This window comes from Bradyrhizobium sp. Ce-3 (assembly GCF_022835695.1).
In the GTDB taxonomy this organism is placed as follows: domain Bacteria; phylum Pseudomonadota; class Alphaproteobacteria; order Rhizobiales; family Xanthobacteraceae; genus Bradyrhizobium.
In genome coordinates this window covers 1,030,263-1,087,767 of the sequence record NZ_BQUV01000001.1, presented here as the reverse complement: position 1 = coordinate 1,087,767, position 57,505 = coordinate 1,030,263, and the positions used below count along the sequence as shown (strand labels likewise).

The following is a 57,505-nucleotide window of genomic DNA, read 5'->3' as shown; positions in this document are numbered from 1 at the left end:
CAAGCTCAGCCCTGACCGCACGGCGGATATTCAAAGCCGGCTGAGCGCCCGTGGCATCACGGTGATCATGCTGCCGAACGGGATGCTGGGTGGACTCCCCCATCAGCCTGATGGCGTGCACTTGACCCCCGAAGGCTATCACATGCTCGCCGAGCAGCTCGCCTCGCAAGTCTCTGGCGCGATCGGCCGCTAGTCCCGTAGCCCTCACCTTGGGCACCCCATGCCCGTTGTTAGTGCTTGATGTCGACCGGAACCAGTGTTCTGCTCAAAAAAGCTGCTGGAGTCCCTGGTCCGTGTCGATATCAGTCGCACTGCATCACGTCACTCACTACAAATACGACCGGCCGATCGATCTCGGGCCCCAGACCATTCGGCTCCGGCCCGCGCCGCACACGCGCACGCCGATCACAAGCTATTCGCTCAAGGTCACGCCGGCCAATCACTTCGTGAACTGGCAGCAGGATCCGCAGGGCAACTGGCTGGCGCGCTACGTCTTCCCGGAGAAGGCGACCGAGCTCAAGGTCGAGGTCGACTTCACCGCTGAGATGACCGTGGTCAATCCGTTCGACTTCTTCGTCGAGCCGTACGCCAACAGCTTTCCATTCGAATATCCCGGCGATCTCAAGGCCGAGCTCGCACCGTACCTCGAGGCCGATGAACCCGGCCCGTTGCTCGCGGCGTATCTCAAGGAGATACCGCGCAAGGCTGACAGCACCGTCAATTTCCTGGTCGAGCTGAACGCGCAGCTGCAGAGGCGGATCGGCTATACCGTCCGCATGGAGACCGGTGTGCAGACGCCGGAGGAGACGCTTGCCGCGAACTCCGGCTCCTGTCGTGACTCGGCCTGGCTTTTCATCCAGGCGCTACGCCATCTCGGGCTCGCCGCGCGTTTCGTCTCCGGCTATCTCATCCAGGTACGGCCGGACATTGATCCGCTCGAAGGGCCGCGCGAGGTCGAAAACGATTTCACCGATTTGCATGCATGGGCGGAAGTCTATCTGCCGGGCGCGGGCTGGATCGGCTTCGACGTCACCTCGGGCATGCTGACGGGCGAGGGGCATATCCCGGTCTGCGCCACGCCGCATTACCGTTCGGCGGCGCCGATCTCCGGCACCGCAGGCGCCGCCAACGTCGAGTTCGGCTTCGAAATGAACGTGACGCGGGTGCGCGAAGCGCCGCGCATCACCAAACCTTTCTCCGATCAATCCTGGGCGCGGCTTGACCAGGTCGGCGAGCGCGTCGATGCCGACCTTGCGGCGCACGACGTGCGGCTCACCATGGGCGGCGAGCCGACCTTCGTCTCGGTCGACGATCTGGAATCGCCGGAGTGGAATGTCGCCGCGGTCGGTCCGACCAAGCGTGCGCTGGCCGATGAATTGATCCGCAAGCTGCGCGCACGGTTCGCGCCGGGCGGGCTGCTGCATTACGGCCAGGGCAAATGGTACCCCGGCGAGAGTCTGCCGCGCTGGGCGTTCGGCCTCTACTGGCGCAAGGATGGCAAGCCGATCTGGAAGAATGCCGACCTGATCGCTTCAGTCGAAAATCCGGGCAAGGCTGAGATCGCCGATGCGGAGCGCGTCGTAATCGGCATCGCCGCGCGGCTTGGCCTGAAGGCTGACTACGTCATGCCGGCTTACGAAGACACTGCGTTCTGGCTCGAGCGTGAGGCCGGCCTGCCTGCCAATGTCAGCCCTGCGAATTCCAAACTGACCGATCCGGAAGAGCGCGCGCGGATGGCGCGGGTGTTCGATGAGGGGCTGACCTCGCCGAAGGGTTACGTGCTGCCGATCCAGCGCTGGAGCCCGCTGGGCGATCGCGTGCCGGCGCGCTGGCGCAGCGAGCGCTGGAAGATCCGGCGCAGCCATCTGTTCCTGTTCCCGGGCGATTCCCCGCTGGGCTTGCGGCTTCCGATCTCTTCGCTCGAACACGTCCCGCCGGACGATTTTCCCTACATCATCGAGCAGGATCCGATGGCGCCGCGCGATGCGCTGGGGGAGATCGATCCAGAGCTGAAGCAGTCGCTCGAGGATATCCCCGAGCCGCTGCCGGTGCGCACCGCGATGTCGATCGAGGTGCGCGACGGCGTGCTGTGCGCCTTCATGCCGCCGGTCGAGAAGGTCGACGACTATCTCGATCTGGTCGCGGCCATCGAGGCGACCGCCGAGGACCTCGAGCTGCAGGTCCATGTCGAGGGCTACGCACCGCCATTCGATCCGCGCATCGAGGTGATCAAGGTGACGCCCGATCCAGGTGTGATCGAGATCAACGTGCAGCCGGCACAGAGCTGGCGCGAGGCCGTCGACATCACCCTTGGCCTCTATGAGGACTCCGCGAAGACGCGGCTGGGCGCCAACCGCTTCCTGGTCGACGGCCGGCACACCGGCACCGGCGGCGGCAACCACATCGTGGTCGGCGGCAGCAGGCCGGAGGATTCCCCGTTCCTGCGCCGGCCTGACCTGCTGAAGAGCCTCGTGCTGTATTGGCAGCGGCATCCGTCGCTGTCGTATCTGTTCTCGGGCATGTTCATCGGCCCGACCAGCCAGGCGCCGCGCATCGACGAGGCGCGGCACGATGGGCTCTATGAACTGGAGATCGCGCTGTCGCATGTGCCGCCGCCGGGCATGGATGCGCCGCTGTGGCTGGTCGACCGGCTATTCCGGCACATCCTGGTCGACATCACCGGCAACACCCATCGCGCCGAGATCTGCATCGACAAGCTCTATTCACCCGATGGTCCGACCGGCCGGCTCGGCCTGGTCGAATTCCGCGCGCTCGAAATGCCGCCCGACCCGCGGATGTCGCTGGCGCAGCAGCTCCTGATCCGTGCCCTGATCGCAAAGCTGTGGCGTGAGCCGCTGGAGGGCAAGTTCGTGCGCTGGGGCACCACGCTGCATGACCGCTTTATGCTGCCGCATTTCCTGTGGGAGGATTTCCTCGGTGTGCTCGCCGAGCTCAAGCAGTTCGGCTACGACGTCGAGCCGGAATGGTATCGGGCACAACTCGAATTCCGTTTCCCCGCCTTCGGCCACGTCCATCACGGCGGCGTCGGCCTCGAGCTGCGGCAGGCGCTCGAGCCCTGGCATGTGCTCGGCGAGGAGGGCACCTCAGGCGGCACTGTGCGCTACGTCGATTCGTCGGTCGAGCGGCTCCAGGTCAAGGCAACAGGTTTTGTCGAGGGCCGCCACGTCATCACCTGCAACGGCAGGCGGATGCCGATGACCGAGACCGGCCGCGCCGGCGAGGCCGTTGCCGGTGTCCGCTTCAAGGCCTGGCAGCCGGCCTCCGGCCTGCATCCGACCATTCCCGTGCACGCGCCGCTGACCTTCGACCTGATCGACACCTGGAACGGCCGCTCGCTCGGCGGCTGCGTCTATCACGTCGCCCATCCCGGCGGCCGCAACTACGAGACCAAGCCGGTCAATTCCTACGAGGCCGAGGCGCGGCGGCTGGCACGCTTTCAGGACCACGGCCACACCCCCGGCAAGATTGAAACACCGCCGGTGGAACGCACAATTGAGTTTCCCTTGACCCTCGACTTGCGGACGCCGCTCCTGCACTAATTGGCCGCAGGGGAAGTGCAATGACAGTGTCGGGTGGCCAAGGCGGTAGTCAAGGCAGCAGTCAGGAGAGCAGGGCCCGTCCCGGCCAGCGCCGGATGGCGCAATGGACCCGCGACTATGTCCGGCTGCCCGGCATTCCCGACGAATACATTGCCGACGACGGCGCGCCGCGGCCGGCCTGGGCCCGTTTCTTCGATGCCTTTGCCGCGCTGTCGCCGTCCGATATCGAGCGCCGATTTGCTTCCGCCGACCGCCATCTGCGCGAGGCCGGCGTCACCTATCGCGCGCCCGGCGACACCTCCGACCGGATCTGGCCGCTTAGCCATCTGCCGCTGATCATCGACGCGGCCGACTGGCGGCAGCTTGCCGCCGGCGTCGCGCAACGCGCGCAGCTCTTGGAAATGGTGCTGGCCGATCTCTACGGCGAGGGCCGGCTGGTCACTGACGGCGCCATCCCGGCGGCCGCGATCGCCGGCAGCAGCGAATATCTGCGCGCGGTCAGCGGTATCAAGCCGCCGGGCGGCCGCTATCTGCATCTCTACGCCGCCGACATCGGCCGTGGGCCTGACGGCCGCTGGTGGGTGCTCGGCGATCGCACGCAGGCGCCGTCGGGCGCGGGCTATGCGCTGGAGAACCGCCTGGTGCTGTCGCGCGCCTTCTCCAACCTCTACAAGTCGATGAATGTCGAGCGCGTTGCGCCGTTCTTCGAGGCGTTCCGCGATTCACTGCGCGCCAGCGCCGATCGTGACGAGCCGCGGATCGGCCTGCTGACGCCGGGCGCGTTCAGCGAGACCTATTTCGAGCACGCCACGCTGGCGCGTTATCTCGGCTTCCTGCTGGTCGAGGGCGACGATCTCGCGGTCTCCGGCGACCGCGTCCACATCCGCACCGTTGCCGGATTGAAGCGGCTCGACGTGCTGCTGCGCCGGGTCGATTCCAACATGCTCGATCCGCTCGAGCTCGATGCCTCCTCCTATCTCGGCGTGCCCGGGCTCGTCGAGGTGCTGCGCAAGGGCGGCGTCGTAGTCGCCAACATGCCGGGCTCGGGCGTGATGGAGGCGAAGGCGCTGCTCGGCTTCCTGCCCAATCTGTGCCGGCGGCTGCTCTCTGAAGACCTGATGATGCCGCATATCGCGACCTGGTGGTGCGGCCAGAAATCCGCCCGCGAGGAGGTGCTGTCGCGGCTCGACGAATTCGCGATCGAGGGCGCTTATGGCCGCGGCGTTGCGGATTTTCCGGGCCACGGCCCGGTGCTGCCGGGCGAATTGTCGGCTGCCGATCGCGACCGCCTGAAGGATGCGATCAGCCATCGCGGCATCGACTATGTCGGACAGGAGCTGGTGCGGCTGTCGACGACGCCAGTGTGGGAGAACGGCCGCATTGCGCCGCGTCCGTTCGTGCTGCGGGTGTTCGCGGCGGCGACGCCTGATGGCTGGACCGTGTTGCCCGGCGGCTTCTGCCGGATTGCCGATCGGGCGGATGCGCGCGCGGTGTCGATGGGCGATGGCGCGGTGTCCGCCGACGTCTGGGTGGTCTCCGACAAGGCGGTCGCGACCTCGACCCTGCTGCCGGCGGTCGACACCGTCCGCATCCGCCGCATCGCCGGCGTGCTGCCGAGCCGCGCCGCCGACAATCTGTTCTGGCTCGGCCGCTATCTCGAGCGCGCCGAGGCCACCATTCGCCTGATCCGTGCGCTATGCACGCCGCTGCGCGATCCCGCGCGGGCGAATGCAACCGGCCCGACACCAGCGATGCATTCGGCCGAGCGCATCCAGCGCATGCTGGTGACCTGGGGCGCGGCCTCGCAGACGGCGCGCGCCAATCCCGCCAAGGTCGCGCTTGAGGCGTTGCAGAGCGAGGAGAAGTTCGGCTCGGCGCTGTCGTTGGTGCGATCGGCGCAGCGCACCGCCACCTCGCTCCGCGAGCGGCTGTCGCCGGACGCCTGGCAGGTCATCACCGAGATGGCCGATCGGCTTGCGATCGAGGTTCACGACGATGACGGCGTCGTCAGTGCCGCCGAGCTGACCCTGCAGGAGCTCGCAAGCTTCGCTGGTCTCGCGCAGGAGAACATGAACCGCGCGGCCGGCTGGCGCTTCCTCGAAATGGGCCGCCGCGCCGAGCGTGCCATCAACACCACGCGCTTTGCCCGCCAGTTCGCCTATGACGAAGCCGGTGACGAGGATCTCGACGTCCTGCTGACGCTGGTCGATTGCCAGATCACCTATCGCTCGCGCTATCTGGTGCAGCCGCTGCTCACGCCGGTGCGCGACCTCGCCGTGCTCGACCCCTACAATCCGCGCTCGGTCGCATTCCAGGTCGCGGCGCTGAACGAGCATATCGCCGCGCTGCCGAGCCTGAAGGAGCACGGACTGATCGAACGGCCGCAACGGCTTGCGGTCGCGGTCGAGGCGATGTTGACGACGGCCGAAGCTCGCAGCCTCGACGTCAAGACGCTGTTTGCGCTGGAGCAGGACCTGCTCAACCTCTCCGATGCGATCGGGCTGCATTATTTCCCGCACGGACCGAATGCCAGCCGGCCGGAGAAGCTCACGGGGCTGGCGTGATCTACGACATCCGTCACGTCACGACCTACAGCTACGAGACCCAGGTCAGCTTCGCACGCTGCTCGCTGCGGCTGGAGCCGATCAGCGGCGACGGGCAGCAGCTCATCTCGCACTCGGCCGATATCCGCCCGAAGCCTGCCGAGCGTACCGCGCGGCGCGATTTCTTCGGCACGCTGACCGAAAGCGTGCTGATCGAGACCGCGCATCGCAGCCTGCGCATCGATTCCCGTTCGCGGGTCTCGGTCGCGCGGCGGCCGCCGGCGCGTGACGCCGTCAGCCCGCCCTGGGAGAGCGTGCGCGATCAAGCGTTCGAGGCCTTGAGCCTCGATGCAGCCTCGCCGGTCGGCTATGTCTTTGCCAGCGCGCTGGTGCCGGTGCTGCGGCCCGTGACGGCGTATGCCTCCGCGAGCTTTTCGCCGGATGGTGGTATCCTCACTGGAGCCGCCGACCTGATGCGCCGCATCCGCAACGACTTCAAATACGATCCCAAGGCGACTGTGATCTCGACGCCGCTGCGTGACGTGTTCGAGAAGCGCCATGGCGTCTGCCAGGACTTTGCCCATGTGATGATCGCGGGCCTGCGCGGTCTCGGTCTGCCCGCGGCCTATGTCAGCGGCTATTTGCGCACCATTCCGCCGCCGGGGCAGCCGCGGCTGCAGGGCGCCGACGCAACCCATGCCTGGGTGTCGGTCTGGTGCGGCCACGCGCTCGGCTGGGTCGGGTTCGATCCCACCAACGATCTGATGGTCGCCAACGACCACATCATCCTCGCCATCGGCCGCGACTTCGCCGACGTCTCTCCGGTCGACGGCGTCATCGTCGGCGCCCGCAAGCAGAAGCTCAGCGTCGCGGTCGACGTGCTGCCGGTGGAGTGATCGGAGCGGGGCGAGACCTCGATCAGGCGACGTGCCGCTTGCCGGATTTGTCCCATCCGACCGGGCTGACCACGACACGGTCGCGGCCTTCAGCCTTGGCTTGATAGAGCGCGAGGTCTGCGGCCTTGAGCAGGTCGCGCGACGTGCGCTCGTGGTCTGGCACGAGGCAGGACACCCCGATACTGACAGTCGGCAGCTCGGGCTCGGATTCACGCGCGGCCGTCAATTTCGCGCGAATCTGTTCGGCCATCTCCAGTGCGCCGGCCTTGCCGATGCCGGGTAGCAGCACCGAAAACTCCTCGCCGCCGTAGCGCGCGCCGAGATCGGTCACGCGCTTGGCGCCGGCTGCGATGCATCGCCCCACCGTGGCGAGTACGGCATCGCCGGCCTGATGCCCGTAGCTGTCGTTGAAGGCCTTGAAATGATCGACGTCGATCATCAGCAGCGAAACCGATGACTTCGCGCGCATGCCGCGCCGCCATTCGACGTCGAGCGTATCGTCGAGGCGGCGGCGGTTGGCGAGGCCGGTCAGCGCATCCGTGCTCGCAAGGTGCGCGAGCCGGCGTTCCGCGGCGGCCCGCCGCTTGAGAGCGGCCAGCAGGTAGAACATCAGAACGATCGAGAGGCCGCAGAGCGCAGCCACCACGCTGCCGATCAGCCAGAGCTGCTGCCACCAATCGGCATAGATGCCGTCAAGCGAGAGACCTTCGGCGATGATCAGGCGATGGTTGCCGATCGCCTGGAAGACATAGAGCCGGCTGACATGATCGACGAGCGATTTCGTCATGTAGGAGCCGGATTGCCGTGCCGGATACTGCTTGAAGACTTGTGAGTCCTTGATGCTTTGCCCGATCTTGCTGATCTCGAACGGTGCGCGCATCAGCATGACGCCATCGGTATTGAACAGCGCCATGCTGTCGCCGAGGCCGAAGTTGAGCTTGCGAAACAGGTTGTGGAAATAGCTGAGCCGCATGCTGCCCGCGACCACGCCGGCAAAGGATCCGTCGTCATTGCTGATGCGGCGGCTCAGGCTGATCAGATATTCGCCCTCCGGCGTAACCCAGGGAGTGCTGATGAACAGTCCGTGATCCGCCTGGGTCCGATGCACCTGGAAGAAGTCCCGATCGGCGAAACTTGCGGTCCGCGGCGTCAATGTCCGGGAATCCAGCGTAACGTCGCCCGCGGCATTCAGCACGAAAATCGAGCCGAGATCCTTGGCGGTGGCGGCGCGGTCGAACAGTACGACCTGGCGCAGCTCCGGGCTGACCTTGGCGAGCTCCGGCAGCTTGACGCCGTCGGCGACCGCCTGCAGCGACAGGTCATAGAGCTCGATGTTGCGGTCGATCTCGCTGGCGATGGAGGCGACCAGGTTGGTCGCGCCTTCCTTGGCGTGCCGGTAGTCCTTATCCGCCATTTCCCAGAGGATCGATGCGCAGATCGCCGAAAAGCCCAGAACGAGGCCGATCCCGAGCGCCAGCAGCCGTTTGGTCGGCACCGCCTTCGGCTTTGGCAAAAGCCCGTTCATCGCACGCTTCCACTTCCCCCCGCGCCCCCGCGCTTTGACGTTTTCTATGGGGGCATCAAATTGAGAAAGGCGACCTGAAGCGCAGGCAATTTATGCGCGTGCGTTGGAGGAGTTTTAACCATCCAGGGACCTGTCGCGCATCCTCGGCGGATCGCGCGATCCGTTCAGGTTCCGGTCCGGCGCAGGCCGTCTGCGGCGTCGACGCGCAGGTTGCGGAAGAATTGCTCGACCTCGCGCGACAGCGTCTCGGCCGTTGCGGTCAGATCGCTCGACGCCGCGAGCACCGACTCCGCCGCCTTGCTGGTCTGGTCCATGTCGTCGCGGAGCGAGCCGACGTTTGTGACCAGGGTTTCGTTGCCCTGGGCGGCCATCTGCGCGTTGGCGGAGATTTCGCGGGTCGCTGCATCCTGCTGGCCGATCGCGCTTGCGATGTTCGCGGTGACGTCGCTGATCTCGCGCACCGCCTGGCCGATCTCGCGCACGGCGGCGACCGAGTTGCGGGTGGAAGCCTGGATCAGCCCAACATTCTCGCTGATCTCGGCGGTTGCCTTGGCGGTCTGCCCGGCCAGCGCCTTGACCTCGTGTGCGACCACGGCGAAGCCGCGGCCGGCATCGCCGGCGCGGGCGGCTTCGATGGTGGCGTTGAGCGCGAGCAGATTGGTCTGCTCGGCGATCGCCTGGATCAGGTTCAGCACGCCGTCGATGCGCTGGGTGGTAGCGGCGAGGCTCTCGATCTCGGTGATCGAGCGGTCGGTGCGCACGCCGGCCTGATCGACCGCGCCGGAAGACTGCTTGACCTGGCGGCCGATCTCCTCGACCGACGCAGAGAGCTCTTCGGCCGCGCCCGCCACCGCGGAGACGTTGCTCGAGGCCTGTTCGGTGGCGCCGGCCGCCGCAACGGCCCGGCCGTTGGCGTCGGCCGCGACGGTCGCGATGGTCTGCGCGGTCTGCCGCATCGTTGCGGCGTTGTCGTGCACTGCGCGGAGCACCTCGCCGATGGTGCCGCGGAATGCGTCGACGAAGCTCTCGATGTGCCGGCCGCGCGCGTCGCGGGCCTCCGAATCCTGCAGGACTTGCGCGTTCAGGCTGCGATTGCGGTCCATCGCCTCCTGGAACACCTTGATGGCACGAGCCAGCGCACCGATCTCGTCGCTGCGGCCGACATGGGGCACTTCGACCTGGTCGGCGCCTTCGGCGACCTGCTTGATGGTCGTGGTGATCTGCGACAGCGGCCGCGCCACCGATCGGGCGATGATCAGCACGCCGAGCACCACGACGATCAGGGCGGCTGCGCCGAGCCCGGTCAGCAGCAGCGCCAGCGCACGGTTGGCGTCGGTCTGGTGCGCCAGCCGCTTGCTGCGCTCGGCATAGACCTTGGAAAGCGCCTCGAGATCCTTGTTCAGTGCGGTGCGCACGTCGCGGTTGGCGTCGTTGTCGCCCCACTCACGCCCGGCTGCGGCGCCGATCTCGATGCCGCGGCGAACCAGCTCCTTGCGAAATTCGACGAACTGCTCGATGCGCTTCTTGAAAACCGCGAACTGCGCGGCGTCGTCGGCCTGCACCAGGGTTTCCCAGTTCCTGACCACGCCGAGGATGCGCTCGTTGAAGGCCAGCAGCCCGGCGCCATATTTCTTCACCGCGGCCGGATCGGTCGACATGTAGATGCCGCGGGATTCCATCACCACGGCATAGACCAGCGAATTGACCCGTTCGACATTGAGCGCGGCGCGGCTTGCGAGGTCGACTGCCTCGGTCAGCTCGGCGTTGCGCCGCGCGTTGTGGTCGGACAGCAAGGTGATGGCCGCGGTCAGCACCGCAATCAACGCAAACGTCGAGTACAGCCGCGCAGCAAGCGAGAATCGGGATGCCATCGGAGGCCGGGATGTGGAGATGGGGGATGTCGCTGGGGCAGGCATTGCGGGCACTCCAAGAGGCCGGGGAGTACCTTCGGCCAATTAAAGCTTATGCAAAATCTTCATGGACAATCTCTTAACAGGGGCGCTTTGCGCAGCCGCAACCGTTGAAATCTCTAAATAATCCCAAAGTCTTAGGTGCAGCGTCGGGCTGGCGGGCCCGGCCGCCTTGCCGCGCTGTTGAATGACGGTCCGCCATCACCATCATTCATCAACATCCCCGCCGTACGGCAGCGAAGCTGATGGCACGACTTTCGCAAAGAGGTGCTAGGTTACGCCGCCACAAGTCCTTGACGCGAACTCCCATGCTCTATCGTCACACCATCGACGCCACCAATTATGCATTCGATGATCTGCGCACCCTGCTTGCCAAGGCCTCGCCGCCGCGTTCCGGCGACCGCCTGGCCGGCATCGCGGCCGACAGCGCGGAGGAAATGATCGCCGCACGGCTGGCGCTCGCCAACGTGCCGCTCAAGCAATTCCTCGATGAGCCTGTCATCCCCTATGAGGACGACGAAGTCACCCGCCTGATCCTCGACAGCCACGACGTTGCCGGCTTCCTGCCGGTGTCATCGCTTACCGTGGGCGGCTTCCGCGACTGGCTGCTGTCCGATACCGCCACCTCTGATGCGATCAGGAAGATCTCGCGCGGCATCACGCCGGAGATGGTGGCAGCGGTGTCGAAGCTGATGCGCAACCAGGACCTGATCCTGGTCGCGAAGAAATGCGAAGTGACGACCCGCTTCCGCAATACCATCGGTTTGCGCGGCCGCATGAGCACGCGGTTGCAACCGAACCATCCCTTCGACGACCCCAAGGGCATCACGGCCTCGATCCTCGACGGGCTGCTGCTCGGATCGGGCGATGCCTGCATCGGGATCAATCCGGCAAGCGACGATCCGAAAGTCCTCGGAACGCTGCTGCGGCTGTTGGACGACATCATTACGCGGCTCGAAATTCCGACCCAGAGCTGCGTCCTCACCCACGTCACAACCACGCTCGGGCTGATCGGGCAGGGGCTGCCGGTCGATCTCGTGTTCCAGTCGATCGCCGGCACCGAGGCGGCCAACCGCAGCTTCGGCGTCGACCTCTCGCTGCTGCGCGAGGCGCGCGAAGCCGGGCTGTCGCTCCGCCGCGGCACGGTCGGTGACAATGTGATGTATTTCGAGACCGGCCAGGGCTCGGCGCTATCGGCCAACGCCCATCACCAGGTCGACCAGCAGACCTGCGAGGCGCGGGCCTATGCCGTGGCGCGCGCGTTCGATCCGCTGCTCGTCAACAGCGTGGTCGGCTTCATCGGTCCCGAATACCTCTATGACGGCAAGGAAATCATCCGCGCCGGGCTCGAGGATCATTTCTGCGGCAAGCTGCTCGGCCTGCCGCTCGGGATCGACGTCTGCTACACCAACCATGCCGAGGCCGATCAGGACGACATGGACAATCTCCTGACGCTGCTCGCGGCCGCCGGCGTCAATTTCATCATGGGCGTGCCGGGCGCCGATGACGTTATGCTAAACTATCAGTCGACATCGTTTCACGACGCGCTCTACGTCCGCGACCTGTTCGGCCTGACGCGGGCGCCCGAATTCGACGACTGGCTGGCGCGCGTCGGCCTTGCCGGGCAGGACTTCCGCCTCATTGCCGATGCGGGGCGGCTGCCCGACCTTGCTGCCGGGCTCTTGACCTGACGGGATAGCGAAATCCTGCAGAGCAACTATCTCACCGTTGTGACGTTAGGTAGTGCCACAATGTTGAAGAATTTCTGGCCCAGCGTTCCACGCCATGGTTAGATTTGCACGTGCTTCGGGGTCGTTTGATGAGAGCTGAGGGCATAAAGACAGTACGGCGTATCCTCTGCGTCTTTCCGCGCTATACGTCGTCGTTTGGGACCTTCGAGCACTCCTACGCCCTGACCGATGGCGTCAAGGCGTTCATGCCGCCCCAGGGCCTGCTGCTGATCGCCGCATATCTTCCGGAGAACTGGTCGGTCCGTTTCGTCGACGAGAACCTGCGTCCGGCGACGACGGAGGATTTCGAGTGGGCGGAAGCCGTGTTCGTCAGCGGCATGCACATCCAGCGCCAGCAGATGAACGACATCTGCCACCGCGCGCATGATCATGACCTGGTGGTCGCGATCGGCGGCCCCTCGGTCAGCGCCTGCCCGGATTACTATCCCGCATTCGACTACCTTCATGTCGGCGAGCTCGGCGACGCCACCAATGAGCTGATCAAGCGCCTGGCGGAGGATACCAGCCGTCCCGATCAGCAGGTGGTGCTGAAGACCATCGACCGGCTGCCGATGACGGATTTCCCGCTGCCGGCCTATGAGCTCGCCGAAACCAAGAAATACTTCCTCGGCAGCATCCAGTTCTCCTCGGGCTGCCCCTATCAGTGCGAGTTCTGTGACATCCCCGGGCTCTACGGCCGCAATCCGCGTCTGAAGTCGCCGCAGCAAATCATCGCCGAGCTCGACAAGCTGCGCGCATGCGGCGCCACCGACACCGTCTATTTCGTCGACGACAATTTCATCGGCAACCGCAAGGCGGCGAGCGAGCTGCTGCCGCATCTGATCGAGTGGCAGAAGCGGACCGGCTATGTCACCCGGCTCGCCTGCGAGGCGACGCTCAACATCGCCAAGCGCCCCGAGATCCTGGAGAAGATGCGCGAAGCCTTCTTCGTGACGATCTTCGTCGGCATCGAGACGCCGGATCCCGACGCACTGAAGGCCATGCACAAGGATCAGAACATGATGGTTCCGATCCTGGAGGGCGTGCGTACCATCAATTCCTTCGGCATGGAGGTCGTCTCCGGCATCATCATGGGGCTCGATACCGACAAGCCCCAGACCGGCGACGCGCTGATTTCCTTCGTCGAGGAGTCACAGATTCCGCTTCTGACCATCAACCTGCTGCAGGCGCTGCCGAAGACGCCGTTGTGGGACCGGCTTGAAAAGGCGGGGCGGCTGGTCGATGACGAGGGCCGCGACTCCAACGTCGAGTTCCTGCTGCCGTATGAGGACGTGGTCAGTTCCTGGCGCAAGTGCATGGAAGTTGCCTACGAGCCGAAGAAGCTGTTCGATCGCTATCTGCATCAATGCAATTACACCTACGCCAACCGCATCAAGGTGCCGGTCAGCCCGGAGATGAAGAGCTGGGCCAACATCCGACGCGGCCTGATCATGCTGCGCAACATCTTCTGGAAGGTCGGCGTGCTCGGCGACTACAGGCGCGTGTTCTGGAAGTTTGCGCTCGGCCGGCTCAAGCGCGGCGACATCGAGGGGTTGATCTCGGCGACGCTGGTTGCGCATCATTTGATCACGTTTGCGCGTGCAGCCTCCAGCGGCCGGCAGAACGCCTCGAACTACTCGATCCGGCTGCGCGAGGCCTCCGTTCCCGCCGAATAGCAGCATGACGACACCGCCGGCGCCATCGCCCCCATCGCTTCCCGATTTGCGCGACCTCACGCCGGCGCGCGTCGGTCTTGGAAGGTCCGGCGCCAGCCTGCCGACCGATGCACTGTTGTCCTTCACGCTCGACCACGCGCGCGCCCGCGACGCCGTGCATGCGGCGTTCGATGTCAGTGGGATTGCGGCCGGTCTTGCCGGCCTCGGCCTCACGCCGCGGCAGGTGTCGAGCCAGGCGCACAGCCGCCGCGACTATCTGCGCCGGCCCGATCTCGGGCGCATGCTGGATTCCGCATCCCGGCGGTCGCTGGAGAGCAGCGGCATCAGCGCGTGCCCCTGTGCCGTCGTGATCGGGGACGGCCTGTCGCCGACCGCGGTCAATGTGCATGCCGTCGAACTGATCCGACATCTCCTGTCGCAGCTCGCGGCTGATAGAATCGACGCCGGTGCGGTGATCGTCGCTTCGGGGGCGCGGGTCGCGCTCGGCGACGAGATCGGCACCATCCTCGGCGCCCGCATGCTGGTGATGCTGATCGGCGAACGGCCCGGCCTGTCCGCGCCCGACAGCCTTGGCGCCTATCTGACCTTCGCGCCGCGGATCGGTCTCACCGATGCCGACCGCAACTGCGTCTCCAACATCCACCGCGCCGGGCTGAGCTATGCCGAAGCCGCGTTCAAGATCGCGTGGCTTGTGCGCGAAGGCCTGGCACGCCAGATCACGGGGGTCGCGTTGAAGGATGAAAGCGGCGGTGGATCGTTCCGGAATGCGCTACCCGGGTGTGGCAAATCAGATACTTAATGGCTGATATCGGTGGTTCCCCGCTGATTTGCCTCGAGTCGCACGCTTGCGAGCAAAGGGGCGGGCAGGTAAAACCGGCGCCGGTCAATATTCGCGTGTTTTCAAGGACTAGCGCCGATCAACCGCGCTCACCCGCCTCATTCGCGCCCCTGAAGCATGATCCGGAAAAGTGCGAAGCGGTTTTCCGAAAAGATCATGCCCAAACAAGAAGCTAAAGCGCGATGATTCAAGCCGATGGCATCGCGCCTTAGACCCAAGCTAGACAGATTGAGCCGTTTTCAGAACTGGACAGGGCATGCTCGAAAAGAACTCGGAAAGTCAGGTCCACGTCGAGAAAATTGAAGAGCCGCGATCCGGCCCCAGCATCGCCTTCGGGATCGAGCGTCTCGGCCTGATCCCGATGCGGGCGCCGATCGTGTCCTGCGTCGTCCTCGTCCTGCTGCTGATCGGCGCCGTGTTCGGCATCCACCGAATCAAGATCGACGACTCGCTGTCGCAGCTGTTCCGCTCCAATTCCCAAGACTACAAGCAGTATGAGGCGGTGACCAAGCGCTTCCCGGCGACCGAGTTCGACGTGCTCGTCGTGGTCGAAGGCAAGACGCTGCTTGAGCGCGACAATCTCGGCAAGCTGCGTGACATGGTCACGGATCTGCAACTCGTCGAGGGTGTGCGCGGCCTGGTGTCGCTGTTCTCCGCGCGCCAGGCGCCGGAGCGAGGCAAGCTGCCGGCGGCGTTGTTCCCGAACGAGCTGCCCGAGGGCGCGGCCTATGACAAGTTCGTCGAGACCGTCAAAAGCAACGAGATCATCCGTGGCAAGCTGCTGTCGGAGGACGGCACGCTTGCGCTGATCGTGCTGTCGCTCGAGCCGGAGGTGGTCGGCAGCAACAAGCTTAGCAAGGTGGTCGGCGACATCAGGAAGATCATGGCCGACGACCTTGGCGGCAGCGGGCTCAACGCGCAGCTGTCCGGCGTACCGGTCATGCAGCTCGAGATCCGCAATGCGGTCGAGCGCGACGGCCTGACCTACAACATCCTCGGCATCCTTGCCGGCTGCATCATCGCCATCATCTTCTTCCGCAAGATATCCTTCATGGTGGCGGCAGCGTTCCCGCCGATGATCGCGATCCTGCTCGCGCTCGGCGGCCTCGGCTGGGCCAATTTCAATCTCAACATGTTCCTCAACGTGATGACGCCGCTCATCATGGTGATCAGCTTCTCCGACTCGATGCAGTTGACATTCGCGGCGCGCGACCGGCTGATCGCAGGGCAGGACAAGTTCACCGCGTTCAAGAACGCGGTGCTGGTGGTCGGCCCGGCCTGCGTGCTGACGCACGGCACGGCCGGCATTTCCTTCATCGCGCTGCAGTTCTCGGATTCCGACCTGATCCGCAAGTTCGGCGAGGCCGGGCTTGCCGCGACCATCATCGCGCTGGTCGCGGTGCTCTCGCTGGTGCCGGTGTTCGGTATCCTGCTGGTGCGTAACGAGAAGGTGTTTGCGGTCAAATTCCAGAGCGCCGATGCCGGCGTGCAGGCGCTGCGCAATTTCTGCTACTGGATCGCGGTGCGCATGGTCGGCCGTCCCGGGCTGTTCAGCCTGCTTGCGCTGATCGTGGTCGGCGGCCTCGGCATCATCTACGCCAATCTCGAGCCGCGTTACCGGCTCGCCGACCAGGTGCCGGACAAGCGGCAGGCGGTGGCGGCGTCGAGCCGGCTCGATGCCAAGCTGACCGGCGCCAATCCGGTCGATGTGCTGATCGAATTCCCCAAGGGGCAATCGCTGTACTCGCCGGAGACCTTGAAGACCATTGCCGCTGTCCATGCGATGGTCGAGGACTCTGCCGGCGTCGGCAACGTCTGGTCGCTGGAGACCTTGCGGCGCTGGCTCGCCGAGAAGGCCGGCAGCAACGACGTCGCGACGCTGAAAGAGTATGTCGATCTGATCCCCGAACATCTGGTGCGCCGCTTCATCGACAAGAATCAGGACGCGGTCGTGGTGTCGGGCCGGGTCCCGGATCTGGACTCGAGCCAGTTGCTTCCGGTGGTGAACAAGCTCGATCACTCGCTGGACAAGGTGCGCGCCGAGCATCCCGGTTACGAGATCGCGGTCACCGGCCTGTCGGTGATTGCCGCGCGTAACAGCGCCAGCATGATCGAGAAGCTCAACCACGGCCTCACCATCGAATTCCTGCTGGTTGCGATCTTCATTGGGCTCGCATTCCGCTCGGTCGTGGTGATGTTCTCCTGCATCCTGCCCGGCATCTTCCCGGTGGTGCTGTCGGGCACCGTGCTGTGGCTGCTCGGGGAGGGGCTGCAATTCGCCAGCGTCGTGGCCCTGACCGTCTCGTTCGGCCTCGGCCTGTCCGCCACCATCCACTTCCTCAATCGTCTGCGGCTGGAGACCAAGCCGGGTGTCACGCCCGAGCTTGCGGTGGAGCGCGCCACCGTGCTGGTCGGTCCGGCGCTGATCCTGACCACGGTGGTGCTGGCCTGCGGCCTCGTCGTCACCGTGTTCTCCGACCTGCCGTCGCTGCGGCTGTTCGGCTGGCTCAGCGCGTTCTCGATGGTCGCAGCGCTGGTCGCCGACCTGTTCATCCTGCGCCCGACCTCGATGTTCCTGATCAACCTGTCGCAGAAGCTGCGCGGCAAGGGCGGGCAACCGGCGCCGATCGAAAAGGCCTGACCGAGAGGCAACAAAGCGCGGCAACAAAAAGCCCGGTTCCGAAGCGCTCGGAACCGGGCTGTTTTGTTTGCCTGCCTAATCGGTCGGAGCCGTCAGGTCTTCGTCATCGTAATCGTGACGCCGCGGATCTCACCCTTGGAGTCGATCTGCACGACCTGCTTGGAGCCGTTGGTCTGCAGGTTCAGGTTCGCGGCAAAGCCGGAGGCCTCGACGAACACGTCGATCCGCCCGCCGCCTGCGGTGCCCTGCAAATTGCCGAAGATGTTGCGGCTGGCCTCGCTCCAGTTGCCGGAAATGCGGTCGCCCTGGCTGGTGACGTCGCTCGAGAGGTCGAATTTGTAGCTGTCGCTTGCGCAATGCAGGGACTGCTTCAGGTTCATGCCCGATGGCGCGACCTTGTAATCCGCCTTGCAACGAATCCGTTCCGTCGTGCCGTTGGACAGCGCCACCGTGCCCGTTCCGGTCCACGAGCCGGCAAATCCGGCAAACGGCCCGGTGGCCTGGGCATGGACTGCGGAGGCGGACAGCATCAGTGCGGCGCCGACGCCCACCGCTCTGATAGCCTGACCATAAAGGCTGGAACCAAACCGTTTCATTGTGAATTTTCCCATCAAAATCAACGCTTCCTACGCAAGAAAGCGTCTCGCCGCATCGAAGGTTTAGTGTCACCGAAGAATGTTAGGTTCAAACGACAGAAACGGCGCGAGACGTCGATATCGTCATCGAACAGAATCAGAAACCGTCGGCCTCATGGTCGCATGTAGCTTTGCGCGAGTGCCATCCGCAATACCCGAACGCGACAAAGTGATGGCACGAATCGTTGTTGTAAATCAATGGCTTATGCGGGGGTTTACAGCGCCGTAAATTTAGCCGCATTTAGCGGTGCTTGTCGTCAATCCGTTGCCGCGTTACGTGGCGTCTGCAATCCCCAAAATCCGTCCCGGCCATGCCGAAGCGCTTTTCGGGAACAGATTTTCTGCTGTCGGAAATGAAGGAATACGATGCGTAAATTTATCTTGGCTCTTGCCCTGTTGTCGATCCCGCTCTCGTCCAGCGCCTTCGCCCAGCAGCAAGGGCGCGGTACACCCGACGAGCAGAAGGCTTGCACGCGCGACGTGCAGCGTCACTGCCGCTCCGTGATCGATCAGGGCGATTTCACCATTCTCGCTTGCTTGCAGCAGAACCGCAGCAAGATCAGCGCCGCTTGCGACCAGGTGCTGAAGACCCACGGCCAGTAAGACCGAATTCAGGTCTCAAGGGACCGCTATCGACACCGCGGCTGGCAGCCAAGCCGGCCGCGGCCGCATATGCTGGCGGTCACAGATAGCATTGGTTTTGGTGGCGTATTCCCCTATATGGGGCTCGCAAATCCCCCGCATGCGCCTGAACCTTCGCGCCTGCGTCGTGCCATGACCAGTGTAGCCCGAATTTCCCATGACCACCGCGAGCGACCTGCGATCCGGAAAGACCCACCGCGACGAGAATTTTCCGGTCGCGTCGTGGATCATTCATCCGCGGCATCGTGCCCTGATCCTGGCCTTCTATAACTTCGTCCGCACCGCCGACGACATCGCCGATCACGCCACGCTGCAGCCTGCGGAGAAGCTGCGCTATCTCGACCTCATGGAGGCCGAATTGCTCGGCAATGGCGAGACGCAGAAGGAAGCCGTCAATCTGCGCCGGGCCTTCGCCGAACGCGGCATGCCGCCGCGGCATGCGCTCGACGTGCTGGTCGCGTTCCGGCTCGACGTCACCAAGCTGCGTTACGAGAACTGGGACGACGTGATCGACTATTGCCGGTACTCGGCGATGCCGGTCGGGCGGTTCATGCTCGACGTCCATGGCGAGGACACCTCGACCTGGGCGGCGTCGGACGCGCTCTGCGCCGGCCTGCAGATCAACAATCATCTGCAGGACTGCGGCAAGGATTACCGGAACCTGAACCGCGTCTATCTGCCGCGCGATGCGCTGGCCGCCGCAGGCGCGACCGTTGAAATGCTCGGCGAGGGGAAGTCGCAGCCGGCCCTGCTCAAATGCCTGCAGGCGCTCGCGCTGCGCACCGAGGTGCTGCTCGACCAGAGCAAATCACTCGCTGCGGAAGTGAAGGATTTTAGGCTCGGGCTCGAAATCTCGGTGATCCAGGCTTTCGCCGACAAGATCGTCACCATGCTGAGGGTGCGTGATCCGCTCAGCGAGCGCGTGCATCTGAGCAAGGTTGAACTGTTGCTGCAGAGCCTCGGCGGCGTGGCCGGCGAGACCGCGCGGCGCGCGACCGGACGACGTGCGGTCTCCAAATCGGCGGCAGGCGCATGAGTGTCGAGGCGGCGGCCAACGCAAATTACGGAAGCACCGCGTCGGGCAGCTCGTTCTACGCCGCGATGCGCATCCTGCCGCGCGCGCAGCGCGAGGCGATGTTCCAGATCTACAGCTTCTGCCGGCAGGTCGACGACATCGCCGATTCCGACGGCCCGCGGCCGGAGCGGCTGGCCGCGCTGCAGCAGTGGCGTGACGATATCGACGCGCTCTATGCCGGACGTCCGCCGGAGCGCCTGAAGGACTATGTCGCCTCGGTGAAGACCTTCGGCCTGAAGCGCGAGGATTTCGTCGCGATCGTCGACGGCATGGAAATGGACGTGCCGCAGGACATCCGCGCGCCGGATCTCGCGACGCTCGATCTGTACTGCGACCGCGTCGCCAGCGCGGTCGGCCGGCTGTCGGTGCGCGTGTTCGGCCTGCCCGAGGATGACGGCATCCAGCTCGCCTACCACCTCGGCCGCGCGCTGCAGCTCACCAACATCCTGCGCGACATCGACGAGGATGCCGGTCTCGGCCGGCTGTATCTGCCGCGCGAATGGCTCTGGCATGCCGGCATCACCAACAACGACCCGGCCCGCGTCACCGCCGACCGCGCGCTGCCGAAGGTCTGTGCGCCGCTCGCCGAGCGCGCCAAGATGCACTTCCAGAAGTCCGACGAGATCATGAAGCGAAATTCGCGCCGCGCCGTGCGCGCGCCGAGGATCATGTCGAAATACTACCGTGCGATCCTCGATCTCTTGATCGCGCGCGGCTTCGCCGCTCCGCGTGAGCCGGTGCGTGTGTCCAAGACCGTCAAGATCGGCATTCTTCTTCGTTACGCGATCATCTGATGCAAAAGACCGTTCATATCATCGGTGCCGGAATTTCCGGCCTCTCCGCCGCCGTGCGGCTCGCCAATGGCGGCTACAAGGTTGCCGTCCACGAGGCGACGCAGCAGGCCGGCGGCCGCTGCCGCTCCTATTTCGACGCCGCCACCAATCTGACCATCGACAACGGCAACCATCTTTTGCTGTCGGGCAATCGCCACGCGCTGAGCTATGCGCGTTCGATCGGCACCGAGGCCGGCCTCGTCGGACCCGCGCGCGCACAGTTTCCGTTCGTCGATCTGGCCACCGGCCAGCGCTGGCAGCTCGACCTCGGCGATTCCCGCCTGCCGTTGTGGGTGTTCGACGAGGCGCGCCGCGTCCCGGACACCACCCTGCGCGACTATCTCGCATTGGCGCCGCTGGCCTGGGCCGGCACCGGGGCGCTGGTCGGCAACACCATTCCCTGCAAGGGCACGCTGTATGACCGCCTGGTGCAGCCGCTGCTGCTCGCGGCGCTGAACGTCGATCCGCCGGAGGGCTCGGCCGGGCTTGCCGGCGCCATCGTGCGCGAGACGCTGCTCGCCGGCGGGCAGGCCTGCCGCCCGCTGATCGCGCGCGACGGCCTGAGCTCGGTGCTGATCGAGCCTGCCGTGAAGCTGCTGCAGGAGCGGGGGCACGGCGTCCAGTTCAGTCACGAATTGCGTACGCTCGGCATGTCGGGTGATCGCATCAGCGAGCTCGACTTCGGCGGCGGCGACAAGATCGCGCTGGCAGCAGACGATGCCGTCGTGCTTGCGGTGCCGCCGCGCGCCGCGGCCACCTTGCTGCCCGGTCTGAAGACCCCGACCAAATTCCGCGCCATCGTCAACGCGCATTTCCGCGTCGATCCGCCGCGCGACGCCGCGCCTATCCTCGGCGTGGTCGGCGGCCTCGTGGAATGGCTGTTCGCGTTCCCGCAGCGGCTGTCGGTGACGATCAGCAATGGCGACCGCCTGGTCGACATGCCGCGCGAGGAACTGGCGCTGGCGATCTGGCGGGATATCTGCAAGGCGTCCGGCGTTTCCGGCGACTTGCCGCCCTGGCAGATCGTGCGCGAGCGCCGTGCCACATTTGAGGCGACACCGGAACAGAACGCGCTGCGTCCGGGGGCCGTAACGGCGCAAAAAAACCTGTTCCTTGCCGGCGACTGGACTGCTACCGGGTTGCCAGCAACCATCGAGGGGTCGGTGCGGTCGGGTGATCGCGCCGCAGATCTGGTTCTGGCCAGGCGTTAGATTCGACCTGTTGAGTGGGTACGGCGTTAGCCGGCCCGCGATGAAGAGGATATCGAGCGAAATGCTTTCGAGAGATCACGGCGTTGCAGTGGATACGGTCGCGCTGGAGAAGAGCATCTCCAAGGCAACCGAAGCGCTGCTCGGCTATCGTCAGTCCGACGGGCATTGGGTGTTCGAGCTCGAGGCCGACAGCACCATTCCGGCCGAGTACGTCCTGCTGCGCCACTACCTCGCCGAGCCGGTCGACGCCGAGCTCGAGGCCAAGATCGCCAACTATCTGCGCCGCGTCCAGGGCGCGCATGGCGGCTGGCCGCTGGTGCATGATGGCCCGTTCGACATGAGCGCCAGCGTGAAGTCGTACTTCGCGCTGAAGATGATCGGCGATTCCGTCGACGCACCGCACATGGTGCGGGCGCGCGAGGCGATCCGTTCGCGCGGCGGGGCCTCCGGCAGCAACGTGTTCACGCGCTTCCTGCTCGCGCTCTATGGCGTCGTCACCTGGCGTGCGACGCCGGTGCTGCCGATCGAGATCATGCTGCTGCCGATGTGGTCGCCGTTCCACATCAACAAGATCTCCTACTGGGCGCGCACCACCATGGTGCCGCTGATGGTGCTTGCCGCGCTGAAGCCGCGCGCCAAGAACCCGAAGGGCGTCGGCATCGACGAACTTTTTCTGGAGGATCCGAAATCGGTCCGCATGGCGCCGAAGGCACCGCATCAGAGCGCGAGCTGGTTCTATCTGTTCCGGTCGCTCGACGCCGTGCTGCGCGTGATCGAGCCGATGTTTCCGAAAAGCCTGCGCCAACGCGCGATCGACGCCGCGCTCGCCTTTATCGAAGAGCGGCTGAACGGCGAAGACGGCATGGGCGCGATCTATCCGCCGATGGCCAACATCGTCATGATGTATGAGGCGCTCGGCAAGGACGAGAATTTCCCGCCGCGCGCCATCACCCGCCGCGGCATCGACAAGCTGCTCGTGGTCGGCGAGCACGAGGCCTATTGCCAGCCCTGCGTCTCGCCGGTGTGGGACACCGCGCTGGCGTGCCATGCGCTGCAGGAAGCGGGCGGCGACGATACGTTCGCCAAGGCCAAGCAGGGCCTCGACTGGCTGAAGCCGCGCCAGGTGCTGGAGCTGAAGGGCGATTGGGCGGTCAAGGCGCCGGGCGTCCGTCCCGGCGGCTGGGCGTTCCAGTACAACAACGACCACTATCCCGATCTCGACGACACGGCCGTGGTGGTGATGGCGATGGATCGCGCGCAGCGTCACACCGGAACCCGCGAATATGACGAGGCGATCGCGCGCGGCCGCGAATGGATCGAAGGGCTGCAGAGCCGCGACGGCGGCTGGGCGGCGTTCGACGCCAACAACCTCGAATATTACCTCAACAACATCCCGTTCTCCGATCACGGCGCATTGCTCGATCCGCCGACCGAGGATGTCACGGCGCGCTGCATCTCGATGCTCGGCCAACTAGGCGAGACCGCCCAAAGCAGCAAGGCGATGGCCGACGGCATTGCCTATCTGCGCCGCACCCAGCTCGCTGAGGGGTCCTGGTACGGCCGCTGGGGCCTGAACTACGTCTACGGCACCTGGTCGGTACTCTGTGCGCTAAATGTCGCAGGGGTCGATCGCAACGACCCGATGATTCGAAAGGCGGTGGACTGGCTGGCGTCAGTCCAGAATCAGGATGGCGGCTGGGGCGAGGACGCCGTCAGTTACCGGCTGGATTACAAGGGTTATGAAGTTGCGCCGTCGACCTCGTCGCAAACGGCATGGGCTTTGCTTGGATTGATGGCGGCCGGAGAGGTCGAAAATCCCGCCGTTGCGCGGGGGGTGGAGTACCTAAAGGCAACACAGACGGAAAAAGGGCTGTGGGACGAGCAGCGATACACAGCTACGGGGTTTCCGCGGGTATTTTACTTGCGATATCATGGCTACTCGAAGTTCTTTCCGCTCTGGGCGCTGGCGCGGTATCGGAATTTGAGAAGCACCAATAGCAGGGTGGTAGGGGTCGGGATGTGATTGTTGAGGCGGGGGCCGCCGAGACCGTGGGCAGTAGAATTGATCCTCGGCCGGTATTGATTGTGACTGGATTGGTGCAGGAGGCCCGTATCGCGGCAGGCCCCGGCATGATCGTGATCTGCAGCTCGAGCGATCCGCAGCAACTGCGCGAATTGCTGGCGACGCTGGATGCCAAGACGTTCCGTGGCGTGATTTCGTTCGGTGTGGCCGGCGGGCTCGACCCGTCGCTCAAGTCCGGCGACGTCGTGGTCGCGACCGAGGTGATGTCGGGCGATACGCGGTTCCTGGCCGCATCCGCGCTGAACGAAGAGATGATCGCGAGTGCAGCGCTGAAGCGCCGCCGGATCGTTCGCGGCGGCCTCGCCGGCGTCGAAGAGGTGATTGCCGCGAAGGCCTGCAAGGCCGCGCTGCGCTCGATGACGGGTGCCGCTGCGGTCGATATGGAGAGCCACATTGCGGCAGCCTATGCCGCCAAAGCAGGCATTCCATTCGCCGCGCTGCGCGTGATCAGCGATCCCGCGCACCGGGCGCTGCCGGAGCTGGCGAAATCTGCGGTGAAGCCGAATGGCGACATCGACCTGCGCAAGGTGCTGCGCGGCATCGCGCGCAATCCGCGGACGCTGCGCGCGCTGGTCTCGACCGGAATCGATTTCAATCGCGCGCTGCGCTCGCTGCGCAGCTGCCGCGGCTTCCTGCTCGGCAACGAGGTGCTGATGCCGGTGGACGACGTGCTGGTTACCGCGAAGGCGGCCTGATCCAACTGTCCCTGGCCGGGGCAGGGCTTCTCACCGCATCAAGCTCAACGACAAAGGCCCGGTCGCATCGCGATCGGGCCTTTTGCGTTGCTGCCCGACAGTCTGGCCTGATGCCGCGCCGATCGGGTTCGGTGCGTGCAGTAGCCCGGCTTGCGGGCAGGGGCCACTCGAGGCTGCTCCCGTCGCCTGCGCGCGTCCCATGTCCCCGACGTTCATTGTTGGTCCTGGAAGCCTGGCCAGCCTTGCGCGCGGGCGCGCGCCGTCCTGCGACCACAGCCCCCTGGACGCTTGACAGGCACCGCTATTCGATCGACAATGAATAATGATCCTCAGTTCATGAATTAAGGTTCACTATGGCAATAGCGGCGGTTCGCCTCAATCAGCTGGTCGAGACCAAGGCGCGCATCCTGGATGCCGCCAGGGAGGCCGTGGCGCTGAGCGGGTGGAAGGACGCCCAGATCGCCCTGATCGCCTCACGGGCTGGCGTGGCCACCGGCAGCGTGTATCGCTACTTCGACTCCAAGGCGGACCTGTACGCCCAGGTGCTCGCCCTGGTGTCCGAGCGCGAGGTGGCGGTTGTCGCCGCGATCGTCGAGGCGGAGGGATCCGCGTCGCAATGTCTGGTGGACGCGATCTACACCTTCGCGGTCCGGGCGATGCGCGGCCGCCGCCTGGCCTACGCGCTGATCGCCGAACCCTGCGAACCCGAGATCGATGCGGCACGCTTGAAATACCGAGCGGCGCTGGCCGATCAGATCGCAAGGCTGGTCCGGCGCGGCATCGCCGACGGCGAATTCGTCGAGATCGACGCGAATGTCGCGGCATCCTGCGTGGCCGGCGCTTTCATGGAGGCGCTGGTTGGTCCGCTGGCGCCCGAAGCGGTCCCCGATTCCGACGCGGCGAAGGCGATCGCACAATCGATCGCGGGGCTTTCCGCCCGCATGCTGTTTCGCCACCCCACGCCTGAATTGACCCCGGTATCGAGAGTGTCCGCATGAATGCGCGTGTTCAGCCGGTTGCCGTCGCGAAAGCCTCTCCATTCGCGACCCATGAAGTCCGCAATCAGGCGCGGCCCGCCGCAGGCTTCAACGCGTTCGATGACGACCGCGCGTTGAGCGCCCTGATCGCAAAGACCGCGCCGTGGGCAAGAGACAAGCTTTCCGCGCTCGGCGCCCACGCTGGCAGCGAAGCCGCGCAGGACGCCGCGCGGCTTGCCAATGAGCACGAACCGAAGCTCGTGACCCATGATCGCTATGGCAACCGCAACGACTGGGTCGAGTTTCATCCGGCGTGGCATCAATTGATGGCGCTGGCGTTCCAGAGCGAGGTGCATAGCCTGGCCTGGTCGACGCGCGAGCCGCACGGGCATCTGGCGCGCGCGGCGCTGAGCTATCTCTGGAATCAGATCGAGAACGGCGTCGGTTGTCCGACCGGGATGGCGTACGCCGCGATCGCGGGATTTTCCGGCAAGCCGCAGTTCAGCCTGTGGCGCGAGCGCACGCTGGCGGCGGATTACGATCCGCGCCGGCTTCCGATCGAAGTGAAGCGCGCGGCGGTCATCGGCTATGCGATGACCGAAAAGCAGGGCGGCTCCGATCTGCGCGAAACCCAGACCACCGCGCGCTTCGTCGAACGCGGCGCGCATGGCGAGATCTACGCGATCACCGGCCACAAATGGTTCTTCTCGGTGCCGGTCGCCGACGGATTCTACACGCTGGCGCGCACCCAGTCGGGCGTCAGCTGTCTGTTCGTGCCGCGGCTGCTGCCGGACGGCAGCGCCAACCGGATCCACATTCAGCGCCTGAAGGACAAGTGCGGCAACCGCTCGAACGCGTCGAGCGAGATCGAGTATCACGACACCTGGTCGATCCTGGTCGGCGAGGAAGGCCGCGGCATCGCGGAAATCCTCTCGCATGCGCATCTGACCCGGCTGGATTTCGCGGTCGGCTCCGCCGGCCTGATGCGGCAGGCGCTGAGCCTCGCCCTCAACCACGCGCAAACCCGAACCGCGTTCGGCAAGCCGATGTCCGAGCTTCCAATGCAGCGCAACGTGCTTGCCGATCTCGCGCTCGAGAGCGAGGCGGCGATGCTGGGCGCATTTCGGGTCGCGCGTGCGACCGACGGCCTGCAGACCAGCGAGCACGAGCGGCTGCTGGCGCGGGTCGCGACCCCCGTGATGAAGTTCTGGAATTGCCAGCGCGCGCCGGCTTTCACCTATGAGTGCCTGCAGGTGCACGGCGGCAACGGCTTCATCATGGAGAACACGATGGCGCGGCTCTATCGCGAGGCGCCGCTGAATTCGATCTGGGAAGGCACCTCGAACATGATGTGCATGGACGTGCTGCGCGCCATGCAGCGGGATGCAAATTGCCGCGACGCGTTCGTCGACGAACTGCGAGCGAGCAGGGGTCTCAATCCGGTCTATGACCGCAGCATCGACGACCTCGCCGATCGCTTGCTGGCACGATATCCGGACGACGGGCATGCCAGGGCGCTGGTCACCCGCATGGCGCACGCGTTGCAGGCGGCCGAGATGCTGAAACATGGCGACGCCGCCGCCGCCGATCTGTTCGTGCAGTCGAGGCTAGCCGCAGACGGGATGCATGTGTTCGGCGCGCTTCCGTCGTCGGAAGGCCTTGGCAATATCGTCGCGCGCGCCTCCGTCATTCGTCACTAAGGGTGCCAGTCAGATGCGTCAGAGCGAAGTTTGTGCCGTCAGCGATGTCCGCGCCACCGTGGGAGAACAGGAGTGGGCGATGCGGGTCGACCTCGCGGCGTGCTACCGCCTGGTCGCGCTCTATGGAATGACCGATCTGATCTACAACCACATCAGCGCGCAAATCCCGGGGCGTGACGATCAGTACCTGATCAATCCCTACGGCATGCTGTACGAAGAGATCACGGCGTCGAGCCTCGTCAAGATCGACATCGAGGGGCAGACCTTGCTGCAGCCCGACCACGGCTACAACGTCAACGTGGCCGGCTTCTATCTGCATGCCCCGATCCACCGCGCGCGGCCCGACGTGAAGTGCGTCCTGCACACTCACACCAGGGCAGGCACAGCCGTCAGCACGCTCGCCGAAGGACTGCTTCCGCTGTCGCAGACCGCGATGCGGTTTCACGGCCGGATCGGCTATCACGATTTCGAGGGTCCGGCGATCGATCGCGACGAATGCGACCGTGTCGTCGCCGATCTCGGCCGCAACAACGTGCTGATCCTGCGCAATCATGGCCTGCTGGTCTGCGGCAACACGATTCCGCAGGCGTTCAACGCGATCTACTGGCTGGAGCAGGCCTGCCGGATCCAGGTCGATGCGCTGGGCTGCGGCCGGCCGCTGCACGCGCCGACCGAGCTGGCGATCGGCAACACGGTGACCTGCTTTGCCGGCACCGAGATCACGCTGGACAATGAGCGCGACACCAATCCGGTGCTGAATGAATCTGCGCAACATCTTCAGGCCGGCTACGGGCTGCTGGAATGGCCGGCGCTGCGGCGCCGGCTCGACCGCCTCGACGGGAGCTACGCGCAATGAGCACGTCGCTGGCCTCGTTGCGGATCGGCTTCATCGGTGCCGGCCGCGTGGCGCAGACGCTGGCGCCGGCATTCGCCCGCGCGGATCTGGATGTCGCTGCCTTCTACAACCGCGGTCCCGATGCCGCGCAGCGTCTCGGATCCCGCGTGCCGTCGGCGCGGCCGATGAGCGACGCGCAACAGGTCGTGGATGACTGCGACATGGTCTTCCTCACGGTGAGCGACGACGCGATCCTGCCGGTCTGCCGCGATCTGCGCTGGGAGCCGCGTCACCGCGTGGTCCATTGCAGCGGCGCGACCGAACTGGCGGCGCTCGATCATGCGCGATCCGCGGGCGCCGCAACCGGCGGCTTTCATCCGATGCAGATGTTTGCCAATCCCGACGTCGCGCTCGAGGGGCTGCGCGGATGTACCGTCGGCATCGAGGCAGACGGTGACTTCCGGCACGACCTCGAGCGGCTCGCCGCCAGCATCGGCTGCGAGCCGATGGCGCTGCCTGCGGGCGTGCGGGCGCTCTATCATGCCTCGGCCTATTATGTCGGCCCGTTCCTGATCTCGCTGCTCAAGGAAGGCGTTGACCTCTGGAAGAGTTTCGGTGCCAGCGAGGCCGACGCGCTGCGCGCCATGATGCCGCTGCTGCGGGGGACGGTCGCGGCCGTGCTCGACGGCGGTCTCGCCAACGGCATGGGTGGCTGCGTGGCGCGCGGCGACGTTGGAACGATCGTCAAGCACCTGCGGGTCCTGGACGAGCGCTTTCCCACCTCGGGCGCGCTGTACCGCGAACTTGCCCTGCGCAATGTCCCGCTCGGGATCGAGCGGGGCACACTCAGCGCTCCGCGGGCCGCAGAGATCGAGCGGCTACTGCTGCGAAGCGGGCACCAGCAGGCGGCATCCTGATCCAAGGAAAAGGGCCCCGGTTCACTGAACCGGAGCCCTTCAATGGTCTCTCTGCGCTCAGATCGAGCATCAAGCGGCGGTGGAAGCCTTCGCTTGCTGCTTGGCGGCGGCGGCGGCCGCCTCGTCACGGCGGATATCCGAGAGCTTCTTTTCGACCTGCTCGGCGAAGATGTACTGCGCCGGACGCTGCTTCGACATGTCGATCTCCGGCGCCATCGGACCGGTGGTCTTGATGCCGCGTAGCGCCACCCACATCGCCTTCAGCGGATTGTTGATCGCAGCGGTCGCCGCGGTCGGCTCGTAACCGCAATGGGCCATACAGTCGGCGCACTTCTCGTACTTGCCGGTGCCGTAGGTCTCCCAATCGGTGGTGTCCATCAGCTCCTTGAAGGTCTTGGCGTAGCCTTCACCGAGCAGATAGCAGGGCTTCTGCCAGCCGAAGATGTTGCGCGCAGGCATGCCCCAGGGCGTGCACTCGTATTCCTGGTTGCCGGCAAGGAAGTCGAGGAACAGGCCGGAATGCATGAAATTCCACTTCTTGCCCTTGCCGAGCGCAAAGACGTCGCGGAACAGCTTCTTGGTCTTGGTGCGGTTGAGGAAGTGCTCCTGGTCGGGCGCACGCTCATAGGCATAACCGGGCGACATCGAGACGCCGACGCCGAGCTCGGTGGTGAAGTCGAGGAATTTTGCGATTTCCTCGGCCGGATGGCCGTCGAAGATCGTGGCGTTGACGTTGACCGTGAAGCCGCGCGCCTTCGCCGCCTTGATCGCCGAGACGGCGCGATCGAACACGCCCTTCTGCGACACCGCCTTGTCGTGATGGTCCTTCAGGCCGTCGAGATGCACCGAGAAGAACAGATAGGGCGAGGGCTCGAACAGATCGAGCTTCTTCTCGAGCAGCAGCGCGTTGGTGCACAGCGAGACGAACTTCTTGCGCGCCACCAGGCCGCGCACGATCTCGCCGATCTCCTTGTGGATCAGCGGCTCGCCGCCGGGGATCGCGACCATCGGCGCGCCGCATTCATCGGCAGCGTCCCAGCACTCCTGCGCGGTCATGCGGCGGTTGAGGATCGCATCGGGATAGTCGATCTTGCCGCAGCCGACGCAGGCGAGGTTGCAACGGAACAAGGGTTCCAGCATCAGCACGAGCGGATAGCGTTTGCGGCCAAGCAGCTTCTGCTTGATCAGATAACCGCCGATACGCATTTCCTTGAAGAACGGTATAGCCATTAGACGATTTTCTTTCTGCACTTATTCAAAGGGAAGTGGGTTCAGATCAGCCCGCAGTCAATTCGGCTGGCAGCCGGAATTCGATATTCTCCTCGCGGCCCGGAACGACCGAGACCGATACCGGTCCGATGCGCCGCAGGGCGTCGATGACATCGTCGACCAAAACTTCGGGCGCCGATGCGCCCGCCGTAATGCCGACCGCCTTCGCATCCTTCAGCCAATCCGGGTTGAGCTCGCTCCCATCGGCAATGAGATAACTCGCGACGCCGACCTCGGTGCCGATCTCGCGAAGCCTGTTCGAGTTGGAACTATTGGCGGCCCCCACCACCAAAATGACGTCCACCAGCTTGCTCAGGTCCCTTACCGCAGATTGGCGGTTCTGTGTCGCATAGCAGATATCCCTGATGTCCGGGCCTTGAATATCTGTAAATCTTGCCTGAAGAGCCGCGATAATGTCCCTGGTATCGTCCACGGACAGGGTAGTTTGGGTGATATAGGCGACCGGCGCGTCGGTCGGCAGGCTCAGTTCCGCCACATCCCGGACGCTCTGGACCAGCAGGACCGGCCCCGGAACCTGGCCCATGGTTCCCTCGACCTCGGGGTGGCCGGCGTGCCCGATCAGGATCAGGGCACGGCCCTTCGAGATATAGCGCTTGCCCTGGTTGTGGACCTTGGTGACGAGCGGGCAGGTGGCATTGAGCACCGGCAGGTCGCGGGCCTCCGCCTCCTCCTCGACGCTCCTGGCGACGCCATGGGCACTGAAGACGGTCACCGCCCTGGCCGGCACTTCCGACAGGTCCTCGACGAAGATCGCGCCCTTCTTCTTCAGGCTTTCGACCACGTATTTGTTGTGAACGATCTCGTGGCGGACATAGACCGGCGGGCCATACTTCGCGAGCGCGCGTTCGACGATCTCGATCGCGCGCACGACACCCGCGCAAAAGCCGCGCGGCTGAGCAAGAAACACTTCCATTGGACGTCCGTTACGCAAATTGCACCAGTCTCATTCAATGCCCTGCGGCCTTTTCGGCAACGCACTCCGCCCGGCCGGGCGCTGCAACGTCAGTTGCAATGTCCGCACCATCTCAGGTCCTGCACGGGATCCGCGCCCTCAAGGGCATGGAAATACAGGGATTTGTGGCAAAAAGGTAGCGCTTCGAGCGGCGGCGCGATCAACCGGGACGGGTATTTGAGGTAATATGGTATGGAATTCGGGCCCTGCGACCGTCCGTCCCCTCACTTGTTCGTCACTTTATCGCCCACTCCTGCGGTCTATACCGGCCACTCGTGGCCGTTCCTGTGGTTTGGAACCTCCTCGCGATCCCGTCGAGGAAGATAACCAAAACAACATTAGATCGGTCCCGGGAACTCCGCTACAGAGCGGGCGTTTTCGGCCATGCTTCCCCGAGATTAGAAAGAAACGAAGTGCTGACAAATATTGTCGTCTCCGTTGTTAGGACCTGTACGCGTTTTGCCCTTCCGGTTGTCGTTATCTCTGTGCTGCTGTCGATCGGGGCCGGCTTCTATACGGCCCGCAATTTTTCGATCAACACCGACATCAACAAGCTGATCTCGCCCGATCTGGACTGGCGCAAGCGTGACAACCAGTTCGAGGAAGCGTTCGATCGCGAGCGGCTGATCCTGGCTGTGGTCGAGGCGGCGACGCCCGAGCTGACCAGCTCGGCGGCGAAGGCGCTGACCGCGAGGCTGCAGGCCGACAAGAAGAACTTCGAGGCGATCACCGCGCTCGGCTCCGGCGAATTCTTCGAGAAGAACGGTCTCTTGTTCCTGCCGACCGAAGAGGTCGGCAAGGTCACCGGCCAGCTCGAATCGGCCGCGCCGCTGATCGAGATCATGGCCGGCGATCCCTCGATTCGCGGGCTGACCGGCGCGCTCGAGACCGGCCTTGCCGGCGTCAAGCGCGGACAGGTCAAGCTCGACAATACGGTGCGGCCCTTCAACCAGATCTCCGAGACCGTCGAGGCGATCTTGGCCAAGGGCAACGCGACCTTCTCCTGGCGCGAGCTCACCAGCGACACGCCGCTGACCGATTCGGACAAGCGCGCCTTCATCGAGATCAAGCCGATCATCGACTATTCGGCGCTGGAGCCGGGCAAGGGCGCGACCGACGCGATCCGGCAGGCGGCGGCCGATCTGAAATTCCCGACTGAATATCACGCGCGCGTTCGCCTGACCGGACCGGTGCCGATCGCCAACGAGGAATACGCCACCGTGCAGGATGGCGCGATCACCAATGGTATCGGCACCGTGGTGATCGTGCTGATCATCCTCTGGATGGCGCTGCATTCCGGCAAGATCATCTTCGCGGTGTTCGTGAACCTGTTCATCGGCCTTGCCATCACCACCGCGGTCGGCCTGATGATGGTCGGGTCGCTGAACCTGCTTTCGATCGCGTTCGCGGTGCTGTTCGTCGGTCTCGGGGTCGACTTCGGCATCCAGTTCAGCGTCCGCTACCGCTCCGAGCGTTACAAGAACGACAATCTGACGCTGGCGCTGGAGAACGCCGCGCGCCGCTCCGCGGTGCCGCTGTCGCTCGCGGCGATGGCGACCGCCGCCGGCTTCCTGTGCTTCCTGCCGACCGACTACAAGGGCATCTCCGAGCTCGGCAAGATCGCCGGCGCCGGCATGCTGGTGGCCTTCCTCACCAGCATCACGGTGCTGCCGGCGCTGCTCGACCTGCTCAACCCTCCGGGCGAGAAGGAGCCGGTCGGCTACGCCTTCCTGGCGCCGCTCGACCATTTCCTCGAGAAGCATCGCGTTCCAATCATCGTCGGCACGCTGCTGGTCACGGTCGCGGGCCTGCCGCTGCTGCACTACATGAAGTTCGACTTCAACCCGATCAACCTGCGCAACAAGCAGGCGGAATCGATCGCGACCTTCCTCGACCTCAGGAAGGATCCGAACACCGGCGCCAACGCCATCAACGTGATGACGCGCTCGGAGGCCGACGCCAAGAAGATCGAGGCCAAGCTCGAGAAGCTGCCGGAAGTGTCGCGCGTGATGTCGCTCGACAGCTTCGTGCCCGATGACCAGCCGGCCAAGCTGAAGCTGATCGCGCAGGCAGCCAAGACGCTGGGACCCGCGCTCAACCCCGACTCGGTCGACCCGGCGCCGTCGGATCAGGAGAATGTCGAGTCGCTGAAGAGCTCGGTCGACAGCCTGCGCAGGACCGCGGGCGACGGCAAGGGCCCGGGTGCAGTTGCCGCACGGCGGCTCGCCGACGCCCTGCAGAAGCTGGCCGATTCGACCCAGGCGACCCGCGACAAGGCGCAGGACGTCTTCGTCGCGCCGATGAAGATCGTGTTCGATCAGCTCCGCAACACGCTGCAGGCGCAGACCGTCACGCTGCAGAACCTGCCGCCGGAACTGGTCGACAGCTGGAAGACCAAGGACGGTCTGATGCGTGTCGAGGTCGAGCCGAAGGGCGATCCCAACGACAACGACAATCTGCGCCGCTTTGCCGACGCCGTGCTCGTCGCCGAGCCGACCGCGATCGGCGGACCGGTCTCGATCCTGAAGTCGGGCGATGTGATCGTGAACGCCTTCATCCACGCCGGCATTCTGGCGCTGGTCACGATCAGCCTGCTGCTCTGGCTGGCGCTGCGTCGCGTCGTCGACGTGCTGATGACGCTGGTGCCGCTTTTGGTCGCCGGCATCGTCACGCTGGAGATCTGCGTGCTGATCGGGTTGCCGCTCAACTTCGCCAACATCGTCGCGCTGCCGCTGCTGCTCGGTGTCGGCGTGGCGTTCAAGATCTACTATGTCACGGCATGGCGGCAGGGCAGGACGAACCTGCTACAGTCGAGCCTGACGCGGGCGATCTTTTTCAGCGCGCTGACCACGGCGACGGCGTTCGGCAGCCTGTGGCTATCCAGCCATCCCGGCACCGCGAGCATGGGCAAGCTGCTGGCGCTGTCGCTCGTCACGACGCTCGCGGCCGTGTTGTTGTTCCAGCCGGCGCTGATGGGCAAGCCGCGCGAGGCCCTCAAGGAGGAGGACATCGCCAACGACGTCACGTGACGCGCTGGCGATCCGCGTTCGATCCGGCTTGGCGGCAAGATGCCGCCAAGCGGTAAATTCAGGCGGACGTCAGCGCCACGAGGCAGCCACCCTGTTCGCAGCTGCCTTCCGTCAATGCGTCGGTCGCGCGATCTCTGGCAGCAGGCAGATATCACCCACGGTGTCTGCCGAAGCATTGGCGTTGCCCGGCGGGTTTGCCGCCTGCTTTTGAGCCGGCTTGGTGGCGGGCGCCACGGCGCCGGTGGTCTTCTGCGGCGCTGCCGATTTGGGAACGGCGCCCTTCGCTGCCGCGCTGCCCGCCGCAGGCGGATTGCCGGCGACGCTCATCGGAATCGGCGGACCGACGCGGGTCCAGGTCTCGCCGCCGCACAGGAAGCCGAGCACGCAGCCCTGGATCTCGAGTTGGTCGGTGCCGACCGGCTTGATGGTCGAGCTGTAGAGCTGGCCGTCCTTCGCGTTGTAGACTTGACCTTCCCACGCGTCGACGCCGGCCTTCTTCTTCATGTCGATCAGAATCGGCATGCCGAGTGTAGGCCTGCTCTGCTTCGCAGGATCAGGATTGTTCTTATCCTTGCCGCCGGGGGTTTTTTCCCAGGACACCGCACCCCACATGTTGCCATTACACTGGGCGACGCGGATGGTGGCGACACCGTCTGCGACCTTCCAGTCGCCGGTCGGGTCCGCTGCGAGAGCCGGTGATAATACGGTGGCCAAAAATAAACCTGAAAAGGCTATTGTACGCGCGAAAGTTCTTGGGCAGTGCAACATGGTCCAAACCTGTGCTTAACTAGACGATCCGAGCGGGGGTCAAAACGCCGCTAGCGAGCGTTTTAAGTTGACGAGATGGCCATCAACCGACGTATGTAACGAATGGTAAGTTCCAATTTAGACGTTTCCGAGATTTTTGTGGAGCGCGAGGGGCAGCGCGGTGCCATGCACACGCGTCACCTCAACGAGCAGCTCGTTCGCGTCCTCAAAACCATCGGTTACGACGTCGGCTTCCAGAAGGGGCAAGGCCAATACCTCTTCGATCGTCAGGGGGCTCGTTACCTTGATCTATTGAGCGGATTTGGCGTTTTTGCGATCGGCCGCAATCATCCGGCCCTGCGCGAGGCGCTGAAGAGCGTGCTCGACGCCGATCTGCCCAATCTGGTGCAGCTCGATGTCTCGACGCTCGCCGGCGTGCTCGCGGAACGGCTTCTGGAGCATGTTCCATATCTGGACAAGGTGTTTTTCGCCAATTCCGGTGCCGAAACCGTCGAGGCTGCGATCAAGTTCGCGCGCGGCGCCACCGGCCGCCCGGGAATCGTCTATTGCGGGCATTCGTTCCACGGCCTGTCCTACGGCGCGCTGTCGTTGACGGATGATTCGAATTTCCGCGGCGGCTTCGAGCCGCTGCTGCCGGGCTGCACCCCGATACCCTACAATGATCTCGAAGCGCTGGAGAAGGCGCTGTCGTCGCGCCAGGTCGGCGCATTCATCGTCGAGCCGATCCAGGGCAAGGGCGTCAACATGCCCACCGACGAGTTCCTGCCCGGCGCGCTGGCACTGTGCCGCAAATACGGCACGCTGTTCATCGCCGACGAGATTCAGACCGGCATCGGCCGTACCGGCAAGTTCCTCGCGATCGAGCACTGGGGCGTCGAGCCCGACATGGTGCTGCTGGCGAAGGCGCTCTCCGGCGGTCACGTGCCGATCGGCGCGCTGCTGACGCGCAAGCACATCTTCGACAAGATCTTCAACCAGATGGACCGCGCGGTCGTGCACGGCTCGACCTTTGCCAAGAACGATCTGGCGATGGCCGCGGGCATCGCCACGCTCGACGTCATCAAGGCCGAGAAGCTCGTCGAGAATGCCGCCAAGCGCGGCGCCGAACTGCGCCTTGCGCTGACCCGCATGGTGCCGGGCTACGAGCTGATGAAGGAAGTCCGCGGCAAGGGCCTGATGATCGGCGTCGAGTTCGGGCCGCCGAAATCGCTGCGGCTGAAGGCGTCGTGGAACCTGCTGGAGACCGCCAACAAGGGCCTGTTCTGCCAGCTCATCACGGTGCCGCTGTTCAAGGATCACAAGATCCTGACCCAGGTCGCCGGCCACGGCCTCCACACCATCAAGCTGCTGCCGCCGCTCACGATCACCGAAGAGGATTGCAGCTGGATCGAGAAGTCGTTCGACGACGTGATCGCCGGCAGCCACAAGGTGCCCGGCGCGATCTGGTCGCTCGGCAAGACGCTGGTCGACAACGCGGTGCGCAAGTCGGCGTAAACTCGAATCCGTAGCCCGGATGCAGCGAAGCGAAATCCGGGATTCTCGATCCTTGCGAGACTGTTCCCGGATTTCGCTTCGCTTCATCCGGGCTACAAGCCTTCACCCCTCCTTGTTGGCGCGCATCGCGCTCTCGAACTTGTCGCCGAACTCGGTCAGCTCGTCGGCGCCGAGATCGCTGACCGCCCAGTAGTTCAGGCCGCGGTCGCTCCAGCGCCGGATGTTGAAGCCCTGCAAGGTCGAGATCTTCGCGGTCTTGCGTTCGGTGCTCGCGGTCTGCGCCACGAACAGATTGATCACGTGCTGGCGCCGCTTGTAGACCACGGCACCGATCTCGCGGGCGTTGACGTAGTCGAGCCGGCCGCCGATCAAGGTGAAGCCCTGCGCGGTGAGATCGATCACCGGCGGCGAGACGTCGAGCTTGCCGTTGAACCAGGGCTTGACCGTATGCTGATCGGTCGAGACCACGTCGATGAGGTGGCCGGCCTGCAGCGAGCGCAGATGCGCCGACACCACCTCGTTCTCGATCCGCTGCTCGTCATCGTTGCGCAGCACGATCGCAACCAGGCCGGTCGCCGCCATCGCCGACACCGCCGAGCCCATCGCGAAGCCGCGCAGCACCGAGCGCCGGCTCGGCACAGCCTGCGGCTGCGGCAATGCCTTCTCGATCTTGCGCCGCAGCTCGAGCGGCGCCTTGTAGCGCACGTCGCTCTCGGCGATCGCCTGGCGGATCTCCTGATATTCCTTCATGAGAGCGGCGCAATGCGCGCACCCCTCGACATGGGCTTCCACTTCGCGCGCATGGCCGGCATCGAGTTCGCCGTCGATCAGCGCGTGGATCAGCACTTCGGCTTCCTCGCAGGTCATTTCACGTGCTCCTGTTCCGCAAGCCAGGCCGATCGCAGCATGGCGCGGGCGCGGGCGAGGCGGGACATCACGGTGCCGACAGGCACGGCGGCGACATCGGCGATCTCGCGGTATGATAGATTCTGGATTTCCCTCAGCACGAAGGTCTCGCGGAACGGCTCGGCGAGCGCCGCGACCAGCTTGCGTACGGTGTCGCCGTCGAAGCGGCGCAGCAGTTGCTTTTCCGGGGTCTCCGGCGCCTCATTCCACATCGGGGTCTGATCGCCGCCCTCGGGCAGTTCCTCGACCGCGGTGGGGGCGGTCTTGCGCCGGGCATATTCGGCGCGGCAGACATTGCGCAGGATCGCGAACAGCCACGGCTTCATCGCCGGGCCCCGGTAGCTGTCGAAATGCTTGTAGGCGCGCAGATAGCATTCCTGCACCGCATCCTCGGCGTCGGCGGCGTCGCGGAGCAGATAGCGCGCCAGCGTATAGGCGTCGTCGAGGTACGGCAGCGCGGCTTCGCGGAAGCGCCGCGCCTTTTCGGGATCGTCCTGCGACGCGTTGACAACCATCGTGTCCTGTCCGGCATGTCGAGAGACGGTTTGCGCCCGGCCGGGGGCTGCGGGCCACCGGCCGGGCATGGCTGTGATTGTATGGCTGGTCACGTTACCCAACCTTGATACTGCCTGTCATGTGCGGATGCAGCGAGCAGAAATACTTGTATTCGCCGGGCTCCGTGAAGGTGAACGAGAAGGTGCCGTCGGTATCCATGGTCTTGGAGCGGAATTTGCCCGCACACACCACGGTGTGCGGGATGTCGTCGCGGTTGGTCCAGGTCACGGTGGTGCCGACCTTCACGTCGAGCGGGTTCGGCGCGAACGAGAAATTGTCGATGTGGACCGCGACGTCTTCGGCGCGGGCCGCCGTGACCGGCAGTAGCATGGTCGCGACCACGGCTATACCGAAGTCGCGTCGATTGATCGAACTCATCGGTGTCTTCCCTTGGCCTTGTGCCTCAGCCTTGCAGCGGCGTGTCGATGATCGCCAGCGGCTGGCTGTTCTGCTTGAAGTTGATGCTGGCGACGCCGAGCATGCTGCGCAGCTTGGCATCCTCGACCTTCATCGGGCCGGGCGAGGGCGCGGCACCCGGCGCCGGCTGCGGGAAGGCCGTCGAGCGCGCGGTGTGGAAGGTGACGTTGCCCTCGACCTTCTGCATCACCTGGTGGATATGGCCGTTGAGCACGGTGACCGAGCCGAAGCCCTTGACGTATTCCAGCGCGCGGGCGCCGTCCTCGGTGCCCCAGCCCCATTGCGGATAGACGGTCCACAGCGGGATGTGGGCGAACAGCACGATCGGCGTCGACTTGGAGCGGCCCTTGAGGTCGTTCTCGAGCCATTCGAGCTGCTCGTTGCCGAGATTGCCGAGGCCGCCGCCCTTGAGGTCGACGACGTTGACGAGGCCGACGAAGTGCAGGCCGCCGGCATCGAAGGAGTAATAGCCCGGACCCTTGGTGCCCTTGCCATAGCGCTCCTTGTAGAGCTTGACCTCCTCGTCGATGAAGTCGTGCTCGCCCGGCACGTAGTGCACGTCGAGCTTGGCCTGCGAGATGATGCGATCGGCGTCATCGAACTCCGACGCCTTCGACAGATGCGTGATGTCGCCGGTGTGGATCATGAAGGACGGCTTGACCTGCATCGCCCGGACCTTGTTGATCGCCTCCTCCAGCGTGCCGATGGCATTCGGGTTGGCCGGCTTGTCGAAGCCGACATGGCTGTCGCTGATCTGCATGAAGGTCATGCCGGTGGTGGCCTCGGCCGCGGCGGCCGAGCCGACGATGCCGAGCGAATGCGGCACGCCGCCGGTAACGGTCCAGAGCACGCCGGTGCCGGCCCAGGTCATGCATTCCAGCACCTTGCGTCGGCTGACGCCTTTTTCCTCATCGTGGTGATTGTGATCGTGTCCGCTCATGACAAGTCTCCCATGGGCCCAAGGATTGGGTTTCCGGGTAGGTGATCGGGAGGGGCGGGGCTTTATTCCCGCGGCTTCGGAGGGGTTGAAGGCAGGGATGACGATTTCGTGAGGAATCCGAGGCCGGCCGCACCGGCGGTTGGCGCAAGGCGCCGCGCGACAGGTGGACGCAACGGCAAGATGCGTCATTGAAGGTTCGAGCCCTGTGAGGCTATCGACCCGGCAAACCACTGATCAATTGGAGGAAATCATGGGTAACGTGACCGGCGGCTGTCACTGCGGTGAGGTCCGCTACGAGGTGACCGGGGAACCGGTCGTCCATGCGCTCTGTCACTGCACCGATTGCCGGCGCCACGCCGGTGCGCCGATGGTCGGCTGGGTGATGGTCGCCGAAGGCATGGTCAATGTGACCAAGGGGCAGCCCTGCATCTACCGCTCCTCGGAGCATGGCCGACGGCACTTCTGCGCAAACTGCGGCACCGGGCTTTTCTACACCAATGGCAACATGTTGCCCGGGTTCATCGACATTCAGAGCGGCACCTATGACGATCCCGAAGCGGTGCCGGCCACCATGCACATCCAGGTCGCCGAGCGGCTGCGCTGGATGGAAGATGCGCGCGACTTGCCGACCTTCGACCGCTTTCCGCCGACCGAGTGACGAACGCGGCGCTGCGTTCGGCGCCGCAACATGGAAACGCTCCGCAACATAGATGAACGGCCGCAACACAGCTGTCTTGCAGCCGTCAGCATAATGTCAGCGCTGCTGCGTAAGAATGGTGGACTTCATTCGCCACACCGGGAGATCACCATGAGCGACCACGCAGGCGTTGAGCATCATCACAAGGCAGCTGAGCATCACGAGCACGCGGCGCGCCATCACCGCGAAGCCGCCAAGCACCACGAAGCCGGCGACCACCACAAGGCGGCGCATCACGCCCACAGCGCCCATGGTCACGCCAGCCATGCCCAGCATCACCACACCGAGGCGAGCCGGCATCACGCCGAGCACCACGGCAAGCACTAATAACCGTTCCAGTACTGCGTGAGTGGCTTCCGCCGTCCCCGCAAGGGGACGGCGCTTTCTTTTGGCTGACGCTAGCCGGTTTGCGCGACGAACGTCCTGAGCGCGGCCACCATCAGCTCCGGCGCTTCCTGTGCGACGCAATGGCCGACGCCGTCGAACGTCCAGCGGCTCGCATGCGGGATCAGGGCCGCGGCGCGGTCGGCCATCAGTTTGTAAACCGGCCCCGAATGCTCGGCGGTGGCGATGCAGACCGGGCAGGCGATCTCGGTGAACCACGAAAAGGGATTGCCGCGGCCGTCGCCGGTGTAGACCTGCTCCATGGCCTCGACGATCGGCAGCAGCAGCGCGGATTCGATCTCGGGCGTGCAGCGCAGCCGCACGCGGCCGTCGTCCAGCTCCGCGAAGCCGTGACGGACATAGGCCGACAGCGACGGCGCGGTCCACGGCGCAAATGCCGGCGCGTTGCGCAGGCGCTGGAACAGGATTTCCGCGCTGTCGAACTCGGCCCGGCGGCGGAGTGCTCCCTGCACGGACGCTCTCGACATCTCGCTCAGGCCGGCGTCCCGCGGCGCGCGCGGATCCATCGCGGTCGGCTCCGTCACGAACAGCCGCGCGACGCGGTCCGGCATCAGCCTCGTGGCGAGCATCAGGTCGGTCGCGCCGGCGCTGTGACCGATGCCGTAGATGTTCCGGAGGTCGAGGCGCTCGACCACCATGCGGGCATCTTCGGCGAAATCCTGGAAGTGATAGCGGTCGGCCGCCGGCTTGTGGCTCAGCCCGTGGCCGCGGCGGTCGAGTGCATAGACGGTGTAGTCGGAGGCGAGCGCCTGCGCGACTTCGGTCCACACTTCGGCGACAAAGCCGGTGCCGTGCAGCAGCAGCGCCGGCGGTTTGCCGGAACCGGGCTCGCCCCAGCGCGCTGCCGCGATCTGCGCGCCGGCATCGCCAATGAGAATCCGCTGCGGCTGCATCATCGGTTGCTATCGCGCATCCCTGAGGATCATCTCGGCGGCCTTCTCGGCGATCATCGCGGTCGGCGTGTTGGTGTTGCCCGACGTTATGGTCGGCATCACGGAGGCATCGGCGATGCGCAGGCCGTGCAGGCCGTAGAACCGCAGCCGCTCGTCGACCACGGCCATCGGATCGCTCGCCATGCCCATCTTCGCGGTGCCGACGGGGTGGAAGATGGTGGTGCCGATGTCCCCCGCCGCCTTGGCGAGCGACGCATCGTCGTCGCCGACCGATGGGCCGGGCAGGAATTCCTCGGGGTGATACTTCTCCAGCGCCTTCTGCTTCATCAGTCTGCGCGTGGTGCGGATCGCGTCGGCGGCGACCTGGCGGTCGTCCTCGGTCGAGAGGTAATTCGGCGCGATCGACGGCTTGTCGTCGGGCGCGGTCGAGCGGATGCGCACCGTGCCGCGCGAGGTCGGCTGCAGGTTGCAGGCGCTGACCGTGATCGCGGGGAAGCGATGCAAGGGATCGCCGAACTTGTCGAGCGACAGCGGCTGCACGTGGAACTGGATGTTGGCGCGGGAGCGCGTCGCGTCCGAGCGCGTGAAGATTCCGAGCTGTGACGGCGCCATGGTCAGCGGGCCGCGGCGGCGAAATGCGTAGTCGAGGCCCATCAGGCCGCGGCGCACCAGGTTGTAATAGGTCTCGTTCAGCGTGCGCACGCCGGACACCTTGTAGATCGCACGCTGCTGCAGATGGTCCTGCAGATTGTGGCCGATACCCTGCACGTCAGCCACGATGTCGACGCCGAGCGGCGACAGCCATTCGGCCGGGCCGATGCCGGAGCGCTGCAGCACCTGCGTGGTGCCGATCGAGCCGGCGCAGAGGATCACCTCGCCCTTGGCGCGCGCTTCCACGGTCTCATTGCCCTGACGGAACTCGACGCCGGCGGCGCGGCCGCTCTCGATGATCAGGCGGTCGACCAGCACGTCGGTCTCGAGCCGGAGATTGCCGCGGTTCAGCACCGGCTTGAGGAAGCCGCGCGCCGACGACCAGCGCCGGCCGCGCTTCTGGTTGACGTGGAAGTAGCTGGTGCCTTCATTGTCGCCGGTGTTGAAATCGGGAATCCGCTTGATGCCCATCTCCTCGGCGGCGTCGCCGACCGCATCGAGGATCTGCCACGACAGCCGCGGCGCCTCGATGCGCCAGCCGCCGCCGACACCGTGATGCTCGCTTTCACCGAGGAAATGATCCTCCAGCCGCTTGAACGCCGGCAGCACGTCGCTGTAGCTCCAGCCGGTGAGGCCGAGCTGGCGCCAGTGATCGTAATCCGCGGCCTGGCCGCGCATCGAGATCATGGCGTTGATCGCCGACGAGCCGCCGATCACCTTGCCGCGCGGATAGGCGAGCGCGCGGCCGTTGAGGCCGGGCTCGGCCTCGGTCTTGAACATCCAGTCCGAGCGCGGATTGCCGATCGCGAACAGATAGCCGACCGGGATGTGAAACCAGATCCAGTTGTCCTTGCCGCCGGCTTCCAGCAGCAGCACGCGCTTCTTCGGATCGGCCGACAGGCGGTTGGCCATGATGCAGCCCGCCGTGCCTGCGCCGACGATAATGTAGTCGAAATCACCTTCGAGCCTTCGCGGCATGTCCTCGTTCCCGGCAAGCGTCTCTTGTTGGGCTCCTATTAGTCAGACGCAGCCTATCGAGACAAGCCCGGCCAATGGCGCCGGGCATGCGCTGGATGATCAAGGACGGCTGGGTTCGGCGAGTGTGACCTCGGGTCCGGACCTCGGCACACAGAGAATCAGGGTCAGCATACCTATCGCGAGCAACGCGCCGACCAGGGCGAGCGGTGCGTAGATGCTCCCGGTCGCGACATTCATCCATCCGATCAGGGCAGGGCACACCGCGCCGCCGAACGAGCCGATCGCGCTGATCAGTGCGATGCCGCCGGCCGCGGCGCTGCCCTCCAACATCGCGTTCGGGATGGTCCAGAACAGCGAGAGAATCGCGAAGATGCCGATCGAGGCGATGGCGAGCAGGGTCACGGTCAGGAGGATGCTGCCCTGCGCGGCCTGCAAGGCGATGAAGCACGCCGCCGCGACGAGGCCGCAAGCGACCACGTGCCAGCGCCGTTCCCGGATGCGATCGGAACTATAGCCGATCGCGACCATGCCGATCGCCGACGCGACCGAGATCGCGCCGCTCAGCCAGCCGATTTCGGTGGTTGTCGCCACGCCGACGCGCTTGAGCAGCGTCGGCGTCCACAGCAGGATCGTGTTGAGCGAGCAGAAGAACGCGAAATAGATGAAGGACAAGAGATAGACGCGCGGCTCGCGCAGCGCCGCCGCGAAGCTGCGCGTCGTGCCCGGGACTGCGGCGCGATCGCGGGCGAGATCGCTTGCAACCTGCCGTCGTTCGTCGGCGCTGAGCCAGCTCGCGGCCTGTGGTCCGTCGGCAAGATAAAGATACGCGGCGATGCCGAGCAGGACGGCGGGAACGCCCTCGAGGATGAATAGCCACTGCCAGCCATGCAGGCCGTGGACGCCCTGCATGTGATCCATGATCAGGCCCGACAGCGGTCCCGCGATGACGCCGCCGAGCGGCACCGCCATCACGAACAGGCTGGTCATGCGGCCACGGACGCGGTCCGGAAACCACAGCGTCAGGTAATACAGGATGCCGGGGAAGAAGCCGCCTTCGGCAGCGCCGAGCAGGAAGCGCAGCAGATAGAGGTGATACTGGTTCTGCACCAGCGCGAGCAGCACGGTCACGGCGCCCCACAGCACCATGATCCGCAGCAGCGTCTTGCGGACGCCGACCTTGACCAGCAGCAGATTGCTCGGCACTTCGAGCGCGACATAGCCGATCGAGAAGATGCCGGCGGCGAGGCCGAACACCGCGTCATCGATATCAAGATCGTGAAGGAATTGCAGCTTGGCGAAGCCGATGTTGAAGCGATCGATGATCGCCACCGTGTAGCACGCCAGCAGGAACGGGATCAGCCGCCAGGCGATCCGTCCATAGAGCCGCGAATGGGCCGCATCCTGCATCGAAACCTCCGAATGATTCTTTTGATTGTTGGGCGGCGCGTGGTTTGGCGCGCGCGATCTTCGGCCCGGCAGCGCGTGCCGGGCCGTCGTTTGGTGGTGTCCGGAGGAATACGTCCGACTAGTTCGCGCTCGCCGGAAACTCCAGCATCGCTTCACCGGCCGCGACGGTCTCGCCGCGCTGGTTCTGCACGGCGACGTCGACCAGCACCCAGCGCGATTTCGCCGTTGTCTGCTTGGCTTTGATGGTGCCGGCGGGACGGATGGTGTCACCGGGCTTCACCGGCTTCAGCCACCGCGTCTCGAGCCTGCGATGAATCGCGCCCGCGGGCGTTGCCCAGTCGGTCAGCATGCGCGAGATCAGGCCGAAATTGTTCATGCCATGCATGATGATGCCGCCGAAATTGGTCTTGCCGAAATCGCCCTTCATGTAGTTGTCGTCGAGATGCAGCGGGTTGTAGTCGAGCGACGCATCGCAGAACAGGCGGATCGATTCGCGCGAGACCGCAAACGCGGGACCGTCGATGGTGTCGCCGGCCTTGAGAGCATCGAAATTCGCAGATGTCATCATGATCCTCCTTACATCGGACGGATGGTCTGGCCGCGACCCGAGCAGATCACGTCGCCATGCTGGTTGAAGAAGACGTTGTCGTGCACCACGAACAGCCGCTCGCGCTTGATGAACTTGTCGAGCGCGCGGGCCTGCAGGGTGATGGTGTCGCCGGGGCGGGCAGGGATGTTGTAGCTCCAGGACTGCCCGGCATTGACGGTGCCCGGCGAGCGCATCCAGTCGTCGGCTGGCGTGCAGGCGAACATCAGCAGGATGTGGATCGCGGGCGGCGCGACCAGTCCGCCATGGGGCCCGGCCTTCGCGGCGGCTTCGTCGAGATAGAGCGGATTGGTCTCGCCGACCGCGCGGCAGTACAGCGCGATCGCCTCCTGCGTCAGTGTGTAGGGCAGCGTCTTGCGCGGCTCGCCGGGCACGATGTCGTCCCACATCTTGCGCAGCTTCGAGTCCTTCCAGAAATCGGTTTCGAACGGGGTGGCCGCAGAACTTTCTGCTTGCGCCATCGAGGATCCTCCTGCTATTCAGTTCGCCAGGCGAACACTTCATTCGCTGTATGAATTGACGCTAGCGCGGTCGGGGGCCCCTGACAAGCGCGCAGCGACGCGTCATGTGCAGACAGCCATGCGGGCTGCGATGTTCATGAAGAGAGCCAACACCCCGGGCAGAGCGACGTCATGAGCAAGGAGAGTGACGGCTTCGTGCGCGCGATCGCGCGCGGTTTCTCGATCATCGAGGCGCTCGGCAAGCCGCCCGGCCGGCACACGCTGGCGGAGGCCGCCGACACCGCCGGCCTCAACCGCGCCACCGCGCGCCGCATCCTCGCGACGCTGGTGGTGCTGAAATATTGCGCCTCCGACGGACGCTATTTCAGCCTGCGGCCGCGCGCGCTCGGGCTCGGCCTGTCCTATCTCAACGCGCTGCCATACTGGGCGCATGCGCAGCGCGCGCTGGAGAACCTGCGCAACGAGGTCGGCGAGTCCTGCGCGATGGCGGTGCTCGACGAGGATGAGATCGTCTACGCGCTGCGGCTGCCGGCGCGGCGCATCCTCTCGGCCAATCTCGGCGTCGGCAGCCGGCTGCCCGCGCATCTGGTGTCGCTCGGCCGCGTCATGCTCGCGGCGCTGCCGCCCGGCACCCGCGAGGCCTATCTCGCGGCCGGCGGCTTCAGGCAGGTCACGCCACGCACGGTGACCGATCCGGAGCGGCTCGGCGAACTGCTGGTGCGGGTCGAGGGCGACGGCTATGCCTGGGTCGATGGCGAGCTTGACCCGGCGATCTGCGGCATCGCGGTGCCGTTGCGCGATCCCGCCGGCACCGTCGTCGCGGCGCTCAGCGTCAACACGATTTCCGGCACGGTCAGCGAGGCCGGCGCGCGCAAGAAGTATCTGCTGCCGCTGCGCCGCACCGCGCAGGAGATCCGCAGCCAGATGCTGTCCTCGGGCTAGCACCGCACGTGCTTCGGATCAGTCATTGTTTCCCGTCACCGTGCCTGCTTAAATCGCGCAGCCGAGCCCGGCTTGGCGATGTGAATGGCTACCCGGGATGCAACATCTGGATTTCAGCTGGAGCAATTGCCATGACCAGGGTTCTTCTGACGCTGCTTGCGTCCGCCGCGCTGTGCGCGTCGCTGCCGCTGTGCGCCAATGCCGAACTTGATGCCGCCGCGCTGAAGGGCGCGATCGAGAAATCGGTCGAGGCCGACTATCCGAAACTCGACGCGCTCTACAAGGATATTCACGCTCACCCCGAGATCGCGTTCCAGGAGGAGAAAACCGCGGCCAAGCTCGCTGCCGAAATGCGCGCGCTGGGCTTCGACGTGACGGAGCGCGTCGGCAAGACCGGGCTGGTTGCGATCTACCGCAATGGCGAGGGCCCCACCATCATGGTGCGCACCGAGCTCGATGCGCTGCCGATGGAGGAGAAGACCGGCCTTCCCTATGCCAGCCGCGACAAGACGACCTGGCAGGGCCGGGAGACCTTCGTGGCCCATAGTTGCGGCCACGACGTTCACATGGCGAGCTGGTTGGGCACGGCGAAGACGCTGGTCGGGCTGAAAGACCAGTGGCACGGCACGCTGATGTTCATCGCCCAGCCGGCGGAAGAGATCGTGGCGGGTGCCAAGGCCATGCTGGCGGATGGTCTGTTCACTCGATTTCCTAAGCCGGATTTCGGCTTCGCCTTGCACGATGGCCCGTTCGCCTATGGAACGGTGCGCTATCGCGTCGGGATCGGCTCGTCCGCCGCAGATGGCCTCTACATCAAATTCCGCGGCCGCGGCGGCCACGGCGCGGTGCCCCAGGCGACCATCGACCCCGTGATGATGGCCGCGCGCTTCGTCGTCGATGTTCAGAGCGTGATCAGCCGCGAAAAGGATCCGACCGAATTCGGCGTGGTCAGCATCGGCTCGATTCACGGCGGCACCGCGGCAAACATCATTCCGGACGATGTGGTGCTGCTCGGTACCATTCGCAGCTTCAAGCCCGAGGTGCGCGCCAGGATGCTCGCAGGTATCGAGCGGACGGCAAAGGCGGTCGCCGCCATGTCGAACGCGCCGGAGCCCGAGATATCGCTCACCGAGGGGACCAAGGCGGTGATCAACGATCCCGGCGTGGTCGGCATGGCGGAGAAGGTGCTGAAGGCGGCGTTCGGCGACAAGTTTGCGCCGTCACCGCCGGGCACGCCCAGCGAGGATTATTCGGAATTCATTAACGCCGGGGTGCCCTCGATGTTTTTCAATATCGGTATCTACGAGCCGGAACGCGTCGCCGCGGCCCGCGACGGCACCGGCCCGCAATTGCCGAGCAACCACTCGCCCTTGTTCGCGCCGGTGCCGGAGCCGACCATCAAGACCGGGGTCGAGGCCATGACGCTTGCGGTGCTGAGCGCGTTCGACCAGCACGCGCGGGGAAAATAACCGGCTGCGGCGGCCGGGCGCGCGTGACGTCTTCGCCGCCATTGCGCCGGACATTCCGGCCGTGCCAGGATTCGCAGCCAGAGAGATTGCTCAACTTGCCGGAGGATTCCGTGGCAGACCCGATCCGCGCCCCCTTCTACCACGACGGAATGCGTGAGTTGCAAGACCGCTTCGACGGCCGTCGCGTCGCCGACGGCCTCGAGAAGCATCGCCTCCATTTCGAATTCTGGGAACAGGAGCGCAAGCTCATCGAGGAAACGCGGTTCTTTTTCATTGCGACGAGCTACCAGGACAACGTCGATTGCTCGATGCGTTGTGGCGATCCCGGCTTCGTCAAGATCACCGCGCCCGACACGATCGAATATCCCGAGTATGACGGCAACAACATGTACCGCACGCTCGGTAATATTCACCGCAACCCGAACGTCGGCTTGCTGTTCGTGCGCCTCGACGGCAAGACGTTTCGCGCGCGCATCCGAGGCAAGGCGACGATCGACGACAGCGCTGGTGCGCTTGCCTTGCATCACGGCGCCAAGGTTGTCGTGCGCGTGAAATGCGAAATCTTTCCAAATTGCCCGCGCTACATTCCGGACCTGATGAGCGCATCAGCGGATGCGCCGGCGAATCCGTTCGTTCCGCGGCCCGGATACGAGCCGCCTGCACCGGAATGGAAGAGCCGGGACTACCTCAAGGACGTGCTTTCGAAATACGATCCGCATCGGAAATAGGTGCGCGCCGGCGGATATCGGACGGCGGGCAGAACCCAATCAGGGCAGCGGCGCCATATAGGGAATGCTGCCGACCAACACGAACACCTGGACCGCGTTGCACAGCATGCCGCCCCAATGCAGCCGGCGCAGCCGCCGTATCGCGGTCGGATCACCTGAGTCGCGTGCATCCGCCTCGGCATCGAGCCGCTGCAGAAACCATCGGCGCGCCAGCACCGCAAATCCCGCGATCAGCGCAATGCCGAGCGCGACGGCGAAGCGGCCCGCGGTGGCGAAGGCGAGCGTCCCGATCACACCGGCGACCGCCAGCACCAGGAAGTAGGCATTGAACATGCCGCGCATCAGCCGGGTCACGGGCGGGACGTCGAGCTTCACGAGCAGGAACGCCGGTGCCGCCAGCAGGAAGTATCCCATCGGCACCAGCAGGATGATGGTGGAAAACAGAACCGCCTGATCCGGCGTCATGCAGCCGCTCCTTGTTGGCAGGCGAGAGGGGTTCGGCGCGGAAAACCTGGGGTAGTATCCGTGCGGCCTATTTCCCGCACCATTAGGCTTTGGTCGGATGCGACCGTATCGGGCATGTCGTATCAGGCTTGTCGTATCAGGCTGGCGCGCTCGCGACCTCGCGCATCATCGCCCGGATGCGGCGTCCGAGGAACATCCGGTCCTCCCGATTTGTGAAAAGCAGGTCCCAGCCTGCGGCATGCCACATCTGTTTGGGTGGACCGGCTCTTGCATGCTAGACAGGACGTTACGTCCAACCTCCGAGGCCAGAATTCTCATGCCCATCGTCAACCGCGTCGCCGATCTGCAATCCGATATCCAGGCCTGGCGCCGCAACATCCACGAGAACCCCGAGCTGCTTTACGATGTGCACCGCACTGCATCATTCGTGGCCGACCGTCTCAGGGAGTTCGGCTGCGACGAGGTCGCGACGGGCCTGGGCAAGACCGGCGTGGTCGGGGTCATCAAGGGCAAGAAGGGCCCCGCCAAGGGCGACGTCAAAGTGATCGGCCTGCGCGCCGACATGGATGCGCTACCGATCCACGAACAGACCAATCTGCCCTACGCCTCGAAAACGCCGGGCAAGATGCACGCCTGCGGCCATGACGGCCACACCGCGATGCTGCTCGGCGCCGCGCGCTATCTCGCCGAGACGCGCAATTTCGCCGGCGACGCGGTGGTGATCTTCCAGCCGGCCGAGGAGGGCGGCGCTGGTGCCGCCGCCATGATCAAAGACGGCCTGATGGACCGCTTCGGCATCGAGCAGGTCTATGGCATGCACAATGGTCCGGGGATTCCGATCGGCTCGTTCGCGATCCGCACCGGCCCGATCATGGCCGCGACCGATGCGATCGATATCAAGATCGAGGGGCTCGGCGGGCACGCCGCGCGGCCGCACAAATGCATCGATTCCGTACTGGTCGGCGCCCAGATCGTCACCGCCTTACAGCAGATCGTCGCGCGCACCGTCGACCCGCTCGACTCCGCGGTGATCTCGATGTGCGAATTCCACGCCGGCAACGCCCGCAACGTGATCCCCCAGACCGCGGAGCTGCGCGGCACCGTGCGCACGCTGACCCGGGAGGTGCGCGATCTCATCGAGAAGCGCGTGCGCGAGGTGGTGGATGGCGTTGCCAAGATGACCGGCGCCAAGATCGATCTCACTTACGAGCGCGGCTACCCGGTCACCGTCAACCATGAGGCGCAGACCGAATTCGCCGGGCGCATCGCGCGCGAGGTCGCCGGCGATGCGCATGTGCACGAGATGCCGCCGCTGATGGGCGCCGAGGATTTCTCCTACATGCTGGAAGCGCGGCCCGGCGCCTTCATCTTCTGCGGCAATGGCGACAGCGCCGGCCTGCATCACCCCGCCTACAATTTCAACGACGAGGCGATCGTCTACGGCACCTCGTATTTCGTGAAGATCGTGGAGAACGCGCTGGCGGCGTGAGGTTCACGCATCCCATCGCACCGGCAGTGACACCGGGCCGCGGAACACCCAGCCGCGGACGACGGGCGGCGCCTCCTTGCGGAGGCGCAGATTGCGCAGGCGCTCGAACAGCATCGGCACCACGATCTTGCCGACGGTGAGCCGCGACACCCAGGTGCCGGCGCAGAAATGCGGTCCAGCGCCGAACGCCAGGTGTGATTGCTTCGGCCGCATCACGTCGAAGCGATCGGGGTCGGCGAAGCGATGGCCGTCGCGGTTCGCGGCGCCGACGCAGAGGCCGATCTGAAGGCCCGCGGTCAGCGTCGTGCCGGAGAGATCGACGTCGCGGGTGACGCGGCGCGGATACATGCCGATCGGCGAAATCCAGCGCACCGCTTCCTCGAGCGCGGCCGGCCATAGCTCGGGCTTGGCCAGCACGCTGTCCCTTTGCGCCGGGTTTTCCAGCAGGCCGAGCACCAGCGTCAGGATCGCGTCGCGCGGTTCGTTCAGGCCGCCGCCGATGATCACCTTGATGTTGGCGCGGATGGCTTCGACCGGCATCGGCGGGTCGGCGTGGACCATCGAGGACAGGATCGACGGGTTTGGATGACGGCGGTGATCCGCGAGCACGTTGTCGATCGCGGCATCGACATCGGCGCTCGCCTGCATCGCCTTGCGCTCGACCTCGGCGTCGGCGGCGTAATTGCCCGCACCGTCGATCAGCGCCTGCGACCACTCGGCCAGGGTCTGCCACGGCATGTCGCGAAAGCCGATCATCGCCATCAGGCCGAGCGAGGCCATCGGCGCGGCAAGAGTGGCGAACAGATCGGCCTCGCCGGCGGCCGACAGTTCGTCGATCAGCGTTTCCGCGATCGCGGTGAATTTCGGCGCCCAGTACTCCTTGATCGTGGCCGGGCGAAACGAGGGCTCGATCGCTTTGCGGCCGATCGCGTGTTCGGCGCCGTCCTTGCGCATGAAGGTCGGTCCCATCACTTTGTTGACCAGCGAGGCCGGATTGTCGGCCGAGTAGGTCACGGGATCGCGCTCGATCCGTGTGATGTCGTCGAAACGCGTCACCAGCGTCAGGCCAGCGGTCTCGACGAACACCGCGGGCGCGGTCTCGCGCAGGCGGCGGAAGATCGGATAGGGGTCGTCGAGCAGATCCTGATACGCGATGTCGGTCACGACTGGCACGGTGCTGGCCATGGGTCCTCCCGGAGGGCTGTTTGCGAAGGCTAGCGCCGGGGACGCAATCGCTCAATTCGATGGGATCGATCCAGTCCATCGAAATATCCAATGACTCGTGATAGGCTTGGCCGCCAGCATGGCGGGAGGTGCAGCGTGGCGGTCAATTCCTCGATCGATCCGATCGACATCGGGACCTTGCGGACGCTGGTGCTGGTCTACGACCTGCAGTCGTTCTCGGCGGCCGCCAAGCGGCTCGACGTCAACCAGTCCACCATCAGCTATGCGATCGAACGGCTGCGCGGCGCGCTGCATGATCCGCTGTTCGTCCGCAACGGCAATGGCGTGACCGCCACCGAGCGCTGTGCGGCGTTGGTCGGCTGGGCACGGGACATGATCGGCGAGATCGACGGACTCGCCTCGCCGGTCGCATTCGATCCGGCGACCGCGCAGGGCAGCGTCACGATCTCCTGCAACTATCACGAACGCCAGACCCTGATCCCGCAGTTCAGCGCGCGGCTGCGTGCCGGCGCGCCAGGGGTTCGCCTCGTCCTGCTCGATGCGGCGGGCCATGGCGACGTCCATCTCAAGCAGAACCAATGCGACATCGTGCTCGGTCCGGTCGGGATCGTCGGGGAGAGCTTCTTTCGCCGCCACATCCTCACCGATCACTATGTCTGCGTGATGGATCCGGCCAATCCGTTGGCGCGCGGCCGGATCGCGCTGTCGGCCTATGCGAAGGCCGAGCACGTCTTCATCACCCATAGCGGCGAGTGGCAGCCGCTTTATCTCGCAGCGCTGAAGGCAAGGAAGATCGAGCTCGAGCCTTCGGTCAGCCTGCCCAACCACGACAGCCTGGAGCGCATCATTGCCGGCACGAGGCTGGTTGCGACCATCCCGCATCATCTGGCACGCGCGATGCGCGGCGGCCTGCATGTCGCTGCGCTGCCGTTCCGGGTGCCGATCTCGATCGACATGTACTGGAGCGCCCGGACCGCCAAATCCGGCCTGCACAAATGGGCGCGCGGCCTGCTGGCAGAGGGGGCCAAGGTGTACGCCGCCTGAACGCGCAGCTTCGCCATGACGGTCAAAAAGCAAAAAGGCCCGCACCGGAGGTGCGGGCCTTTCGTCCGGCGCGTTGCCGCGCCGAAAGCATCCGGCATCAGAACGCGTGGTAGAACACGTAGTACAGAACGCCCGAGATGATCATCGCGGCCGGCAGGGTCAGCACCCAGGCCATCGCGATGTTGCGGATCGTCGACCATTGCAGGCCGGAGCCGTTCGCGGCCATGGTGCCGGCAATGCCCGACGACAGCACGTGCGTGGTCGAGACCGGCAGGCCGTAGCCATCGGCCGCCGCGATCGTCGCGGCCGCCGTGATCTCGGCGCAGGCGCCCTGCGCGTAGGTCAGGTGCGTCTTGCCGATCTTCTCGCCGACGGTGACGACGATGCGCTTCCAGCCGACCATGGTACCGAGGCCGAGCGCGATGGCGACGGCGAACTTCACCCAGCTCGGGATGAACTTGGTCGCGGCATCGAGCGAGCCCTTGTACTCGTTCAGCGTGGCGACGTCGGCGGCAGTCAGCTCGGCTTCCTTGTCCTTCATCAGGAAGCGGATCGCCTCGGAGGCCAGGTACATGTCGTTACGGGTGTTGCCGACGGTGTCGGCCGGGAACTTGGCCAGCGAGCCGTACTGGGCAACCTGCTGTCCGATGTCGCGCACCAGCACCGCGAGCGACGGGAAGGTGCCTTCGTTGATCTGGTGCTGCGCGACATAGTTGGTCACGGCCGGGCGCGGGTTGCCGATCACGTTGTAGCCGGCGGCCTTGCCTTCGATGACCTTGCTGGCCGCGGTCGAATGCAGGGTGAACTGCTCGATCTGGCTCGCGGGCATCGCGCGGTTCAGCGCATAGGCGGTCGGCACGGTGCCGATCAGGATCAGCATGATCAGGCCCATGCCCTTTTGGCCGTCGTTCGAGCCGTGGAAGAAGCTGACCAGCGTGCAGGTCAGGATCAGGATGCCCCGGATCCACCACGGCGGCGGCTGGTTGCCGACCGGTTCGCCGAACAGCGCCGGCGTCGCGCGTTGCAGCACGATCTTGAGGATGTAGAGCAGGCCGGCGGCGAGCACGAAGCCGAACAGCGGCGACAGCAGCAGCGCCTTGGCAATGCCGGCGGCTTGCGTCCAGTCCACGCCGGAGGTGCCGTCGCGGCCGCGCAGCAGCGCGTTGGTGATGCCGACGCCCATGATCGAACCGATCAGGGTGTGCGAGCTCGACGCGGGCAGGCCGAGCCACCAGGTGCCGAGGTTCCAGATGATCGCGGCGATCAAGAGCGCGAACACCATCGCAAAGCCGGCGCTCGAGCCGACCTGCAGGATCAGTTCGACCGGGAGCAGCGACACGATGCCGAACGCGACGGCGCCGCTCGAGAGCAGCACGCCGAACAGGTTGAACATGCCCGACCAGACCACGGCGACATGCGCCGGAAGCGAGCGGGTGTAGATCACGGTCGCGACCGCGTTGGCGGTGTCGTGGAAGCCGTTGACGAATTCGAAGCCGAGCGCGATCAGCAGCGCAACGAACAGCATGATGTACGGCAGGAACGACGTGACCCGCGTGCCGGTGGCGTCGACGTCGGCATAGATGCTGTAGGCAACAAACAGCAGCGCGGCCGCGACCACGCCCAAATAGATAACGCCGGTCAGAGGATGAAAGCCCTTGTCGAGGTCCGGACCCTTTTTCAGGGCGGGCTCGATCGAGCCGGGTAACGCCATATCGCTCATGGTAAACTCCTGTCCCAATGCTGCCGATTTTGATCGATGCATATGACAGGCAATTGAAATCCGGCCCGTGAAATGAGGCGGCCATCCATGCCGGTGGACATCGCGCCGAATTTTTGTGCAACGTATTGAGGGTGCACGGGCCTTCGCGGTCTCGTGGCAATCATCGGCACGATCGGATCGTCGATCGCGCGACCCAAACCCGCCGCCTGTGTTTCGCTGGGCGAGATTTTGTGTGACGAGGCCACATTGGCCAAGCGACCGGCGACACGGACGGGCGAGGGAAATCCGGCAGGCGCTGCGCGTGAGGGGGAAGTTGGAAGATGGGGAAGTTCGGAGATGAGGTGGCGCGCCGCACGATTGGGGCTAGCAAACCGCGCAGCGCGCCCGCCTCAGGGTACGTCATGGCGTGAACATGACGCCCGATACCTGCGGAACATGCCACCGTACCACGGATCAATTAAAGGTTGTAGATATTTGTCGGGCGTCGTGAACAATTTCACGTTGAGGTGTGGTTCCGCGGTTCCCCCGTTTTTTGCGGAACTCAAGCCGCGTGGGCCGAATTGCGCAACTGGCCTGCGGCAATTTTCAAGTCGTCGATAAAGCGCTGATATTCCAGCGCCTTGGCTTTTTCGTCGGGCAGCCGCAACAGATAGGATGGGTGCACGGTGACGAGCACCTTGGTGGCCTCGTGGTTAATCAAGCGGCCACGGCTCTTGTTGATCGGCGTGATCTTGCCGAGCACGCTCTGTGCGGCGCTGGCGCCGAGCGCGACCACCAGCTCCGGCTTGATGGCGGCGAGCTCGCGCTCATACCACTGCCGGCAGGCGCGGATCTCCGGCGTGTTCGGCTTCTGGTGCAACCGGATCTTGCCGCGCGGCACGAATTTGAAGTGCTTCACCGCATTGGTGATGTAGACCTTGGCGCGATCGATGCCGGCCTCTTCGAGCGCGCGATCGAGCATCTGTCCGGCCGGTCCGACGAACGGATGGCCTGCGAGATCTTCCTTGTCGCCGGGCTGCTCGCCGACCAGCATCAGCGTTGCACTTTGCGGCCCTTCGCCGAATACGGTCTGGGTTGCGTCCTTCCACAGCGGGCAGGCGCGGCAATCGGCGGCCTCGTCGCGCAAGGCCGCGATGGTGCCGCGCGCCTGTGCATCTCGGGTTTGCTTGCGGGCCATCGGTTGATCCTGCCGCTGCTGCGGTTCGGCCGTCTTGCGTGCGATGAAGGGGCCACTGGTCATGCGCATGGCGTCTTCGATCAGCGGCTTAATGATCGAGTCCTCGGGCAGGTTCCTCCAATAGGCCTGCGGCATCTCCATCACTTTCAGCCGTGCGGGACTGAAGAGGCCGTTGTCATGACGCCGCCAGGCTTCCTCGAGCCGGTCCTCGGTCGGCACCTCGGATTTGGCGATGCCCGGCGTGATCGCGATCGCGTGCCCGTCCCAATGCGCGCAGACGTCGGGGGTCAGGATCGACCACGGCATGTCGGCGAAGCGGCCGGCGAAGAAAGGCGCGGCGAGCTCGACGATGCGATGCTCCGGCTCGAACCAGGCGACGTAATGCGCCGTCCGCTCGCGGCCGATCTCGCGGAAGCGCAGATGCGCGTGCATCCGGTCGATGTCGCCATAGACCGCGCGCGCCATCGCGTGGACCTCGGCGACGTCAGGGTCGTCAGTCGCGCTGAGCAGATCGTGATGACTGCGCAGCCGCCACAGCAGGCGATAGAGCAGGGCGAAGCGTTCGTCGTTTCGATGCAGGATCGCAGCCTTTGCGAGTTCGACGAAGATGGCTGGGACGTTGAACTGCGCCTGCGGCACGTCAGGCAATTCATTCACGCAGGATGCCAGCGACAATTCGTCGTCCTTGCGTACGGTCCACATGACCTCCGCAGGCTTCACGTCATTGATCGCCAATCGTCGCGCGGCCTTGCGCCAGCCCTCGAAATCGGTGTCGTTATCGAGCACGATGATACGCATGCGATTGCTCCGTTTCCGTCACGCCGCCATTTTCGGGGCCTTGTGCGCCTGACATCGCGGGAGATCAGGCCACGTCTGCTTTCGGTTGGCTGAATCCCATTGATTTCACTCATGAATCACTGGACTCACCAATCCGGTTGACTCCGCCGGGGCTGTTAGCTTTATATTAGAACATATCATGAACAATTGAGCCAGTCCCTGGTTCTCTGTTCAGGCAGTGACGGCCTCAAATTTTCAGATGGAAGGAGCGGCGCAATGAACGGCGCACGCACGGGTACGCTTGCGTCTCTGCGCGGCAGCATCGCGCGCATCGAGGCGCCATCGGAGGCGGCGATGCCGAACCGCATCGCGCTCGGACACACGAGTGCGGACGCGATGCTGCGCGGCGGGCTTGCGCCGGCAGCGTTGCACGAGGTGTTTGCGGCCGGCCATCAGAGCGGGGCGGCGACCGGCTTCATCGCGGGACTCGCCGGCCTGATATCGGCGCGCAAGCCGCTGGTCTGGGTGCGGCAGGATTTTTCCGATCGTGAAAACGGTGCGCTGTCGATGCGCGGGCTTGCCGAACTCGGCCTCGATCCGCGCCTCCTGGTCACGGTGCGCGCCGCCGATGTCGACAGCAGCCTGCGCACCGCGGCCGACGCGCTCGCCTGCGATGCGCTCGGCGCTGTCGTGCTCGAGGTCTGGGGCGATGCGCGCCAGCTCGATCTCGTCGCCAGCCGCAAACTGACATTGGCTGCGCAAGCCTCCGGCGTCACCGCGCTGGTGCTGCGGATTGCGGCAACTCCGATCCCCTCGACCGCGGAGACGCGCTGGATCGTGCGCGCGGCGCATTCGCCGCCCGGCAATGCCGCAAGCGCCTGGGGCGCGCCGCGCGTCGAGGCCGAACTGGTGCGCAACCGTCATGGCCCGGTCGGGCGATGGATCATGGAATGGAAATGTGATGAGTGCCAATTCAGTGAACCGTCGGCGTATCCTCAGCCTGTGGCTGCCACGCCTGCCCATCGACCGCATCAAGCGCAAGCTCGCGCAGGACATCGCCTCGCAAGCTGAGCTGGTCGCAAGCGAACTGGGTGAACCTTCAGGTGAGGTGAGTACATTGGCTGGGCTCTCTCCCCC

Annotated in this window: 47 protein-coding genes (1 of these 47 running past the window's edge); 27 read left to right on the top strand and 20 right to left on the bottom strand. The window is 65.1% G+C overall.

Features of this window, described 5'->3' with window-relative positions; all coding sequences use genetic code 11:
- The 4 genes from BRSPCE3_RS04945 to BRSPCE3_RS04930 all read left to right on the top strand — a co-directional run.
- Positions 1-193, top strand: partial view of a GDSL-type esterase/lipase family protein gene (locus BRSPCE3_RS04945; protein ID WP_244064565.1) — the 3' end only. It extends 311 nt beyond the left edge of the window; only the last 193 of its 504 coding nucleotides appear in the window; the start codon falls outside the window, past its left edge; the stop codon is at positions 191-193.
- A 100-nt stretch (positions 194-293) separates the two neighbouring features.
- Entirely contained in the window at positions 294-3,560 is a 3,267-nt protein-coding gene (locus BRSPCE3_RS04940) for a DUF2126 domain-containing protein (RefSeq protein ID WP_244064564.1), read from the top strand.
- A gap of 95 nt (positions 3,561-3,655) precedes the next feature.
- Positions 3,656-6,124 (top strand): circularly permuted type 2 ATP-grasp protein, encoded by a 2,469-nt coding sequence (locus BRSPCE3_RS04935; protein WP_375709867.1) that lies wholly within the window; start codon positions 3,656-3,658, stop codon positions 6,122-6,124.
- Positions 6,121-6,999 (top strand): transglutaminase family protein, encoded by an 879-nt coding sequence (locus BRSPCE3_RS04930; protein ID WP_244064562.1) that lies wholly within the window; start codon positions 6,121-6,123, stop codon positions 6,997-6,999. Before BRSPCE3_RS04935 ends, BRSPCE3_RS04930 begins: the two co-directional genes overlap by 4 nt.
- A 22-nt stretch (positions 7,000-7,021) precedes the next feature.
- On the opposite strand, the gene BRSPCE3_RS04925 is transcribed toward BRSPCE3_RS04930, so the two are convergent.
- Together BRSPCE3_RS04925 and BRSPCE3_RS04920 are read right to left on the bottom strand one after the other, a co-directional pair.
- Positions 7,022-8,524: a sensor domain-containing diguanylate cyclase gene (locus BRSPCE3_RS04925; RefSeq protein WP_244064561.1), complete on the bottom strand. Its 1,503-nt coding sequence runs from the start codon at positions 8,522-8,524 to the stop codon at positions 7,022-7,024.
- 164 nt (positions 8,525-8,688) lie between these two features.
- Positions 8,689-10,395 carry a methyl-accepting chemotaxis protein gene (locus BRSPCE3_RS04920; protein ID WP_244064560.1) on the bottom strand — a complete coding sequence of 569 codons (1,707 nt, stop codon included), beginning with the start codon at positions 10,393-10,395 and terminating at the stop codon, positions 8,689-8,691.
- 347 nt (positions 10,396-10,742) lie between these two features.
- Between BRSPCE3_RS04920 and BRSPCE3_RS04915 the strand changes: the two genes are divergently transcribed.
- The 4 genes from BRSPCE3_RS04915 (at position 10,743) to BRSPCE3_RS04900 (ending at position 17,319) form a co-directional block, all read left to right on the top strand.
- A complete protein-coding gene (locus BRSPCE3_RS04915) occupies positions 10,743-12,125 on the top strand; it encodes an ethanolamine ammonia-lyase subunit EutB (RefSeq protein WP_244064559.1) in 1,383 nt (460 codons plus the stop codon).
- Positions 12,126-12,253: 128 nt separating this feature from the next.
- The gene (locus tag BRSPCE3_RS04910) at positions 12,254-13,840 is read left to right on the top strand and encodes a B12-binding domain-containing radical SAM protein (RefSeq protein WP_244064558.1); all 1,587 of its coding nucleotides are present in this window, start codon (positions 12,254-12,256) and stop codon (positions 13,838-13,840) included.
- A 4-nt stretch (positions 13,841-13,844) separates the two neighbouring features.
- Positions 13,845-14,639: an ethanolamine ammonia-lyase subunit EutC gene (eutC, locus tag BRSPCE3_RS04905; RefSeq protein ID WP_244064557.1), complete on the top strand. Its 795-nt coding sequence runs from the start codon at positions 13,845-13,847 to the stop codon at positions 14,637-14,639.
- A 295-nt stretch (positions 14,640-14,934) separates the two neighbouring features.
- Positions 14,935-17,319, top strand: a complete 2,385-nt coding sequence (locus BRSPCE3_RS04900) for an RND family transporter (protein ID WP_244064556.1) — start codon at positions 14,935-14,937, stop codon at positions 17,317-17,319.
- Positions 17,320-17,411: 92 nt separating this feature from the next.
- On the opposite strand, the gene BRSPCE3_RS04895 is transcribed toward BRSPCE3_RS04900, so the two are convergent.
- Positions 17,412-17,915 (bottom strand): hypothetical protein, encoded by a 504-nt coding sequence (locus BRSPCE3_RS04895; RefSeq protein ID WP_244064555.1) that lies wholly within the window; start codon positions 17,913-17,915, stop codon positions 17,412-17,414.
- Positions 17,916-18,320: 405 nt separating this feature from the next.
- Here BRSPCE3_RS04895 and BRSPCE3_RS04890 point away from each other — a divergent pair, with 405 nt between their 5' ends.
- From BRSPCE3_RS04890 to BRSPCE3_RS04845, 10 genes are all read left to right on the top strand, one after another.
- Complete coding sequence (locus BRSPCE3_RS04890; protein ID WP_194455483.1) at positions 18,321-18,557, top strand: hypothetical protein; 237 nt, start codon at positions 18,321-18,323, stop codon at positions 18,555-18,557.
- Between the two features lie 196 nt (positions 18,558-18,753).
- A complete protein-coding gene (hpnC, locus tag BRSPCE3_RS04885; RefSeq protein WP_244064554.1) occupies positions 18,754-19,632 on the top strand; it encodes a squalene synthase HpnC in 879 nt (292 codons plus the stop codon).
- On the top strand, positions 19,629-20,465 hold the full coding sequence (gene hpnD, locus BRSPCE3_RS04880) for a presqualene diphosphate synthase HpnD (RefSeq protein ID WP_244064553.1): 837 nt from the start codon (positions 19,629-19,631) through the stop codon (positions 20,463-20,465). Before hpnC ends, hpnD begins: the two co-directional genes overlap by 4 nt.
- Complete coding sequence (hpnE, locus tag BRSPCE3_RS04875; protein WP_244064552.1) at positions 20,465-21,715, top strand: hydroxysqualene dehydroxylase HpnE; 1,251 nt, start codon at positions 20,465-20,467, stop codon at positions 21,713-21,715. Before hpnD ends, hpnE begins: the two co-directional genes overlap by 1 nt.
- Positions 21,716-21,776: 61 nt before the next feature.
- Positions 21,777-23,738 (top strand): squalene--hopene cyclase, encoded by a 1,962-nt coding sequence (gene shc / locus BRSPCE3_RS04870; RefSeq protein WP_244064551.1) that lies wholly within the window; start codon positions 21,777-21,779, stop codon positions 23,736-23,738.
- Positions 23,735-24,493, top strand: a complete 759-nt coding sequence (locus BRSPCE3_RS04865; RefSeq protein ID WP_375709859.1) for a phosphorylase — start codon at positions 23,735-23,737, stop codon at positions 24,491-24,493. The genes shc and BRSPCE3_RS04865 overlap by 4 nt, the downstream gene beginning before the upstream one ends.
- A 353-nt stretch (positions 24,494-24,846) precedes the next feature.
- Positions 24,847-25,491 (top strand): TetR/AcrR family transcriptional regulator, encoded by a 645-nt coding sequence (locus BRSPCE3_RS04860; RefSeq protein WP_244064550.1) that lies wholly within the window; start codon positions 24,847-24,849, stop codon positions 25,489-25,491.
- Positions 25,488-27,170: an acyl-CoA dehydrogenase family protein gene (locus BRSPCE3_RS04855; RefSeq protein ID WP_244064549.1), complete on the top strand. Its 1,683-nt coding sequence runs from the start codon at positions 25,488-25,490 to the stop codon at positions 27,168-27,170. Before BRSPCE3_RS04860 ends, BRSPCE3_RS04855 begins: the two co-directional genes overlap by 4 nt.
- 13 nt (positions 27,171-27,183) lie before the next feature.
- Positions 27,184-28,026 (top strand): class II aldolase/adducin family protein, encoded by an 843-nt coding sequence (locus BRSPCE3_RS04850; RefSeq protein ID WP_244064548.1) that lies wholly within the window; start codon positions 27,184-27,186, stop codon positions 28,024-28,026.
- A 17-nt stretch (positions 28,027-28,043) separates the two neighbouring features.
- The gene (locus BRSPCE3_RS04845) at positions 28,044-28,922 is read left to right on the top strand and encodes a Rossmann-like and DUF2520 domain-containing protein (protein WP_244064547.1); all 879 of its coding nucleotides are present in this window, start codon (positions 28,044-28,046) and stop codon (positions 28,920-28,922) included.
- 69 nt (positions 28,923-28,991) lie between these two features.
- Here the strand turns inward: BRSPCE3_RS04845 and hpnH are convergent, their stop codons facing one another.
- Complete coding sequence (gene hpnH / locus BRSPCE3_RS04840; protein ID WP_212018755.1) at positions 28,992-30,152, bottom strand: adenosyl-hopene transferase HpnH; 1,161 nt, start codon at positions 30,150-30,152, stop codon at positions 28,992-28,994.
- 46 nt (positions 30,153-30,198) lie between these two features.
- Positions 30,199-31,125 (bottom strand): 4-hydroxy-3-methylbut-2-enyl diphosphate reductase, encoded by a 927-nt coding sequence (gene ispH, locus BRSPCE3_RS04835; protein ID WP_244064546.1) that lies wholly within the window; start codon positions 31,123-31,125, stop codon positions 30,199-30,201.
- A 452-nt stretch (positions 31,126-31,577) separates the two neighbouring features.
- On the opposite strand from ispH, the gene BRSPCE3_RS04830 reads away from it, so the two are divergent.
- The gene (locus BRSPCE3_RS04830; protein ID WP_244064545.1) at positions 31,578-34,193 is read left to right on the top strand and encodes an MMPL family transporter; all 2,616 of its coding nucleotides are present in this window, start codon (positions 31,578-31,580) and stop codon (positions 34,191-34,193) included.
- 111 nt (positions 34,194-34,304) lie between these two features.
- Here BRSPCE3_RS04830 and BRSPCE3_RS04825 read toward each other — a convergent pair whose 3' ends face one another.
- A complete protein-coding gene (locus tag BRSPCE3_RS04825; protein ID WP_244064544.1) occupies positions 34,305-34,961 on the bottom strand; it encodes a DUF2147 domain-containing protein in 657 nt (218 codons plus the stop codon).
- 102 nt (positions 34,962-35,063) lie between these two features.
- On the opposite strand from BRSPCE3_RS04825, the gene hpnO reads away from it, so the two are divergent.
- Positions 35,064-36,455 (top strand): aminobacteriohopanetriol synthase HpnO, encoded by a 1,392-nt coding sequence (gene hpnO / locus BRSPCE3_RS04820; RefSeq protein ID WP_244064543.1) that lies wholly within the window; start codon positions 35,064-35,066, stop codon positions 36,453-36,455.
- Between the two features lie 102 nt (positions 36,456-36,557).
- Here hpnO and BRSPCE3_RS04815 read toward each other — a convergent pair whose 3' ends face one another.
- The 4 genes from BRSPCE3_RS04815 to BRSPCE3_RS04800 all read right to left on the bottom strand — a co-directional run bounded on the left by BRSPCE3_RS04815 (position 36,558) and on the right by BRSPCE3_RS04800 (position 39,273).
- Entirely contained in the window at positions 36,558-37,322 is a 765-nt protein-coding gene (locus BRSPCE3_RS04815; RefSeq protein ID WP_244064542.1) for an anti-sigma factor, read from the bottom strand.
- Positions 37,319-37,876 carry a sigma-70 family RNA polymerase sigma factor gene (locus BRSPCE3_RS04810; protein WP_244064541.1) on the bottom strand — a complete coding sequence of 186 codons (558 nt, stop codon included), beginning with the start codon at positions 37,874-37,876 and terminating at the stop codon, positions 37,319-37,321. The genes BRSPCE3_RS04815 and BRSPCE3_RS04810 overlap by 4 nt, the downstream gene beginning before the upstream one ends.
- A gap of 94 nt (positions 37,877-37,970) precedes the next feature.
- The gene (locus BRSPCE3_RS04805; protein ID WP_024579453.1) at positions 37,971-38,294 is read right to left on the bottom strand and encodes a cupredoxin family copper-binding protein; all 324 of its coding nucleotides are present in this window, start codon (positions 38,292-38,294) and stop codon (positions 37,971-37,973) included.
- A gap of 25 nt (positions 38,295-38,319) precedes the next feature.
- Positions 38,320-39,273 (bottom strand): metallophosphoesterase, encoded by a 954-nt coding sequence (locus BRSPCE3_RS04800; protein WP_244064540.1) that lies wholly within the window; start codon positions 39,271-39,273, stop codon positions 38,320-38,322.
- A gap of 250 nt (positions 39,274-39,523) precedes the next feature.
- Between BRSPCE3_RS04800 and BRSPCE3_RS04795 the strand changes: the two genes are divergently transcribed.
- Positions 39,524-39,931, top strand: coding sequence for a GFA family protein (locus BRSPCE3_RS04795; protein WP_244064539.1), 408 nt, complete (start codon positions 39,524-39,526; stop codon positions 39,929-39,931).
- A 96-nt stretch (positions 39,932-40,027) separates the two neighbouring features.
- Here BRSPCE3_RS04795 and BRSPCE3_RS04790 read toward each other — a convergent pair whose 3' ends face one another.
- From BRSPCE3_RS04790 to BRSPCE3_RS04765, 6 genes are all read right to left on the bottom strand, one after another.
- Positions 40,028-40,294 carry a hypothetical protein gene (locus BRSPCE3_RS04790; RefSeq protein ID WP_244064538.1) on the bottom strand — a complete coding sequence of 89 codons (267 nt, stop codon included), beginning with the start codon at positions 40,292-40,294 and terminating at the stop codon, positions 40,028-40,030.
- A 74-nt stretch (positions 40,295-40,368) separates the two neighbouring features.
- Positions 40,369-41,271, bottom strand: a complete 903-nt coding sequence (locus BRSPCE3_RS04785; protein ID WP_244064537.1) for an alpha/beta fold hydrolase — start codon at positions 41,269-41,271, stop codon at positions 40,369-40,371.
- A gap of 6 nt (positions 41,272-41,277) precedes the next feature.
- Positions 41,278-42,897 carry a GMC family oxidoreductase gene (locus BRSPCE3_RS04780; protein ID WP_244064536.1) on the bottom strand — a complete coding sequence of 540 codons (1,620 nt, stop codon included), beginning with the start codon at positions 42,895-42,897 and terminating at the stop codon, positions 41,278-41,280.
- Positions 42,898-42,996: 99 nt separating this feature from the next.
- On the bottom strand, positions 42,997-44,304 hold the full coding sequence (locus BRSPCE3_RS04775; protein ID WP_244064535.1) for an MFS transporter: 1,308 nt from the start codon (positions 44,302-44,304) through the stop codon (positions 42,997-42,999).
- Between the two features lie 118 nt (positions 44,305-44,422).
- The gene (locus tag BRSPCE3_RS04770) at positions 44,423-44,869 is read right to left on the bottom strand and encodes a MaoC family dehydratase (RefSeq protein ID WP_244064534.1); all 447 of its coding nucleotides are present in this window, start codon (positions 44,867-44,869) and stop codon (positions 44,423-44,425) included.
- Between the two features lie 11 nt (positions 44,870-44,880).
- Entirely contained in the window at positions 44,881-45,372 is a 492-nt protein-coding gene (locus tag BRSPCE3_RS04765) for a MaoC family dehydratase (protein ID WP_244064533.1), read from the bottom strand.
- 171 nt (positions 45,373-45,543) lie between these two features.
- Here BRSPCE3_RS04765 and BRSPCE3_RS04760 point away from each other — a divergent pair, with 171 nt between their 5' ends.
- From BRSPCE3_RS04760 to BRSPCE3_RS04750, 3 genes are all read left to right on the top strand, one after another.
- Complete coding sequence (locus BRSPCE3_RS04760) at positions 45,544-46,314, top strand: IclR family transcriptional regulator C-terminal domain-containing protein (RefSeq protein ID WP_244064532.1); 771 nt, start codon at positions 45,544-45,546, stop codon at positions 46,312-46,314.
- A gap of 131 nt (positions 46,315-46,445) precedes the next feature.
- Positions 46,446-47,783: an amidohydrolase gene (locus tag BRSPCE3_RS04755; protein WP_244064531.1), complete on the top strand. Its 1,338-nt coding sequence runs from the start codon at positions 46,446-46,448 to the stop codon at positions 47,781-47,783.
- Between the two features lie 23 nt (positions 47,784-47,806).
- Positions 47,807-48,511, top strand: coding sequence for a pyridoxamine 5'-phosphate oxidase family protein (locus tag BRSPCE3_RS04750; protein WP_244064530.1), 705 nt, complete (start codon positions 47,807-47,809; stop codon positions 48,509-48,511).
- Between the two features lie 39 nt (positions 48,512-48,550).
- Here BRSPCE3_RS04750 and BRSPCE3_RS04745 read toward each other — a convergent pair whose 3' ends face one another.
- Positions 48,551-48,976, bottom strand: a complete 426-nt coding sequence (locus BRSPCE3_RS04745; RefSeq protein WP_244064529.1) for a hypothetical protein — start codon at positions 48,974-48,976, stop codon at positions 48,551-48,553.
- 316 nt (positions 48,977-49,292) lie between these two features.
- On the opposite strand from BRSPCE3_RS04745, the gene BRSPCE3_RS04740 reads away from it, so the two are divergent.
- Positions 49,293-50,465 (top strand): M20 aminoacylase family protein, encoded by a 1,173-nt coding sequence (locus tag BRSPCE3_RS04740; RefSeq protein ID WP_244064528.1) that lies wholly within the window; start codon positions 49,293-49,295, stop codon positions 50,463-50,465.
- Between the two features lie 3 nt (positions 50,466-50,468).
- Here BRSPCE3_RS04740 and BRSPCE3_RS04735 read toward each other — a convergent pair whose 3' ends face one another.
- Positions 50,469-51,650, bottom strand: a complete 1,182-nt coding sequence (locus tag BRSPCE3_RS04735) for a cytochrome P450 (RefSeq protein ID WP_244064526.1) — start codon at positions 51,648-51,650, stop codon at positions 50,469-50,471.
- Positions 51,651-51,785: 135 nt separating this feature from the next.
- Between BRSPCE3_RS04735 and BRSPCE3_RS04730 the strand changes: the two genes are divergently transcribed.
- Complete coding sequence (locus BRSPCE3_RS04730) at positions 51,786-52,694, top strand: LysR family transcriptional regulator (protein WP_244064525.1); 909 nt, start codon at positions 51,786-51,788, stop codon at positions 52,692-52,694.
- Positions 52,695-52,791: 97 nt separating this feature from the next.
- Here BRSPCE3_RS04730 and BRSPCE3_RS04725 read toward each other — a convergent pair whose 3' ends face one another.
- Together BRSPCE3_RS04725 and BRSPCE3_RS04720 are read right to left on the bottom strand one after the other, a co-directional pair.
- The gene (locus BRSPCE3_RS04725; RefSeq protein WP_244064523.1) at positions 52,792-54,414 is read right to left on the bottom strand and encodes an inorganic phosphate transporter; all 1,623 of its coding nucleotides are present in this window, start codon (positions 54,412-54,414) and stop codon (positions 52,792-52,794) included.
- 541 nt (positions 54,415-54,955) lie between these two features.
- Entirely contained in the window at positions 54,956-56,389 is a 1,434-nt protein-coding gene (locus tag BRSPCE3_RS04720; protein WP_244064522.1) for a UdgX family uracil-DNA binding protein, read from the bottom strand.
- 255 nt (positions 56,390-56,644) lie between these two features.
- Between BRSPCE3_RS04720 and BRSPCE3_RS04715 the strand changes: the two genes are divergently transcribed.
- Positions 56,645-57,439 (top strand): ImuA family protein, encoded by a 795-nt coding sequence (locus BRSPCE3_RS04715; protein WP_244064520.1) that lies wholly within the window; start codon positions 56,645-56,647, stop codon positions 57,437-57,439.
- Positions 57,440-57,505 lie beyond the last annotated feature (66 nt).

What these genes read in the sequence shown, in the direction of transcription:
- BRSPCE3_RS04935 (WP_375709867.1), top strand. Translation starts at nt 3,656, where the DNA reads ATGGCGCAATGGACCCGCGACTATGTCCGGCTGCCCGGCATTCCCGAC.
- BRSPCE3_RS04925 (WP_244064561.1), bottom strand. Translation starts at nt 8,524, where the DNA reads ATGAACGGGCTTTTGCCAAAGCCGAAGGCGGTGCCGACCAAACGGCTG.
- BRSPCE3_RS04920 (WP_244064560.1), bottom strand. Translation starts at nt 10,395, where the DNA reads ATGGCATCCCGATTCTCGCTTGCTGCGCGGCTGTACTCGACGTTTGCG.
- BRSPCE3_RS04915 (WP_244064559.1), top strand. Translation starts at nt 10,743, where the DNA reads ATGCTCTATCGTCACACCATCGACGCCACCAATTATGCATTCGATGAT.
- BRSPCE3_RS04910 (WP_244064558.1), top strand. Translation starts at nt 12,254, where the DNA reads ATGAGAGCTGAGGGCATAAAGACAGTACGGCGTATCCTCTGCGTCTTT.
- eutC (WP_244064557.1), top strand. Translation starts at nt 13,845, where the DNA reads ATGACGACACCGCCGGCGCCATCGCCCCCATCGCTTCCCGATTTGCGC.
- BRSPCE3_RS04900 (WP_244064556.1), top strand. Translation starts at nt 14,935, where the DNA reads ATGCTCGAAAAGAACTCGGAAAGTCAGGTCCACGTCGAGAAAATTGAA.
- BRSPCE3_RS04895 (WP_244064555.1), bottom strand. Translation starts at nt 17,915, where the DNA reads ATGAAACGGTTTGGTTCCAGCCTTTATGGTCAGGCTATCAGAGCGGTG.
- BRSPCE3_RS04890 (WP_194455483.1), top strand. Translation starts at nt 18,321, where the DNA reads ATGCGTAAATTTATCTTGGCTCTTGCCCTGTTGTCGATCCCGCTCTCG.
- hpnC (WP_244064554.1), top strand. Translation starts at nt 18,754, where the DNA reads ATGACCACCGCGAGCGACCTGCGATCCGGAAAGACCCACCGCGACGAG.
- hpnD (WP_244064553.1), top strand. Translation starts at nt 19,629, where the DNA reads ATGAGTGTCGAGGCGGCGGCCAACGCAAATTACGGAAGCACCGCGTCG.
- hpnE (WP_244064552.1), top strand. Translation starts at nt 20,465, where the DNA reads ATGCAAAAGACCGTTCATATCATCGGTGCCGGAATTTCCGGCCTCTCC.
- shc (WP_244064551.1), top strand. Translation starts at nt 21,777, where the DNA reads ATGCTTTCGAGAGATCACGGCGTTGCAGTGGATACGGTCGCGCTGGAG.
- BRSPCE3_RS04860 (WP_244064550.1), top strand. Translation starts at nt 24,847, where the DNA reads ATGGCAATAGCGGCGGTTCGCCTCAATCAGCTGGTCGAGACCAAGGCG.
- BRSPCE3_RS04855 (WP_244064549.1), top strand. Translation starts at nt 25,488, where the DNA reads ATGAATGCGCGTGTTCAGCCGGTTGCCGTCGCGAAAGCCTCTCCATTC.
- BRSPCE3_RS04850 (WP_244064548.1), top strand. Translation starts at nt 27,184, where the DNA reads ATGCGTCAGAGCGAAGTTTGTGCCGTCAGCGATGTCCGCGCCACCGTG.
- hpnH (WP_212018755.1), bottom strand. Translation starts at nt 30,152, where the DNA reads ATGGCTATACCGTTCTTCAAGGAAATGCGTATCGGCGGTTATCTGATC.
- ispH (WP_244064546.1), bottom strand. Translation starts at nt 31,125, where the DNA reads ATGGAAGTGTTTCTTGCTCAGCCGCGCGGCTTTTGCGCGGGTGTCGTG.
- BRSPCE3_RS04825 (WP_244064544.1), bottom strand. Translation starts at nt 34,961, where the DNA reads ATGTTGCACTGCCCAAGAACTTTCGCGCGTACAATAGCCTTTTCAGGT.
- hpnO (WP_244064543.1), top strand. Translation starts at nt 35,064, where the DNA reads ATGGTAAGTTCCAATTTAGACGTTTCCGAGATTTTTGTGGAGCGCGAG.
- BRSPCE3_RS04815 (WP_244064542.1), bottom strand. Translation starts at nt 37,322, where the DNA reads ATGACCTGCGAGGAAGCCGAAGTGCTGATCCACGCGCTGATCGACGGC.
- BRSPCE3_RS04810 (WP_244064541.1), bottom strand. Translation starts at nt 37,876, where the DNA reads ATGGTTGTCAACGCGTCGCAGGACGATCCCGAAAAGGCGCGGCGCTTC.
- BRSPCE3_RS04805 (WP_024579453.1), bottom strand. Translation starts at nt 38,294, where the DNA reads ATGAGTTCGATCAATCGACGCGACTTCGGTATAGCCGTGGTCGCGACC.
- BRSPCE3_RS04800 (WP_244064540.1), bottom strand. Translation starts at nt 39,273, where the DNA reads ATGAGCGGACACGATCACAATCACCACGATGAGGAAAAAGGCGTCAGC.
- BRSPCE3_RS04795 (WP_244064539.1), top strand. Translation starts at nt 39,524, where the DNA reads ATGGGTAACGTGACCGGCGGCTGTCACTGCGGTGAGGTCCGCTACGAG.
- BRSPCE3_RS04785 (WP_244064537.1), bottom strand. Translation starts at nt 41,271, where the DNA reads ATGATGCAGCCGCAGCGGATTCTCATTGGCGATGCCGGCGCGCAGATC.
- BRSPCE3_RS04780 (WP_244064536.1), bottom strand. Translation starts at nt 42,897, where the DNA reads ATGCCGCGAAGGCTCGAAGGTGATTTCGACTACATTATCGTCGGCGCA.
- BRSPCE3_RS04775 (WP_244064535.1), bottom strand. Translation starts at nt 44,304, where the DNA reads ATGCAGGATGCGGCCCATTCGCGGCTCTATGGACGGATCGCCTGGCGG.
- BRSPCE3_RS04770 (WP_244064534.1), bottom strand. Translation starts at nt 44,869, where the DNA reads ATGACATCTGCGAATTTCGATGCTCTCAAGGCCGGCGACACCATCGAC.
- BRSPCE3_RS04765 (WP_244064533.1), bottom strand. Translation starts at nt 45,372, where the DNA reads ATGGCGCAAGCAGAAAGTTCTGCGGCCACCCCGTTCGAAACCGATTTC.
- BRSPCE3_RS04760 (WP_244064532.1), top strand. Translation starts at nt 45,544, where the DNA reads ATGAGCAAGGAGAGTGACGGCTTCGTGCGCGCGATCGCGCGCGGTTTC.
- BRSPCE3_RS04755 (WP_244064531.1), top strand. Translation starts at nt 46,446, where the DNA reads ATGACCAGGGTTCTTCTGACGCTGCTTGCGTCCGCCGCGCTGTGCGCG.
- BRSPCE3_RS04745 (WP_244064529.1), bottom strand. Translation starts at nt 48,976, where the DNA reads ATGACGCCGGATCAGGCGGTTCTGTTTTCCACCATCATCCTGCTGGTG.
- BRSPCE3_RS04740 (WP_244064528.1), top strand. Translation starts at nt 49,293, where the DNA reads ATGCCCATCGTCAACCGCGTCGCCGATCTGCAATCCGATATCCAGGCC.
- BRSPCE3_RS04735 (WP_244064526.1), bottom strand. Translation starts at nt 51,650, where the DNA reads ATGGCCAGCACCGTGCCAGTCGTGACCGACATCGCGTATCAGGATCTG.
- BRSPCE3_RS04725 (WP_244064523.1), bottom strand. Translation starts at nt 54,414, where the DNA reads ATGAGCGATATGGCGTTACCCGGCTCGATCGAGCCCGCCCTGAAAAAG.
- BRSPCE3_RS04720 (WP_244064522.1), bottom strand. Translation starts at nt 56,389, where the DNA reads ATGCGTATCATCGTGCTCGATAACGACACCGATTTCGAGGGCTGGCGC.
- BRSPCE3_RS04715 (WP_244064520.1), top strand. Translation starts at nt 56,645, where the DNA reads ATGAACGGCGCACGCACGGGTACGCTTGCGTCTCTGCGCGGCAGCATC.